The 56504-nt window shown below is 67.7% G+C and carries 55 protein-coding genes; 32 read left to right on the plus strand and 23 right to left on the minus strand.

The genetic code is table 11. The features are described from left to right. Positions 1-12 precede the first annotated feature (12 nt). On the plus strand, positions 13-1290 hold the full coding sequence (locus tag E6N53_RS00855; RefSeq protein WP_142856147.1) for an NAD(P)/FAD-dependent oxidoreductase: 1278 nt from the start codon (positions 13-15) through the stop codon (positions 1288-1290). A 4-nt stretch (positions 1291-1294) separates the two neighbouring features. Here E6N53_RS00855 and pdhA read toward each other — a convergent pair whose 3' ends face one another. Together pdhA and E6N53_RS00865 are read right to left on the minus strand one after the other, a co-directional pair. Next, positions 1295-2380 (minus strand): pyruvate dehydrogenase (acetyl-transferring) E1 component subunit alpha, encoded by a 1086-nt coding sequence (gene pdhA, locus E6N53_RS00860; protein WP_201741050.1) that lies wholly within the window; start codon positions 2378-2380, stop codon positions 1295-1297. A gap of 68 nt (positions 2381-2448) precedes the next feature. Then, complete coding sequence (locus tag E6N53_RS00865) at positions 2449-3147, minus strand: metallophosphoesterase (RefSeq protein ID WP_142856149.1); 699 nt, start codon at positions 3145-3147, stop codon at positions 2449-2451. Positions 3148-3242: 95 nt separating this feature from the next. Between E6N53_RS00865 and E6N53_RS00870 the strand changes: the two genes are divergently transcribed. Next, positions 3243-4037 (plus strand): DUF7839 domain-containing protein, encoded by a 795-nt coding sequence (locus tag E6N53_RS00870; protein WP_142856151.1) that lies wholly within the window; start codon positions 3243-3245, stop codon positions 4035-4037. 4 nt (positions 4038-4041) lie between these two features. Here the strand turns inward: E6N53_RS00870 and E6N53_RS00875 are convergent, their stop codons facing one another. After that, positions 4042-4656: a J domain-containing protein gene (locus tag E6N53_RS00875; RefSeq protein ID WP_136602122.1), complete on the minus strand. Its 615-nt coding sequence runs from the start codon at positions 4654-4656 to the stop codon at positions 4042-4044. 130 nt (positions 4657-4786) lie between these two features. On the opposite strand from E6N53_RS00875, the gene E6N53_RS00880 reads away from it, so the two are divergent. Continuing rightward, positions 4787-5038, plus strand: a complete 252-nt coding sequence (locus tag E6N53_RS00880) for a DUF8075 family protein (RefSeq protein WP_142856153.1) — start codon at positions 4787-4789, stop codon at positions 5036-5038. Between the two features lie 81 nt (positions 5039-5119). Further along, a complete protein-coding gene (gene ppsA / locus E6N53_RS00885; protein WP_142856155.1) occupies positions 5120-7426 on the plus strand; it encodes a phosphoenolpyruvate synthase in 2307 nt (768 codons plus the stop codon). Here ppsA and E6N53_RS00890 read toward each other — a convergent pair. Next, positions 7423-8910, minus strand: coding sequence for a sensor histidine kinase (locus E6N53_RS00890; RefSeq protein WP_142856157.1), 1488 nt, complete (start codon positions 8908-8910; stop codon positions 7423-7425). The two genes, ppsA and E6N53_RS00890, sit on opposite strands and share 4 nt — an antisense overlap. 172 nt (positions 8911-9082) lie before the next feature. On the opposite strand from E6N53_RS00890, the gene E6N53_RS00895 reads away from it, so the two are divergent. Further along, entirely contained in the window at positions 9083-9655 is a 573-nt protein-coding gene (locus tag E6N53_RS00895) for a YqaA family protein (protein WP_136588584.1), read from the plus strand. Positions 9656-9751: 96 nt separating this feature from the next. Further along, the gene (gene metG / locus E6N53_RS00900) at positions 9752-11809 is read left to right on the plus strand and encodes a methionine--tRNA ligase (RefSeq protein ID WP_142856159.1); all 2058 of its coding nucleotides are present in this window, start codon (positions 9752-9754) and stop codon (positions 11807-11809) included. 70 nt (positions 11810-11879) lie between these two features. Here metG and E6N53_RS00905 read toward each other — a convergent pair whose 3' ends face one another. Then, positions 11880-12074 carry a hypothetical protein gene (locus E6N53_RS00905; protein ID WP_142856161.1) on the minus strand — a complete coding sequence of 65 codons (195 nt, stop codon included), beginning with the start codon at positions 12072-12074 and terminating at the stop codon, positions 11880-11882. Positions 12075-12216: 142 nt separating this feature from the next. Further along, the gene (locus E6N53_RS00910) at positions 12217-13008 is read right to left on the minus strand and encodes a cytochrome b family protein (RefSeq protein ID WP_142856163.1); all 792 of its coding nucleotides are present in this window, start codon (positions 13006-13008) and stop codon (positions 12217-12219) included. 138 nt (positions 13009-13146) lie between these two features. Between E6N53_RS00910 and pyk the strand changes: the two genes are divergently transcribed. The 5 genes from pyk (at position 13147) to E6N53_RS00935 (ending at position 17968) form a co-directional block, all read left to right on the plus strand. Further along, positions 13147-14928, plus strand: coding sequence for a pyruvate kinase (gene pyk, locus E6N53_RS00915; RefSeq protein ID WP_142856165.1), 1782 nt, complete (start codon positions 13147-13149; stop codon positions 14926-14928). Positions 14929-15013: 85 nt separating this feature from the next. Then, a complete protein-coding gene (locus tag E6N53_RS00920; protein ID WP_136588591.1) occupies positions 15014-15235 on the plus strand; it encodes a DUF7312 domain-containing protein in 222 nt (73 codons plus the stop codon). A gap of 136 nt (positions 15236-15371) precedes the next feature. Then, complete coding sequence (locus E6N53_RS00925; RefSeq protein WP_142856167.1) at positions 15372-15983, plus strand: hypothetical protein; 612 nt, start codon at positions 15372-15374, stop codon at positions 15981-15983. Then, positions 15980-17341: a hypothetical protein gene (locus tag E6N53_RS00930; protein WP_142856169.1), complete on the plus strand. Its 1362-nt coding sequence runs from the start codon at positions 15980-15982 to the stop codon at positions 17339-17341. Before E6N53_RS00925 ends, E6N53_RS00930 begins: the two co-directional genes overlap by 4 nt. A 36-nt stretch (positions 17342-17377) precedes the next feature. Further along, positions 17378-17968, plus strand: a complete 591-nt coding sequence (locus E6N53_RS00935; protein WP_142856171.1) for an NfeD family protein — start codon at positions 17378-17380, stop codon at positions 17966-17968. Here the strand turns inward: E6N53_RS00935 and E6N53_RS00940 are convergent. Further along, positions 17965-18324, minus strand: a complete 360-nt coding sequence (locus tag E6N53_RS00940; protein ID WP_142856173.1) for a 4a-hydroxytetrahydrobiopterin dehydratase — start codon at positions 18322-18324, stop codon at positions 17965-17967. The genes E6N53_RS00935 and E6N53_RS00940 overlap by 4 nt on opposite strands. Positions 18325-18378: 54 nt before the next feature. Next, positions 18379-18858, minus strand: a complete 480-nt coding sequence (locus E6N53_RS00945) for an FKBP-type peptidyl-prolyl cis-trans isomerase (RefSeq protein ID WP_136588596.1) — start codon at positions 18856-18858, stop codon at positions 18379-18381. Between the two features lie 92 nt (positions 18859-18950). Between E6N53_RS00945 and E6N53_RS00950 the strand changes: the two genes are divergently transcribed. Beyond that, on the plus strand, positions 18951-20264 hold the full coding sequence (locus E6N53_RS00950) for a cytochrome P450 (protein WP_142856175.1): 1314 nt from the start codon (positions 18951-18953) through the stop codon (positions 20262-20264). A 2-nt stretch (positions 20265-20266) separates the two neighbouring features. Here E6N53_RS00950 and E6N53_RS00955 read toward each other — a convergent pair whose 3' ends face one another. After that, complete coding sequence (locus E6N53_RS00955; RefSeq protein ID WP_136588598.1) at positions 20267-20695, minus strand: DUF371 domain-containing protein; 429 nt, start codon at positions 20693-20695, stop codon at positions 20267-20269. A gap of 356 nt (positions 20696-21051) precedes the next feature. Here E6N53_RS00955 and E6N53_RS00960 point away from each other — a divergent pair, with 356 nt between their 5' ends. The 4 genes from E6N53_RS00960 (at position 21052) to E6N53_RS00975 (ending at position 25217) form a co-directional block, all read left to right on the plus strand. Further along, positions 21052-21975 (plus strand): coiled-coil protein, encoded by a 924-nt coding sequence (locus E6N53_RS00960; RefSeq protein ID WP_136588599.1) that lies wholly within the window; start codon positions 21052-21054, stop codon positions 21973-21975. 66 nt (positions 21976-22041) lie between these two features. After that, positions 22042-23049, plus strand: a complete 1008-nt coding sequence (sppA, locus tag E6N53_RS00965; RefSeq protein WP_142856177.1) for a signal peptide peptidase SppA — start codon at positions 22042-22044, stop codon at positions 23047-23049. Positions 23050-23130: 81 nt separating this feature from the next. Further along, the gene (locus E6N53_RS00970; protein ID WP_161596496.1) at positions 23131-23859 is read left to right on the plus strand and encodes a CPBP family intramembrane glutamic endopeptidase; all 729 of its coding nucleotides are present in this window, start codon (positions 23131-23133) and stop codon (positions 23857-23859) included. 218 nt (positions 23860-24077) lie between these two features. Beyond that, complete coding sequence (locus tag E6N53_RS00975) at positions 24078-25217, plus strand: DUF373 family protein (protein ID WP_142856181.1); 1140 nt, start codon at positions 24078-24080, stop codon at positions 25215-25217. An 8-nt stretch (positions 25218-25225) separates the two neighbouring features. On the opposite strand, the gene E6N53_RS00980 is transcribed toward E6N53_RS00975, so the two are convergent. Both E6N53_RS00980 and E6N53_RS00985 read right to left on the minus strand, forming a co-directional pair. Continuing rightward, positions 25226-25417, minus strand: a complete 192-nt coding sequence (locus E6N53_RS00980) for a DUF7333 family protein (protein ID WP_142856183.1) — start codon at positions 25415-25417, stop codon at positions 25226-25228. 63 nt (positions 25418-25480) lie between these two features. Further along, complete coding sequence (locus tag E6N53_RS00985; RefSeq protein ID WP_142857223.1) at positions 25481-26266, minus strand: aldo/keto reductase; 786 nt, start codon at positions 26264-26266, stop codon at positions 25481-25483. Between the two features lie 254 nt (positions 26267-26520). Here E6N53_RS00985 and E6N53_RS00990 point away from each other — a divergent pair, with 254 nt between their 5' ends. From E6N53_RS00990 to E6N53_RS01000, 3 genes are all read left to right on the plus strand, one after another. After that, a complete protein-coding gene (locus E6N53_RS00990) occupies positions 26521-27753 on the plus strand; it encodes a digeranylgeranylglycerophospholipid reductase (RefSeq protein WP_142856186.1) in 1233 nt (410 codons plus the stop codon). Between the two features lie 99 nt (positions 27754-27852). Further along, on the plus strand, positions 27853-28038 hold the full coding sequence (locus E6N53_RS00995; RefSeq protein ID WP_136588606.1) for a hypothetical protein: 186 nt from the start codon (positions 27853-27855) through the stop codon (positions 28036-28038). 98 nt (positions 28039-28136) lie between these two features. Further along, a complete protein-coding gene (locus tag E6N53_RS01000; RefSeq protein ID WP_142856188.1) occupies positions 28137-28871 on the plus strand; it encodes a DUF6517 family protein in 735 nt (244 codons plus the stop codon). Positions 28872-28899: 28 nt separating this feature from the next. Here E6N53_RS01000 and E6N53_RS01005 read toward each other — a convergent pair whose 3' ends face one another. Further along, positions 28900-29790: a TrmB family transcriptional regulator gene (locus E6N53_RS01005; protein ID WP_142856190.1), complete on the minus strand. Its 891-nt coding sequence runs from the start codon at positions 29788-29790 to the stop codon at positions 28900-28902. 129 nt (positions 29791-29919) lie between these two features. On the opposite strand from E6N53_RS01005, the gene E6N53_RS01010 reads away from it, so the two are divergent. Next, positions 29920-30372, plus strand: a complete 453-nt coding sequence (locus tag E6N53_RS01010) for a DUF7344 domain-containing protein (protein WP_142856193.1) — start codon at positions 29920-29922, stop codon at positions 30370-30372. Positions 30373-30481: 109 nt separating this feature from the next. On the opposite strand, the gene E6N53_RS01015 is transcribed toward E6N53_RS01010, so the two are convergent. Continuing rightward, entirely contained in the window at positions 30482-31345 is an 864-nt protein-coding gene (locus E6N53_RS01015) for a 2-oxoacid:ferredoxin oxidoreductase subunit beta (RefSeq protein WP_142856195.1), read from the minus strand. Further along, positions 31342-33105 carry a 2-oxoacid:acceptor oxidoreductase subunit alpha gene (locus E6N53_RS01020; protein WP_136588609.1) on the minus strand — a complete coding sequence of 588 codons (1764 nt, stop codon included), beginning with the start codon at positions 33103-33105 and terminating at the stop codon, positions 31342-31344. Before E6N53_RS01020 ends, E6N53_RS01015 begins: the two co-directional genes overlap by 4 nt. Positions 33106-33294: 189 nt before the next feature. Here E6N53_RS01020 and E6N53_RS01025 point away from each other — a divergent pair, with 189 nt between their 5' ends. Further along, on the plus strand, positions 33295-33933 hold the full coding sequence (locus E6N53_RS01025; RefSeq protein ID WP_142856197.1) for an FAD-dependent oxidoreductase: 639 nt from the start codon (positions 33295-33297) through the stop codon (positions 33931-33933). A 1-nt stretch (position 33934) separates the two neighbouring features. On the opposite strand, the gene E6N53_RS01030 is transcribed toward E6N53_RS01025, so the two are convergent. The 4 genes from E6N53_RS01030 to E6N53_RS01045 are packed head-to-tail and all read right to left on the minus strand — an operon-like array spanning position 33935 to position 38237. Next, positions 33935-34750 carry an ABC transporter permease gene (locus E6N53_RS01030; RefSeq protein WP_142856199.1) on the minus strand — a complete coding sequence of 272 codons (816 nt, stop codon included), beginning with the start codon at positions 34748-34750 and terminating at the stop codon, positions 33935-33937. Next, a complete protein-coding gene (locus E6N53_RS01035; protein WP_142856202.1) occupies positions 34747-35634 on the minus strand; it encodes an ABC transporter ATP-binding protein in 888 nt (295 codons plus the stop codon). The genes E6N53_RS01030 and E6N53_RS01035 overlap by 4 nt, the downstream gene beginning before the upstream one ends. A gap of 31 nt (positions 35635-35665) precedes the next feature. Beyond that, complete coding sequence (locus E6N53_RS01040) at positions 35666-37612, minus strand: NosD domain-containing protein (RefSeq protein WP_142856204.1); 1947 nt, start codon at positions 37610-37612, stop codon at positions 35666-35668. A gap of 25 nt (positions 37613-37637) precedes the next feature. Further along, positions 37638-38237 carry a nitrous oxide reductase accessory protein NosL gene (locus tag E6N53_RS01045; protein ID WP_142856206.1) on the minus strand — a complete coding sequence of 200 codons (600 nt, stop codon included), beginning with the start codon at positions 38235-38237 and terminating at the stop codon, positions 37638-37640. Between the two features lie 125 nt (positions 38238-38362). Between E6N53_RS01045 and E6N53_RS01050 the strand changes: the two genes are divergently transcribed. From E6N53_RS01050 to E6N53_RS01065, 4 genes are all read left to right on the plus strand, one after another. Beyond that, entirely contained in the window at positions 38363-40063 is a 1701-nt protein-coding gene (locus E6N53_RS01050; RefSeq protein WP_142856208.1) for an acyl-CoA mutase large subunit family protein, read from the plus strand. 116 nt (positions 40064-40179) lie between these two features. Continuing rightward, entirely contained in the window at positions 40180-42174 is a 1995-nt protein-coding gene (gene acs, locus E6N53_RS01055; RefSeq protein WP_142856211.1) for an acetate--CoA ligase, read from the plus strand. Positions 42175-42594: 420 nt separating this feature from the next. Continuing rightward, positions 42595-42900 carry a HalOD1 output domain-containing protein gene (locus E6N53_RS01060; protein WP_142856213.1) on the plus strand — a complete coding sequence of 102 codons (306 nt, stop codon included), beginning with the start codon at positions 42595-42597 and terminating at the stop codon, positions 42898-42900. A gap of 70 nt (positions 42901-42970) precedes the next feature. After that, positions 42971-44581, plus strand: a complete 1611-nt coding sequence (locus E6N53_RS01065) for a long-chain-fatty-acid--CoA ligase (RefSeq protein ID WP_136602147.1) — start codon at positions 42971-42973, stop codon at positions 44579-44581. 6 nt (positions 44582-44587) lie between these two features. Here the strand turns inward: E6N53_RS01065 and E6N53_RS01070 are convergent, their stop codons facing one another. The 3 genes from E6N53_RS01070 to E6N53_RS01080 form a co-directional block, all read right to left on the minus strand. Further along, positions 44588-46141 (minus strand): P-loop NTPase, encoded by a 1554-nt coding sequence (locus tag E6N53_RS01070; protein ID WP_142856215.1) that lies wholly within the window; start codon positions 46139-46141, stop codon positions 44588-44590. Between the two features lie 167 nt (positions 46142-46308). Beyond that, positions 46309-47733 (minus strand): AAA family ATPase, encoded by a 1425-nt coding sequence (locus E6N53_RS01075; protein ID WP_142856217.1) that lies wholly within the window; start codon positions 47731-47733, stop codon positions 46309-46311. 93 nt (positions 47734-47826) lie between these two features. Further along, the gene (locus E6N53_RS01080; protein WP_142856220.1) at positions 47827-48576 is read right to left on the minus strand and encodes a GNAT family N-acetyltransferase; all 750 of its coding nucleotides are present in this window, start codon (positions 48574-48576) and stop codon (positions 47827-47829) included. A 90-nt stretch (positions 48577-48666) separates the two neighbouring features. Between E6N53_RS01080 and E6N53_RS01085 the strand changes: the two genes are divergently transcribed. From E6N53_RS01085 to E6N53_RS01115, 7 genes are all read left to right on the plus strand, one after another. Beyond that, positions 48667-49353: a haloacid dehalogenase type II gene (locus E6N53_RS01085; RefSeq protein WP_161596497.1), complete on the plus strand. Its 687-nt coding sequence runs from the start codon at positions 48667-48669 to the stop codon at positions 49351-49353. 125 nt (positions 49354-49478) lie between these two features. Then, positions 49479-50900, plus strand: a complete 1422-nt coding sequence (locus E6N53_RS01090; RefSeq protein WP_142856224.1) for a substrate-binding protein — start codon at positions 49479-49481, stop codon at positions 50898-50900. Positions 50901-51020: 120 nt separating this feature from the next. Next, the gene (locus E6N53_RS01095) at positions 51021-51974 is read left to right on the plus strand and encodes a branched-chain amino acid ABC transporter permease (protein WP_136588624.1); all 954 of its coding nucleotides are present in this window, start codon (positions 51021-51023) and stop codon (positions 51972-51974) included. Further along, entirely contained in the window at positions 51971-53116 is a 1146-nt protein-coding gene (locus E6N53_RS01100) for a branched-chain amino acid ABC transporter permease (protein ID WP_136588625.1), read from the plus strand. Before E6N53_RS01095 ends, E6N53_RS01100 begins: the two co-directional genes overlap by 4 nt. Then, entirely contained in the window at positions 53113-53871 is a 759-nt protein-coding gene (locus E6N53_RS01105; protein ID WP_136588626.1) for an ABC transporter ATP-binding protein, read from the plus strand. The genes E6N53_RS01100 and E6N53_RS01105 overlap by 4 nt, the downstream gene beginning before the upstream one ends. Then, entirely contained in the window at positions 53868-54620 is a 753-nt protein-coding gene (locus E6N53_RS01110) for an ABC transporter ATP-binding protein (protein WP_236639673.1), read from the plus strand. Before E6N53_RS01105 ends, E6N53_RS01110 begins: the two co-directional genes overlap by 4 nt. Before the next feature lie 2 nt (positions 54621-54622). Further along, positions 54623-55402: a thioredoxin family protein gene (locus E6N53_RS01115; protein ID WP_142856226.1), complete on the plus strand. Its 780-nt coding sequence runs from the start codon at positions 54623-54625 to the stop codon at positions 55400-55402. A gap of 95 nt (positions 55403-55497) precedes the next feature. On the opposite strand, the gene E6N53_RS01120 is transcribed toward E6N53_RS01115, so the two are convergent. Both E6N53_RS01120 and E6N53_RS01125 read right to left on the minus strand, forming a co-directional pair. Then, on the minus strand, positions 55498-55899 hold the full coding sequence (locus E6N53_RS01120) for a universal stress protein (RefSeq protein WP_142856228.1): 402 nt from the start codon (positions 55897-55899) through the stop codon (positions 55498-55500). Between the two features lie 59 nt (positions 55900-55958). Beyond that, positions 55959-56264: a DUF7520 family protein gene (locus E6N53_RS01125; RefSeq protein WP_142856230.1), complete on the minus strand. Its 306-nt coding sequence runs from the start codon at positions 56262-56264 to the stop codon at positions 55959-55961. Positions 56265-56504: the final 240 nt, after the last annotated feature.

Raw genomic sequence — 56504 nt, forward strand, 5'->3', positions numbered from 1 at the left:
GAAGCCGCGTTCATGGACGAGGAGCGATCCGTCGTGGTGTGCGGTGCGGGACTGGCCGGACTGGTGGCCGCGCGTCGACTCGCCGCCGCCGGCGCCGACGTCACGGTGTACGAAGAACGCGAGACTGTCGGGGGGCGGGTCCGGTCACGCGAACACGCAGGGTTCACGCTCGACCGCGGCTTTCAGGTGCTCTTCACCGCCTACCCGGCCGCTCGCCGGGAACTCGACCTCGACGCGCTCGACCTTCGAAGCTTCACCCCCGGCGCGGTCATCGCCCGCCCCGGCGAGCGGTCGGTCCTCTCGGACCCGCTTCGCGACCCCACGTCGCTCTTCGAGTCGCTGTTCAACCGCGAGGTGACGACGAGCGACAAACTCCGGACGCTGGCGCTCCGACAGGACCTCGCCAGCAAGCCGCTCGACTCGTTCTTCACGGGGGCCGACACCACCATCCGCGAGTACCTCTACGACTGGGGCTTCTCCGAGAAGTACGCCGAGAACTTCGTCGCGCCCTTCTACGGGGGTATCACGCTCGACCGGTCGTTGTCGACCTCCAGGCGCGTGTTCGAGTACACCTTCCGGATGCTGAGCGACGGGCAGACGGCAGTCCCCGCAGCGGGGATGGGCGCGATCGCCGACCAACTGGCCGCCAGTGCCGAGGCGGCGGGCGTCGATATCCGGACCGACTCGGTGGTGTACGAAGTCTCCGCCGAGAGCGACGGCGTCACGCTCGACGTCGACGGTGGCCGGGTCGACGCCGACGCCGTCGTCGTCGCCACCGACCCCCGAACCGCCGCCGAGTTGACGGCCGTCGACTCGATTCCGACCCGCGCGCGGCCGTCGACCACCCAGTACTACCGGCTCCCGGACGGGACGGACCTCGACACGAAAAAACGCATCCTCCTCAACGCCGAGTCGGCCGCGCCGAACGCCGTCGTCCCGCTCTCACAGGTGGCACCCGAGTACGCGCCCGCCGACGCCGAACTGCTGAACGCGACGTTCCTTGGTGACGAACCGCTGTCGATGACCGACGAGGAACTGGCCGACCAGACGCGTGCGGCGCTGCGGTCGTGGTACCCCGAACGGCGGTTCGACTCGCTGGAACCGCTCGAAACCGACCGCATCGAGTTCGCGCAGTTCGACCAGCCGCCGGGCATCCACGAGGGCCTGCCCGACGCGCGCGACCCCGACGGTGCGGTGTATCTCGCCGGCGACTACACCCAGTGGTCGTCGATTCAGGGCGCACTGGAGAGCGGGCGCGTCGCGGCGGCGGCCGTCCAGGACGACTGCTGACGCACTACTCGCGCAGGAACGAGTCGCGGCCGTGTTCCTCCAGCGCCCGGTCGAACGACTCGCGCTGGGCGTCGATACCGGGTGTCGAGTCGGCGAAAGCGTGGTCGAACATCTCCCGTGGGTCGGGGTCGAACGACTCCGCCGCGTCGATGATGGCCGAGACGGTCTCGCGCGCCTCGGCTTCGAGTTCTTCGACGACGGTATCGTCGACGATGTCGCGCTCGCGCAGGAACGTCTCGTACCGGTCGAGCGGGTCGCGCTCGCGCCACTGTTCGACCGTTTCCTCGTCGCGGTAGGCCGTGGGGTCGTCCGCGGTGGTGTGTGCGCCGTAGCGGTACTGGACGGCCTCGACCAGTGTCGGTCCCCCGCCGTTCCGCGCGCGCTCGACTGCCTCTTGGGTGACCCGGTAGGTCGCGAGCGGGTCCATCCCGTCGACGCGAACCCCGGGGAAGCCGTAGGCGTCGGCCTTCTCCGCGAACGTCTCGGAGGCGGTCTGCCGCTCGGCCGGGTGGGAGATGGCCCAGCCGTTGTTGTTACAGAAGAGCACGCAGGGCGTCTCGAACACGCCGGCGAAGTTGGCCGCCTCGTGGAAGTCGCCCTCGGAGGTCGAACCGTCGCCGAAGTGACAGACGACGACGGTGTCGTCGCCCTTCAGCTTGGCACCCCACGCCAGTCCGACGGCGTGGGGAATCTGGTCGGCGATGGTGATGTTGAGCGGGGCGATGTGCTGGTCGACGAGCGACGCGTTGCCGTGTTCGTGGCCCATCCAGTAGGTGAGGTACTCGGCGGAGAGGCCCCGAACCGCGACAGCCCCGTGCTCACGGTACTGGTAGACGAGCCAGTCATCGTCGCGCAGCGCGTGGGTCGAGCCGACCTGCGAGGCCTCCTGGCCGACGGCGGGTGCGTACGTGCCGACGCGCCCCTGACGCTGCAGGCTCACCATCCGCTCGTCGAAGTGCCTGGTGAGTTTCATGTCTCGGTAGACGGCGAGCAGGCGGTCCTCGGAGAGGTCGGGGACGTCGCCGACCACCTGCCCGTCCGCGTCCAGCGTTCGCACGAAGTCTGCCTCGTCGTAGTGCTCGACGCTCACGTGTGTGGGTCTGGGGGGAGGATATTGAACGTTCGGCTCCACGTCCAACACCGACTCGGCATCGGGGGTCACAACAGCTCCCGAAACCGCCCCAGCGGCGGGAACGTCAGCGCCTCGTGTCTCCCCTGGTCCCACACGACCGGCCGGAGCGAATCGGCGTCCGTGACGAGCGGCGACTGGAAGTCACGCGCGCGCATCCCGTTGACGCTGACGCCTGCGGCGACACGCGAGAAGGCCGGCAGCATCAGCACGTCCGCTGCCCGATACGTCTTCTCGCCGTAGAGGAAACAGGGCCGCTTCTGGCCCTCGATGGTGATGGTCGGGTGGTCGTGGCCGACGACGTACAGGTCGGCCGACCCCTCGGGCTCCTCGTGGCCGTGGCAGACGAGCACGTCTCGTGCGCACCCGTCGACGCGGTACGCGTCGTGGACCGTCCGGTCCCACGCGTTCGCGAGCACCCCGTCGTGGTTGCCGGCGACGAGGACCAACTCGGCACCCGCGTCGCGACACGCCTCGTCGAGCGCGTCGAGCGTCTCCGCGGCCCGGTGTGAGACCCGACCGAACTCGTGGAGGACGTCGCCGGCGACGACGACCGTCTCGGGGCCGAGACGGTCGAGGACGTTCGACAGCCTGCCCGTGAGGTCCGCGCGCTCGCCCAGCGGCACCTCGACGTCGGAGGCCGCGGCGCGGCCGACGTGGAGGTCGGCGACGACGAGCGTTCCGGGGTCGAAGGCGACGGCGCGGTCGGCGAAGACGACGTCGAGCACGACCGTTCGTACGCGGGGGAACGCAAAAACGACGCGGGAGGACGAGCCGTGGGGACGACGGCACCGTTTTATCACCGCCGTCCTTCAGCCCTCTCATGAGCAGGGCTCTGGAGGACAAGCGGACCGCGACGCGCCTCCGCGTGCTCGTCGAGATCACCGACCGGCAGCCGGCGGTCAGCCAGGGCGAGATCGCCGACGCCGTCGGCGTCACCTCTCAGGCGGTGAGCGAGTACATCCGAGACCTCGTCGCCGACGGCTACGTCGAGAAGGAGGGCCGTTCGCGGTACCGCACCACCAAAGAAGGAGTCGACTGGCTCTTCCGCGAGATCAAGTCGATACGGCAGTTCGCCGACCACGTCACCGAGGACGTCCTCCAGTCCGTCCAGGAGGACGCCGCGCTCGCCACCGAGCGAATCGAGGCCGGTGAGACGGTCACGCTCTCGTTGCGCGAGGGCCTCCTCCACGCGACGCCGGGCGACGAGGGCCCGGCGACGGGGACCGCCACCACGGCGGCCGAGGCCGGACAGGACGTCTCTATCACGGGGTTCGAGGGCGTCATCGACATGTCGCCCGGGACGGTCACCGTCTGTCAGGTGCCGCGCGCGCGGAACGGCGGCAGTCGCACCATCGACCTCGAGACGCTGTCGGCGGCCGCCGAGACGGCCGAACTGGTCGTCGCCGTCGGCGTCGAGGCCGTCGCGGCGCTCCGCCGCCTCGACCGCGACCCGGCGGTGAACGTCGCGGCGGGGGCCGTCGCGGCCGAGGCGGCGACGAAAGGACAGGACGTCGTCGTCGTCGCGAGCGTCGACGAGGCGGGCCGAGTGGCCGACACGCTCCGCGACAGGAACGTGACCTACGAACTGGAGCCGGTCGAGACGGAAGGAACGTAAGCCGCTATGCGGTCACCGCGTCGGGCTCGGCCCCGGCGTGGTCTCGCGCCGTGGCGTACGCCTCCTGGAGCCGCTGGAACTCCTCGCGGTCACCCCCGTGGTCGGGGTGTGCCTCTTTTATCTTGGAGCGGTACGCCGACTTCACCTCCTTCGACGTGGCCGTCGGGTCGAGTTCGAGTTCGGCGAAGGCCGTACTGATGGGGTCTGCCGGTGTGTCGGGTGCGAGTTCCGGCACGTCGAACGGGAGACGTCGGCCCAGTCCGCGACCCGGCATCTCGTGTTCACAGAGCACCGTGTACGTCCCCGCCTCCTCGATGCGGAAGTACGCCTTCGCGTCGAAGGTGATGGCGACGTCGCGCTCGGGGAGATAGAAGGCGACCGTCTCGCCGTGGACGGCCACGTCTTCGCGGAAGCGTTCGTCGATGTCGACGAGATACTGCCGTATCTCCTGCCGACGGCGGACCGTCCCGTCGATGCGCCGGCTCTGGTCGACCGGCGCCGTCGGGAACAACCGGTCGCCGACGAAGAAGACGACGGCGACACAGCACGAGGCGACGGAGCCGAGGACGACCCCGGTGAGCAGCCACGGCGGGAGCAGAGACAGCCACTCCAGTAGCACACCTGAGACTTGGCGCGCAGGCTAAAGAACCTCTCGGCATCACCGGTCACCACCGGGACGGTCGAGAGCGGGAGTAAAGAAGTCGGCGTCGACCGCAGCAGATATGTCCGCTCGCACATAGCTTCGACGTATGCCACTCGTCCGGTTCGAGGCGGCGGATACGGCGACGCACACACAGATCGGTGAGGGACTCACGCGTGTCGCCCGCGCGACCGGACGGCTGGAGACGGGCCACGCCCTCGGAACGTACGTGCTGCGCCACGACGACGGCTGTGCGGAGTGCGGGGCGACGACCGAAGCGGGCGACACGTTCTTCCTCGACATCGACGCTGGCGACGTCTACTGTGCGACACACGGTGCGGCACGACGGGCCGCCGAGTAACTCGCCTTCGAGTTAAGATTATATCATGTTTGACAGGTCCGGAACCTTCTTTATGCACACCGGGGACCCAACAGACGTACTATGGCAGTGCTCTGGCTGGACGATGTGCGGTCCGATGACCTGGAGACGGTCGGGGGCAAGGCGGCTTCGCTGGGCGAACTCACGGCGGCGGGGCTTCCGGTCCCGCCGGGCTTCGTCGTGACCGCCGGGACGTACCGGACGTTCATCGAGGAAGCCGGCATCGACGAGGAGTTGTTCGAGGCCGTCGACGTCGACTCGGAGGACTCGAAGGCGCTCGCACGTGCCCACGAGCGGGCGCACGAGCTCATCATGGAGACGCCCATCCCCGACGCCGTCGCCGAGGAGATCCTGACGGCGTACCGCTCTATCGACGACGGGGAGGCGTTCGTCGCCGTCCGCTCTTCGGCGACGGCAGAGGACCTGCCCGACGCCTCGTTCGCCGGCCAGCAGGAGACGTTCCTCAACGTCCGCGAGGACGACCTGCTCCGCCGGGTCAAAGAGTGCTGGGCGTCGCTGTTCTCTCAGCGCGCTATCTACTACCGGAACCAGAAGGGGTTCGACCACGACAAGGTCGACATCGCCGTCGTCGTCCAGCGGATGGTCGACGCCGAGAAGTCCGGCGTGATGTTCACCTCCCACCCCTCGACAGGGGAACCACGAATCATCATCGAGGCCGCGTGGGGGCTGGGCGAGGCGGTCGTCTCCGGGGCCGTCTCCCCCGACAACTACGTCGTCAACCGCGCGACCCAGCGCACCGAGGACGTCACCGTCGCCGACAAGAAGCTGATGCACGTGAAAGACGCCGAGACGGGCGAGACCGTCGAGCGTGAGGTCCCCGATTCGCGCCGCGAGGAACGCGTGCTCTCGGACGAGGAGATCGCCCGCCTCGTCGACCTCGGTGAGGAGGTCGAGACGCACTACGGCCAGCCACAGGACGTCGAGTGGGCCGTCTACGACGGCGAGGTGTACATGCTCCAGTCGCGACCCATCACGACTATCTCCGACACTGCCGTCTCCAACGTCGAGAACGTCTCCGGGTCGAACGGGTCCGCGGCGGACGGTGAGATGGCGGGCGGGAACGGCCAGGCCGGCGTCGGCGAGGTCGTCCTGCGCGGGTTGGGCGCGAGCCCCGGCATCGCCTCGGGGCCGGCGCGGGTCGTCACGAAACTCGACCACCTCGACCAGGTCGCAGAAGGCGACATCATCGTCACGGAGATGACGATGCCCGACATGGTGCCCGCGATGAAGCGGGCGGCCGGCATCGTCACCGACGAGGGCGGGATGACGTCGCACGCCGCCATCGTCTCCCGCGAACTCGGCGTCCCCGCCGTCGTCGGCTGTGGCTCCGCCACTCGGGAGCTAGAGGACGGCCAGCAGATCACCATCGACGGGGACAAGGGGACCATCCGCGAGGGCGTCGAGTCGAAGGAGAAACAGCGCCAGCCAGTCGAGGACGCCCGGCCGAAGACGCCGGTCAAACCGATGACCGCGACGGAGGTCAAGGTCAACGTCTCCATCCCCGAGGCCGCCGAGCGCGCGGCCGCCACGGGCGCGGACGGCGTCGGCCTCCTCCGCATCGAACACATGGTGCTCTCGCTGGGGAAGACGCCCGAGCGGTTCATCGAGGACAACGGCGAGCGCGCCTACGTCGACGAGATAATCGAGGGCGTCCGGACCGTCGCCGACGAGTTCTACCCCCGGCCGGTGCGCGTCCGCACGCTCGACGCTCCCTCCGACGAGTTCCGGCAGTTACAGGGCGGTGAGGACGTCCCGCGCGAGCACAACCCGATGCTCGGCTACCGCGGCATCCGGCGCTCTCTCGGTAACCCGTCGGTGTTCAAGCTCGAACTGGAGGCGTTCCGTCGGCTGTACGACATGGGGTACGACAACCTCGAGGTGATGTTCCCGCTCGTCAACGACGCGGAGGACGTCATCCGCGCCCGCAAACACATGAAGGACGCGGGCATCGACCCCGAGAAGCGCGAGTGGGGCGTGATGATCGAGACGCCCGCCTCCGCGCTTCAGGTGGGAACGATGGCGGAAGCCGGCATCGACTTCGCGTCGTTCGGCACCAACGACCTCACACAGTACACCCTCGCCGTCGACCGCAACAACGAGAACGTCGCGAGCGTCTACGACGAACTCCACCCCGCCGTGTTGGAGCTCGTCGGCTCGACCATCGAGACCTGCCGCGAACACGGCGTGAAGACGAGCATCTGCGGGCAGGCGGGCTCGAAGCCGAAGATGGTGCAGTATCTCGTCGAGTCGGGCGTCTCGTCCATCTCCGCGAACATCGACGCCGTCCGTGACGTCCAACACGAGGTCAAGCGCGTCGAACAGCGCCTGCTGCTCGACTCGGTCCGTTAATCTCGGCCGTCGACGTCGGCGACGTCCTCGGACACTGCGCTCGGGAACGTCATCGTCACCACGCTTCCCCGCGGACTGTGAGGCTCGACGACGACCGTTCCGTCGAGCGAGGTGACGAGGCTACTGACGACCCAGACGCCGAGCTGTGAGCCGTGGCGGATCGGGTGTTCTTCCAGTCCACCGGTGAGGAGCCGCCGGTCCTCGCGGGGGATGCCCGGCCCGTCGTCGATGACACGGATAGACACCCGCTCGTCGCCGCCTTCGTGGACGCGAACGACCTCGACGCGGACCCACGGGTCGGCGCGGTCGTTGTGGACGATGGCGTTCTCTACCACCTCGTGGACGACCAGCGAGAGCGACTGAGTGGCTCGAACGACCGCCGTCCCGGGCAACGACGTCTCGATGACCGCCCGCGGGAACTTTCGGTTCAGCCGCTCTGTCACCTCCGAGACGACCGCGACGACGTCGATAGCGGTCGTCGGGCGGTCGTCGGTGCTGACCTCCTGGTACCGACGGGCCTGCTCGCTCAGCGAGAGGAGTTCGCGCGCGGCCGCGCCGATGGTCGTCGCCGCCGTCGCCGTCTCGTCGTCCCGGTCGCTCGCCAGTGCGGCCGCGTGGCCGAGGATGATGTTGGCCTTGTTCCGCAGGTTGTGCCGGAGCACCCGGTCGAGGACGTTGATGTGCTGTCTGTACTGCGAGACGTCGTGGTGGACGAGCGCAGCCTCGAGCGGGCCGTCGCCCTCGATAGGCACGGCGAGCAGCGAGTACCACCGGCGCTCGTTCCTGGCGTGACACGGGTACTCGACCTGTTCGGTGTCGACGTCGCCCGCGAGGACGCGCTGTATCGCCTTCGTCGCCGCGGAGGCGAAGGTGTCGTCGGCCCGTTCACACAGTTCGAGGTAGTTGGTCCCGATGTCGCTCTCGTCGGGGCCACGCCCGTTCTCTCGACCGAACTCCACCCACGACCGGTTGACGAAGCGGACGACGCCGTCGCCGTCGAGGAGCGCGATGGGAAACGGGACCGCAGAGAGCGGCTCGAACTGGGCGACAGCGTCGCCGTCGCCGTCGGTGTGTCCACCCTCGGCTGCGGCGTTCTCGCGGCCGGCGGCCTGGACGCCGCCGGCCGCCTCACGGGTCTCCGTTTCGGCTCGTCCGGCGTCGCCTGTGGGTGCGGTTCCGGTCAAGAGAGAGACGAACGAGGGGTCGATGACCGGTACGCCAGCGGCCTGTACCCAGTCCGGGAGCGTGGCCTGTGGCGCGGCGAGCACGTAGACGTCCCCTGCGAACGCGTCGAGCCAGGGCGGCGGCTGTGACTCGAGGGCGCTGGCGTCGATGACGACACCGTCCGCGACCGGGACGTCCGCCGCAGAGAGCGACCCTGCCGAGCGCTTCAGGACGTTTGCGGCCCCACCGTCGAGTGTCGTCGAGTGGCCGCCCCTGTCGGAGACGTAGAGCAGGGTGCCGTGGCGTGTCGACGGGAACATACGTTGCCTGGGCTGAACGACTACGCCTGCCGACATAATGATGTCGAAAAAGTAATGAAATAAACACTGTTAGAACTATCTATATATCAGAAATGATTTATTTGTCGAACGGGTGTCGACGTCCTCGCGACAAATCTCAAACTTTACATCGTCGGGTCGCCCATCTCAGGTCGTGTCACCCGCGGATCTGGTGCCGGTCCTCGTCGACGTCTCCCTGCCCTTCGTCTTCACCGAGACGGGTTGGTTCGCCTCACTAGTGCGGACGGCGACTGGCTGGCCCGGGCTCGGCATCATCTTCGGCTACTCCTTCCTCATCGCCTTCGCGCTCCCCGGCGTGAGCGAGATCGTGCTCCTGGCGCCGCTGAACCTCGGGCTTCCGGGGTGGGTCAACACCACGCTCATCGTCCTCACCTCCGGCGTCGGCAAGGCCGCCGGGAGCGTCTTCGCGTTCCACATCGGCCAGGAGGCCAAAGAGTCCGGACCGGTCATCCGCGCCCTGCGACGCTCGCCCATCGACGTCGTCGCCTGGTCCGAGAAGAAGACGGTTCAGCTCGCCCAGCGGTTCGGCTACGGCGGCCTCGCGCTCGCGCTGTGTGTTCCGGGGTTCCCCGACACGCTCTCCATCTACGCGTTCTCGGTGCTGGAGGAGGACTACGCGAAGTTCGCGCTGGCGACGTTCATCGGCAGCGTCGGTCGACTCGTCGTGACCCTCGTCGGCGTCGAGGCGTTCTTCTACCTGTTCTGACCCCGGCAGCGCGCGACCCGGCGGTCAGCGCGCGCGATCCGACTCGGGCTCCGAAACCAGCGGCCTTTAGACGCCCACGCGATTCACTGTTCACATATGAGCCACGAGGACTTCCCCACGGACCGTCCCGCGGTGGTGACGTGCGGCCTGCCGTACGCCAACGGCGACCTGCACATCGGCCATCTGCGGACGTACGTCGGGGGTGACGTCTACGCACGGGCGCTCCGAAAGCTCGGCCAGCAGACCGCCTTCGTCTCCGGGTCGGACATGCACGGGACTCCTGTGGCGGTCAACGCCGAGAAGGAGGGCGTCACGCCCGAGGAGTTCGCGCTCTCGTACCACGAGACCTACGAGGAGACGTTCCCGAAGTTCAACGTCGCGTTCGACAACTACGGGCACACCCACGACGAGACCAACACGGAGGTCACGACCGACATCGTCCGGCGACTCATCGACGGCGGGCACGTCTACGAGAAGGAGATCAAGGTCGCGTTCGACCCCATCGAAGAACAGCCCCTTCCCGACCGCTACGTCGAGGGGACCTGTCCGTACTGTGGCGAGCACGCCCGCGGCGACGAGTGTGACGAGGGCTGTGGTCGTCACCTCGAACCCGGGGAAATCGAAGACCCGACCTCGACGCTCACGGGCAACCCCGCCGAGTACCGGGACAGAGCACACAAGTTCTTCCGCGTCTCCGACTTCCAGGAGTACCTCCAGTCGTTCATCGACCGGCTCGAGGGGACGTCGAACGCCCGCAACCAGCCGCGGGAGTGGATCGAAGGCGAACTGCAGGACTGGTGTATCACCCGCGACCTCGACTGGGGCATCGACTACCCCGAAGCAGACACCGACCTCGTCCTCTACGTGTGGGTCGACGCGCCCATCGAGTACATCTCCTCGACGAAGCAGTACACCGCGCGCGTCGGTGCCGACGAGTACGACTGGGAGGAGGCGTGGAAGGTCGACGGCGACATCGTCCACGTCATCGGCCGGGACATCATCCAGCACCACACGGTGTTCTGGCCGGCGATGCTTCGCGGGGCCGACTACAACGAGCCGCGCGCGGTGATGGCGAGCGGCTTCATCACGCTCAACGGCAAGGGCTTCTCGACCTCCCGCGACCGCGCGGTGTGGGCCGACGAGTATCTCGACGAGGGCTTCCACCCGGACCTGCTCCGCTACTACCTCGCGACGAACGGCGGCTTCCAGCAGGACGTCGACTTCTCGTGGGACCGCTTCCGCGAGCGGGTCAACAACGAACTCGTCGGCACGGTGGGTAACTTCCTCTACCGGTCGCTGCTGTTCGCCTATCGGGAGTTCGGCGGCACCCCCGACGCGGAGCTGTCGAGCGAGGTCAGAGAGGAAATCGACGAGGCCATCGAGGCGTTCCGCGACGGCGTCAACGACTACTCCATCCGGCGGGCCGGCGACGCTGCCGTCCGTCTCGCGCAGTTCGGCAACGAGTACATCCAACGGAACGAGCCGTGGAAGCTGGACGATGACGACCCACAGAAAGCACAGGTCATCCGCGACTGTGTCCAGGTCGCGAAGGCCGTCGGCGTGCTCTTCGAGCCGGTCGCGCCCGAGAAGGCCGAGCGGCTCTGGGCCAGTCTGGGTGAGGGCGGCTCGGTCCACGACGTCGAGGTCGCCGCCGCGCTCGAACCCCCCGAACCGGAGTTCGGTGAGCCCTCGGAGCTGTTCGCGAAGATCCCCGACGAACGGGTCGACGAACTGAACGAGAAGCTCCAGGCGCGGGTCGAAGAGAGCGAGGCGGACGACGCGGGCGAGGACGCGGACGACACGGCCGACGACGCCGCGCTCGAACCGCTCACGGACGGGCGAATCAGCTTCGACGAGTTCCAGGCCCTCGACATCCGCGTCGGTCGCGTCCTCAGCGCCGAGGGTATCGAGGGAGCGGACAAACTCGCCCGCCTCGAGGTCGACATCGGCGTCGAGGAGCGGCAGGTCGTCGCGGGCATCAAACAGCTGCACGACCTCGACGCGCTGGTGGGCGAGAAAGTCGTCATCCTCGCGAACCTCGAGAAGGCCGAACTGTTCGGCGTCGAGTCGAACGGGATGCTGCTGGCGGCGGGCGAGGACGCGGACCTCCTGACGACGCTCGACGACGCGGTGCCGGGCGAGAAGGTGCGGTAAGCGACTCGGTGGCGGTGCCGAACGCCTCGAACCGATAAGCGCGACGTGCTACATAGAGAGGACGTGTCGGTCACACCGTACGCTTGTTTGGAGCGAATAGCCGCTGGATTCCGACATAAAAAACCGGAACCAACACTCCAGTCAGCACGACTCCCACGACGACTGGGAGAAGACCTGTCGGGTCGGGACTGACGACAAACGAAACGGTAAAGCCGAGGAAGAGAGCCACTACGACGGATATCATCGCTAGTACGGTCGAGTTCATACCGCCGTATTTCCTCGGAGAATGGATAAGAGTGGTGTCCCTTGCGTCTCTCTCCGCAGGTCGTGACCGACTTGCGCCCGTCTTCAGCACGGTCTCGACAGCCCATCTGCGACGGCGGCGTTCAGCAGAGCCGACGCGGTCCTCACCGCGGCGGGCGGAGTCGGTAGTACCGACGGTTGAGGTCGTACATGTACCCCTCACGCATCGTCTTCAGCACCGCGTAGGTGACGATACCGGCGACGATGGGCAGGAGGAACGTCAGGTCGAACAGCAGGTCGACGTTCATCGGCACGAGGTTCTTCACCGACAGCAGCGAGATGGTGAAGGCGAAGACGATTCCACCGACGCCCACGGCGGCCCAGAACGGCTGCTCGACGGGCCGTCGCGCCGACCCCTTGTTCAGGAAGGGGACGATGGCGATGAACCCCACAACCACGAGGTTCGCGAGGACGCCGAACGTGCGGTCGGCCATGAGCTTCTGCCCGCCGAGAACGGCGAGTTCGGGGTTGAGGGGGTCGAGCTTGAGCAGCCCGAACGACCAGTAGAGGTACCAGTCGGGCAGGATAATCGCCGGGGTGGACGACGGGTTGGCCGGCGGGCCGATGTGCGGCGGCATCGTCGCCGAGAGGAACAGAATCATCCCGACGAAGAACGAGGCGATGGAGGCGTTTCGCACCGTCTCGTGGGGCCACGTCGGGAAGCCGAGCACGTCGCGCTCGACGTACGTCGACTCCTGACGGAGCACCTGGTCCTCGTACCGCGCTCGCTCGAAGTACTCGTAGGTGAGCCGTGCGAGCCCAGTCGTTCGCGCCTTCCGCTCACGCCACGTGGGGGTCGTATCGTCCGGCGGAATCGGGGGGACTGCGGGTGGGAGCACTCCCCCGTCCGTCCGGGCATCGCCGCCCGTCTCTACCGGCGAACCGTCCGATTCCATACCGTACAGGTGGCGCCGAGCGGAGATAAGCCGCGCGCGGCCAGGGCTATATAGTTTCGTGAGCACTCCTGAGCCAGGTTTACTCAGTCGGGAGTTCCATCGCCGGGCTTTTTATCACGCTCGGGCGTACCGAATCGCATGAGAAACGCGAAAATCGTCTGTACGCTGGGGCCAGCGTCGGACGACGAGGAAACCATCGGAGCGCTCGCCGACGCCGGGATGTCCGTCGCCCGACTCAACGCGAGTCACGGGTCCGTCGAACACCGCGCGGAGATGGTCGACCGGATTCGTGCGGTCGACGACAAGACGGCCCACCCGCTGGCGGCGATGCTCGACCTCAAGGGACCGGAGGTACGGACCGCCCCGCTCGACGAACCCATCTTCTTGGAGACCGGCAGCGAGGTCCGGTTCGTCGAGGGCGACGAGGCGACGCCCGAAGAGGTCGGCCTGTCGTACTCCATCGCCGAGGTCGAGGAGGGGGACACCATCCTCCTCGACGACGGGCGAATCGATGCGACCGTCCTCCGGATGGAGGGCGACGCCGTCGTCGCTCGCATCGAATCCGGCGGCGACCTCAGCGGACGCAAAGGCGTCAACGTTCCCGGCGTCAACCTCGACATCGACCTCATCACCGAGGGCGACGACCGCAACCTCGAACTCGCCGCCGAGAAGGACGTGGACTTCGTCGCCGCCTCGTTCATCCGGACCGCGAACGACATCTACGCCATCTCCGACCGCCTCGAGGAGTACGGGGGCGACATCCCCGTCATCGCGAAGATCGAGCGGGCCGGCGCCGTCGAGAACCTCGACGAGATCATCGAAGCCGCCTACGGCGTGATGGTCGCTCGCGGCGACCTCGGGGTCGAGTGTCCGCTGGAGGACGTCCCGATGGTCCAAAAGCGGGTCATCAGAAAGTGTCAGGCGGCGGGTGTCCCGGTCATCACGGCGACCGAGATGCTGGACTCGATGGTCCACGCGCGCCGTCCGACGCGGGCGGAGGCCTCCGACGTCGCGAACGCGGTGCTCGACGGGACCGACGCGGTCATGCTCTCGGGGGAGACGGCCGTCGGCGACCACCCCGTGAGAGTCGTCGAGACCATGGACCGCATCGTCCGCGAGGTCGAGTCCACGGAGGAGTACGCCGAGAGCCAAGAACAGCGCGTCCCGACGGCGACCCAGGACTCCCGCACCGAGGCGCTCGCCCGGTCAGCACGGTACCTCGCGCGCGACGTCGGTGCCTCGGCCGTCGTCGCGGCGAGCGAGTCGGGCTACACGGCGCGGAAGACGGCGAAGTTCCGTCCCGGCGTCCCCATCGTCGCGACGACGCCGAACGACCGCGTCCGCCGCCAACTCATCCTCTCGTGGGGTATCGACGCCCGCTACTCGGAGTACCGCGGGTCCGCGGCCGAGGTCATGGACGACGCCGTCGCCGCGGCGCTCGACGCGGGCGTCGCCGAGAGCGGCGACACCATCGTCATCCTCTCGGGGATGATGTCCGAACTCGAAGAGACCAACACGACGAACATGCTGAAGGTCCACGTCGTCGCCGAGTCGGTCGCGAACGGACGGAAGATCGTCGGCGGCCGGGTCGCCGGCCCGCTCTACCGGACGGACGATGGCGACCTCTCGGACGTCCCCGAGGGTGCCGTGCTCTACCTCGGCGCGGAGTTCGATGGTGAGTTCGACGGCGACGCCCGCAAACTCGGGGCCATCGTCGACGCTCGCCCGGGGCTCACCGGCTACCCCGCGATGGTCGCGCGCGAACTCGACCTCCCGATGATCTCGGGCGCACCCATTCCGGACACCGTCGCGGACGGTTCGATGGTGACGCTCCACGCCGAGCGCGGAATCGTCTACGAGGGCGACATCCTCGCCACCGAAGAGCGCGACCGCCACGCCATCACGAACGGGGAGTCGTAACCCCCGGGACGACGCGGACGCGGTCGGGGCGCGCTCGGTCCTCGAGTGCGGTAGGACTTTCCCGCTCCGTCTCGAAGAGAGCGTAATGGCACAGTCCGGTCCCGACAGCGACCCGGTCGAGACGACAGACGGGGGGACGACCACGGACGAGCGCGAGTGGCAGTTCGGTCTCGACGAGGTCGGCCCCGACGGTGCCGTCGAGTCCGAGCCCGAACCGCTCGAACCCGGCCAGATAAGCCTCGAAAACACGCTCTTCGTGCTGCTCGGTGTCGTCGGCACGCTGCTGTTGTTGTCGACGGTCGTCTGACACGGCCGACCGTCAACGTCCGTTCGCTGACTCCGGTGTCGGCCGGACACGCCTGCGACCCTGGGCCTCGCGGCCGGCGGGGGCACGGCCCCTCGACACCCGATAGTTGATGTGAGTCCAGCCACTCGGCCGATGCATGGTCCCCCTCCCCAGACGACGGCTCCTCCGGGCCGTTGGCGGCCTCGGACTCGGACTCTCCGTGGTCCTCGCCGGCTGTTCGACCGACGAACGCCGGCGGACGACGCCGACGCCGTCAGCGACCGTCGAGCCGTCCGTCGCGTACGAACCCGTGTTCCTGCGGTGTTCGACCGCCGAACCGGTCGTCGCACACGGCGAGCCCGAGACGGGCGAGCCAGCCACTGTCGGCGACCAGTCGTTCACCGACGAACTCTTGCTGACTGCCGACGACGCCGCGGGCGTCTCGTTCACGCGTGACGTCGACGGCGTCGACGAGGTGCGGACGTTCCTCGCCGAGACCGACTTCGAGCGTGATGCCGTCTACCTTCGGGAACAGCCCATCTCGGCGTGTCGGCGACTCGCGGTGAGCTACGTGACGACCGAGGCGAGGTCGTTCGACATCGAGTTCTGCGCGCCGCTCCGCCCTGCGGACGTGGCGTGTTCCGTCGGTGACCGAGAGGCCGTCGCCGCCTTCGTGCGCTTTCCGTTCGCGACGGACGAGGTGTCGGGGTACAGCATCGGCGGTGGGCGGACCTGTCGACGCCCCCACAGATCGGAGGGGTCCGCGTGACCGACGTCGACCCGACGCGCCGAGCCTTCCTGCTCGCTGCCGGGACGAGCATCGGCCTTATCGGAGCGTTCGCTGCCGACGGCGGTCCCGACGTCCCGGACGTCTCGTACGACCGCGGAGCGCTCCGTGAGGTCGCTCGTCTGGGCGTCCCGTCGGTCCCGACGGTGGGGGCCGTCCCCGTCACGCCGGCTCACCTCGCGATGCACCGCGACCGAGCCGGGTCGCTGCTCGAGTCGGCACCCGCCGACCTCGGTGTCCCGAACGAGGCCGTCGCCCGGGAGTACGCACGACGGCGCGAAGACGCCGTCGAGAGCCTCGTCGAGGCCGACCGCGCGGCGACCCCGGTCGCGACACTCGACGACCTCCGGTGGGCACGACACCGGGCTGCCGACGCCGCCACGGTCGCCGCAGCGGTCGACGGCAACCGCTCCCGGGAGTGGGTACGCGACCGGCGTGCGGCCGTCCGTGCCGACCTGCGGGCGTTCCGCGACCGCTGGCGCTACGTCGGCGACGACCCCGCGGGCGCGCTTGCGGTCCACGCCGAACTCGAGTCGCTCGCCGGTCACGCCGACACGATGATCGACCAGGCGGCCGACCTCCGCGAGACCGACGGGAGCCCGTCGCTCCGCCTCGGGTCGCGCGCCAGCGACGTCGAACTCGCCCGGGCGCTGGTGACGGACGCCGCGTACACGTACGACCGCCACCGAGACGCCCTCGAGGACGCCCGACCCCTCCGAGACGCGTTCGACCGGGCCCTCGCTGTGCTCGCGACGGACGTCACCGCGCGGTGTCCGGCCCGACCCGACGAGGGGTTCGACTCGCGCGTCGACCGCGAACCGCGTGCCAGCGCGGGCCGACCGCTGCTTCGCGAGGCGTTCTCGGAGGCGCGGCGGCGGTGTCGTCGGGTCGGGGACGGAAGTGTTCGGGAGGACGCGGGCGTCGCCACGGCGCTCGTTGCTGCCGGCGCGGCCGACCGCGACCGCCGTGCGCTCGAACAGGTCAGCGCGGCCGTCTCGGGCGGAGCGTACGGCGTTCCTCGGTCGGCGGCGCGGCCCCGTCGCGAGAAACTCACCACGCTCGAGGCAGTCGCGACCGCGCGCGATGCGACTCCGACGCCGCTGTCCGCGGGGTGGGTGAGAACGGCCGCGCGGTACGTCGACTGGGGCGACGACGCGCTCGTCGACACGCTCGAACGCGACCGACCGCTCGTCTCCGCGGTCGCCGAAGCCGTCGCGGAGTACGCGTGGGGACGGGCCGTCGCGGCGGCGACGCCGGGCGCGCTCTCGCGGTTGGTCGGGGTGGTCGACGCGGCCGCGGCTCCCGCCGACCGAGCGTCGGTCTCGCGACTGCGCGCGTGAACAACCCTTAATCAGCGTCCGCCCCTAGGTCTACCTATGCCGGTACCGCCCCTCCCCCTGCAACTCGAGTTTCTCGGCCCCGAGACGCTCCCGCTGCTCTTGGTACTCGCGGGTCTCGGGCTCTCCGTCGCCGAGGCGCTCGCCCCCGGTGCCAACTTCGTCGTCCTCGGCGTCGCCCTCCTCATGGCCGGTGTCGTCGGCCTCCTCATCGGTCCACTCGCGTCGCCGCTCGTCCTGGGTGCCCTCGTGTTGCTGTTCGGCGCGCTCTCGCTCTATGGGTACCGAGAGTTCGACCTCTACGGCGGGAAGGGGACGGCGAAGACGAGCGACTCCGACACGCTGACGGGGAAGTTCGGGCACGTCACGGAGCGGGTCACGCCCACCGCGGGGGAGATAAAGCTCGACAGCGGCGGGTTCAACCCCTACTACTCCGCGCGCTCGATGGACGGCGACATTCCCGAGGGGACGGAGGTGATGGTCATCGACCCCGGCGGCGGTAACGTCGTCACCGTCACGCCGGTCTCCGAGTACGAAGACGAGATCGACCGTGAACTCGCGCGCGGACGGGACCAGGAGTCACCCGTTCCCGACGAGTCCGAGACCGACGCCGAGACCGAGACGAACTAGGACGACTCGGGCGCGTACTGCTCGTGGATGCGGTCCATCCGGGCGGCCATCACGAAGTCGGTCTTGTGGAGCCCGTCTATCTTGTGCGTCCACATCTCGACGCGCACCTCCCCCCACGAGAGGTGAAGGTCGGGGTGGTGCCACTCCTCCTCGGCGAGTTCGCCGATCGCGTAGGTGAACTCGAGCGCGTCACGGAAGTCGTCGAACGCGTAGGTCCCGTCGAGGTGGTGGCCGTCGACGACCTCCCAGACCTCGTCGTCGATTTCGGCGAGGTACTCGGCGTACTCCGCTTCGGCCAGCGGTTCGTCCTCTGAGGTACACGCCTCACACGGCTCGTCTGCGAGTTGAGCTCCCATATCGGTCCCAACGGACTCCTGCTACCTATGTCCGCTGGTCACCGCCGGTCGGCCTCAGCTGATGCTGCGGACTTCGACCTCGAACACCAGCGTCTTCCCCGCGAGTTCGTGGTTGAAGTCGACGACGACCGCCTCGTCCGTGATGGCCGTCACGTCGCCGTGGAGGCCGTTCTCGGCGTGGACGTGCAGGCCGATTTCGGGCTCCTGCCCGACCATTCCCTCGAACGTCTCGGGGTCGTACTCGCGCACGCGGTCGTCGAGGAACTCGCCGTAGGCCGCCTCGGGCGGGACCTCGACGGTCGCCTCCTCGCCGACGGCGAGCCCCCTGACGCCCTCGTCGAGCCCCTCGATGACGGAGCCCGCCCCGACGGTGAACGACAGCGGGGTGTACTCGTCGGACTCACGACCCTGTGCGTCGGCGAGGCCGGCCGCCTCGGCGACCTCGTAGCGCGACGTATCGAACAGCTCTCCGCCCTCGAACCGTCCGACGTACTCGATGGTGACGATGTCTCCCGGTTCGACTGTCGCTGTCATCGGGCGGTGGTGGGCGGAGCAGGCAGTTAAATGGCATCGTCGTCGTCCGGCCGTCAACGATTAGCGTGCGCGACCCCAGCGTCTCACTGTCCATGCGCGCGCCACACTCCCCGCCGGGCGACCCCGTCGTCGGCAACGCCCTTCGCTTCGCTCGGTCGCCGTTCGACTTCCTCGACACGCTCTCGTCGTCGTACGCGGAGGGGGTCGTCCACCTCTCGGGGATGGCCGGCCCCGGAATCTACGTCGTGCTCGACCCCGACCTCGTCCAGCGGGTGCTCGTCGACGACCACGCCCGGTATCGGAAACCACAGCTCCGCCCCGAACTCGTCGACCCGCTCGTCGGCGAGGGACTCCTGACCAGTGAGGGTGACCTGTGGAAGCGTCAGCGGACGACACTCCAGCCCGCCTTCTTCACCTCCCGGCTCAGGGGCTTCGGCGACACCATCGTCGACTTCACTCGCGCGACGACCGCGGGCTGGCGCGACGGGGGAGAACTCGACGTCCACCGCGAACTCGGCGTCCTCACCGTCCGCATCATCTCCCGCTTGCTCCTCGGTGTCGACCTCTCTCGCGCCGACGCCGTCGACGTCGCCGAGGCGATGGAGCGGGTGGGGGAGACACTGGCGCTCTCCCCCGGGAACGTCGTCCGGCCGCCGTGGCTCCAGACCCCACCGCCCCGTGAGTACCAGCAGGCCATCCGCGAACTTGAGGACGTGACCGCGCGGATCACTGCGATGCACGACCCTGGCGGCGACGACGTCCTCTCGCTGCTCCAGCGGGCCATCGGCGACGACCCAGACGCCTTCCCCGCGGACGAACGCCGCGACCAGGTGATGACGATGCTTCTCGCCGGCCACGAGACGACGGCGCTCACGCTCACCTACGCCCTCTCTCTCCTCTCGGCGAACCCCGACGCGCGGGCCGAACTCCGTTCGGAGGTCGACACGGTGGTCGACGGGACTCCGGCGTGGGGCGACCTCGCTTCGCTCGACTACACCGAGCGGGTCGTCCACGAGACGCTCCGCCTCCTGCCGCCGGTGTGGGCGCTCTTCCGTCAGCCGCTCGCGGACGCCCGACTGGGCGAGTACCGCATTCCCGAGGGCGCGCCGATGATGCTCCCGCAGTGGGCACTACACCGCTCGCGGCGACACTGGGACGCGCCGCTGACGTTCGACCCCGACCGCTGGCGGGAGACGAAGCCCGCCGAGGTCGCCGCGTACTTCCCGTTCGGAGCGGGACCGCGCGCGTGTATCGGGCGACAGTTGGCCATCGTCGAGGCGAAGCTCATCCTCGTGACGCTGTTCGCCGAGTGGGACGTCGCAGTCACCACCGACGAGCTGCCGCGGCGGGCGGCCATCACGATGCAGCCGACGGAGCCGGTTCCGGCCGTGGTCCGCCGCCGGTGAGTTCACTCGCGCTCGTCGGCGTCGACCCGGAGGGTGAACACGAGGTCGGCTCCCGCTCGAAGCGCGTCGACCATCTCCCGGTCGAAGCCGGCGGCGGCGTGGTCGGCATCGACCAGCACCGTCCGGTCGTCGACGTAGTCGCTCGTCCGGGCGACGGCCGAACGGTCGTTCTCGAACGTCAGGTCCGGATGTCCGCGCCCCTCGACGGTCTGGACGTGGTCGCCGACCCTGACTTCGCAGGTGATTCGGGCGTCCGCTGACCGACACGCCTCGACGAACGCGGGGTCGAAGTCCGCGGGGGTTCGGTCGGCTTCCACCGCGAGAATACAGTCGCCCGCGGGGGTGAGCCAGTCGTCTGTCGTCACCTCGAACGTGCTCGCGTGCTCGGCGCGGACGTTGTCGTGTCCCCGTGCGTGGATGACCTCTCTCATGGCTGGGCCTGGCGGACCGACGGACAAGTCGACATCGGTTCGCCACCGCCGAATCGGCCGCTCCTGTCGCTGTACCGTCCATTTCTGCCGGCCCGGTGCCGCGATTATTTATATACGTAGTGAAATCCGTGGGAACGACACACACGGGCGTTTCGAGCGGTATGACAGCGGTTTTCACACGTTTCACCACCGAAGTTTTTATATGGTAACCGATTGTATCTGTAAGTACCTGAACGCCACCGGCGTTCCGGCGGCACAGCACGCAGAATGATCGGGAGTTCTCTTACACGGCCGGTCGCACTCATCCGCGCAGCCGCCGCGCTCGGCAGGGTGATGGTACAGAGGTTCGATTACGCATGGTAACAAAACAAGAAGTCCTCGAAGAATTCGATGTCAACGAGCTCGACACAGCGAACAACGTCGAGCTGTCCGATGAAAAGCTCGAAAACGGTTCTAAAGGTCAGCTCATCAAGCTCGCAGGCCAGCTGCGAGACCGACGAAACGAGCTGAACCAGATGGCCTCGGAGCGCGCGTCCAAGCGCGACGACCTGAACGCCAAGACGCGCGAGAAGGTCGACGAAGCCCAACAGCACCGCGAGAAGCGCGACGAGCTCAACGAACAGGTCCAAGAGCACAAGCAGAGCCGCAACGAGCTCAACGCGAACGCCAACGAGCTGTTCGACCAGGTCGAGGAGATGAAGAGCGACCTGGAACTGGACGACGGTACGGACATCGAGGAACTCGAAGAGGAAATCGAGAAACTCGAGTTCCGTCAGCAGACGGAGGTCCTCTCCACCGAGGACGAGCGCGAACTCATCGAGAAGATCGAGAACAAGCGCAAAGAGCTCAAACAGCGCAAGGAGAAGGTCGAAGACTCGGGCGAGCTCGAGGAGCTCATCGAGGAAGCTGAGTCAGTCCGCTCGGAGGCCTCCCAGCACCACCAGAAGGTCACGGAGCTGGCCGACGAGGCCCAAGAGCACCACAACCAGATGATCGAGGCCTACCGCGCGGCCGACGAGATCCGCGACAAGGCCGACGAGATGCACGAGCTCTTCGTCGAGGCACAGGAGGCGGCTGACCGTCACCACGAGGACTTCGTCCGCGTCCAGAAGCGCCTGCGCGAACTGGACAAAGAAGAGGAAGCAGAGCGCAAAGACGAGCGCGCCGAACAGCGCGAGAAGGCGAAAGAAGAGGCCGAGGAGATCTACCAGCAGTTCAAGGAAGGCGAGACGCTGGACACCGAGGACCTCATGAAGCTGCAGAAGGCCGGTCTGCTCTAAGTTCGGTTCGAGTCTACGAGTTTCTCACTGTCTTTTTACCAGACGCGCCCTGACCCCCGTACAGCCATGAGTGAACGTTCACGAACCGTCGTCACCGGAGGTGCCGTCCTCTCCGCGGCAGCCGTCGCGGCCGTCGTCGGCTGGGTACTCCTCGTCGAGTTCCCGGCCGACCTCGCAGAGTTGGTCGGTGTCCTCCTCGTCATCGGCCTCGTCGTCGTCGCGGTTCGCTTCGCCGGCCGCGCCGTGAGCGCCCGCTACCCCGACTACGACGTGGCCGAGGTCGCCGTCACCGGCCCGATCTCCCGGGATGGCGGCCCCGGACCACTCCCCACGGGCACGCGGGGCACCCCTGCCGACGACATCGTCGAACAGATCGAGCGTGCGGACGAAGACGACGCGGCCGACGGCCTCCTCGTCAAACTGAACACGCCCGGTGGCGAGGTCGTTCCCAGTGACGACATCCGCCGCGCGGCGATGAACTTCGACGGGCCGACGCTCGCGTACGCGACCGACACCTGCGCCAGCGGCGGCTACTGGATCGCCAGCGGCTGTGACGAACTCTGGGCGCGCGACGCCTCCATCGTGGGCAGCATCGGCGTCATCGGCTCACGGGTGAACGTCTCCGACCTCGCCGACAGGCTGGGAATCTCCTACGAGCGGTTCGCCGCCGGCCAGTACAAGGACGCCGGCGTCGCCCTCAAGGAGATGGACGACGACGAGCGAGCCTATCTGCAAGGCATCATCGACGATTTCTACGACAACTTCGTCGAACGCGTCGCCGAGGGTCGCGACATGGACGAGGCGGCCGTCCGCGACACCGAGGCGCGCGTGTTCGTCGGGACCGACGCCCACGAGCGCGGCCTCGTCGACGGCCTCGGTGCCCGAGACGCGGTCGAAGAACGCCTCGCGGACCTGCTCGAGCGGGACGAAGTGAGCGTCGAGGAGTTCACGCCACAGCAGTCGCTCGCAGCGCGCCTGCGCGGCGGTGCCGAGTCGGTCGCCTACGCGCTCGGTGCCGGCGTCGCCGGTCGGGTCGTCGGCGACACCGAAGAGCCGCTGAAACTCCGGTTCTGAGCACGCGGCCGCTGTCGGTGACAGTCCTCCCATCACCTGACAGCGACCAGGTATATGTTGGTCGGTGACGGAGCGGTGTGTATGACCTCCACGGGCCCGGCTGGTTCGCTCTCGGAGACCGAGTTCACGCGCACACAGCAGGTCCGTGGACTCGCCCTGCTCGGGGCGTTCGTTGGCCTCCGCGCGCTCTTCGCCCGGGCCTGGGCTCGGTACTTTCCCGGCGGGTACAGTACCGATCCGGCGTTCCTCGCGTTCCTCGCGTTCCTCGCCGGTATCTTCCTCCTCCTCTCTGTCGGTCTGGTCTACCTCGGTTTCACGCGCTGGGTCGGCGTCGACCTCCGTGCGTGGTGGGTCGACCGACGACGGGTGCGGGGGGACCTCCGCTGGAGCCTCGTGGGTATCGTCGCCGTCCTCGTCGTCACGGTGGCGAGCGTGCTCGTACTCACGGCGTTCGTCCCGTCGCTGGCCCCACCCGGCCCGACGGCGGCCGACCCTGGTCCACCCGGGGCCAGCGGTGCGTCGACCACACCCCTCGCGGTGACGCTCCTGCTCGGCTGGTTCTTCGGATTCGCCATCGCCGCGTTCCAAGAGGAGACGCTCTTCCGAGGGTTCCTCCAGCGCCTCCTCGAGACGCGGTACGGCCGCGGGCCGGCTATCGTCGGGCAAGCGGTCGTGTTCACCCTCGCGCACCTCGGGTACTACCCCGTCTCGTCGTGGCCGCTCCTCGTCGTCGGCCTCGTCACCGGTTGGCTGGTCGACCGGCGTGGGACGCTCCTCGCCGCCGGCATCGCACACGGCTTCGTCGGCTGATTCGGTCGCGGCTCTCACCCGGGCGGTGAACGACCGTCGATGGTCGTGTTCGCGGTTTGCTGCTCGCGGTTTGCTGCGGGTCGTCGACCCCGGCGGCGACGGACGGCGTCCCACACCCGCCACACGGAGCGACGGCGCACACCTGGCGATGCTCCGCGACGGCGCGCGAGAGCCCGGTGACCGGGACTGTTTTACCCGGCCCACGCGTCAAATCGGCTGTGACGACGCTCGTTCTGTGTGTCGACCGGACCGACGACATCGGCCGGAAGACGGGGCTCACGACGCCGGTTGTCGGCTGGGAAGCCGTCCAGTCGCTCGTCACGGAGGTCGGCCTCGCCGACCCCGAGGACTCGAGCGTCAACTGCCTGCTGGAGACGCTGCGGGTCGCGCGCGAACTCCGCGACGACGACGACGAGGCGATTGTCGCCGTCGTCGCCGGCGGCAGCGACTCCATCGTCGGGGGCGACCGCTCCGTCGCCGCCCAGCTCGACAGCCTCGTCGAGGAGTACGCTCCCGACTCCGCGGTGGTGGTCATCGACAGCGTCCAGGACGAGCGACTGGTCCCCGTCGTCGAGTCGCGGCTCCCGGTCGACGCCGTCGACCGCGTCGTCGTCCGGCAGGCGCACGACCTCGAGTCGACGTACTACCTCCTGAAGCAGTTCCTCGCCGACGAGGAGTTGCGGACGACGCTCTTGGTGCCGACGGGAATCGGCCTGCTCCTCCTCCCCGTCCTGCTGAGTCAGTTCTCGCCCACCATCGCGTTGGCGGGACTCGCCTCGCTGTTGGGTGCGGTGCTGTTGTACAAGGGACTCGCCATCGACGAACTGCTCGCGAACCTCCCCGAGCGGGTTCGCGCGGCGATGTACTCCGGGCAGGTGTCCGTCGTGACGTACGTCGTCGCCGCGGGACTCGCGCTCGTCGGGGTGTTCCTCGGTGCGCTCTCGGTGTCGAACGCCCCGGTCGGCGAGACGGCGCTGCTCCCGACGATGCAGTTCACCTACGCCGCCGTCCCGTGGCTCGCGCTCGCGGCACTCACCGCCAGCACGGGTCGGCTCCTCGACGAACTCATCAGCGCCGAAGGGGTCCGGACCCCCTACCTGAACCTCCCGTTCGGCGTCGTCGCGCTCGGCCTCGTCGTTCGGGGCTTCTCGGGCTACTTCCTCGAGCGCGAGGGGGTCCTCCCCAACCTCGTGCTGTTCGACCGCCTCCTCCTCACCGCGACCCAGCGGCTCGCGCTGTTCATCGTCGCCGGCATCGTCGTCTCGCTCGTCGGGGTCCGCGTCGCTGTTCGGGTGACGGACGAGGACGGACTCGACGAGGTGGTCGACGCGGGTGGCGGAGAAGACGCCGAGGCGTGACGCCGTCTCTACCGGGTACTGCGGTACTCGCCGTGTTTGACGCCGATGCCGAGGCAGATGGCCCCGAAGACGACCATCGCGGGCGTTACCATCATCAACACTGTGCCTGTCGCCATCACGCCCATCCCGACGAGTGCGGTCGTCCCGACGGCGATGAGGACGGCGAAGACCAGCACGGTCTTTCCGAGGTCGAACTCCATACCGCCTCTCGGGACGGTCCGAACTAAGCCGTTACGGCATCGCCGCGCGGGGTCGCCGCCGCCTCAGTGCCACGGCGCCCAGTCGGGGTCGACGCGGCGGTCAGTCTCTTCGATCGCGTCGATGCGTGCCACGTCCTCGTCGTCGAGGTCGACCGCGAGCGACTCCCAGTTGTCGCGGATGTGGTCCGTCGAGGTCGCCTTCGGGATGGCCGTGACGCCCTTCGCGCGGAGCCACGCGAGCGAGACCCCTGCGGCGCTCGTGTCGTAGTCGTCGGCCAGTTCCTGGAGGAGCGGCACGTCGAACACCTTCCCTCTCGCGAGGGGGGAGTAGGCGACGACCTCGACGTCGTGTTCGGCACACGCTTCCCTGACCGTCTCCTGGGGGAGAAGCGGATGGAGTTCGACCTGGTTGGCGAAGACCGGCGCGTCCAGGAGGTCGACCGCTTCGTCGAGGTGTCGGGGCTCGAAGTTCGAGACGCCGACGCGGTCGATGGTCCCCTCGTCGTACAGTTCGTCGAACGCCGCGAGGGTCTCCTCGGCGTCGTAAGCGTTCGTCGGCCAGTGGACGTACAGTAGGTCGAGCGAGTCGACGCCGAGGCGGTCGAGCGACGCTCGGGTCGTGGCGAGGACGTCGTCGTACGCGAGGTTCGCGGTCCACACCTTCGTCGCGAGGAAGACGTCGTCGCGGGAGACGTCGGCGGCGGCGATTCCCTCACCGACCTCCGTCTCGTTGTCGTACGCCTGGGCGGTGTCGATGTGGCGGTAGCCCATCTCCAGCGCCTCGCGCACGGCGGTCCGGCACTCGTCGGGGTTCGTGTTCTGCCAGGTGCCGAGGCCGAGCATGGGCATGCCGTTCGCGAGCGGGGCCGCGCCGCTGCCGATGGTGTCTGTCATCGTCGGAAGGAGGGACGGCATGCCGAAAGCGGTTGTGGAACCCTTCGGTTGTGCCGCGTTCGCGCACGGCTGCCGACCGCGTCGTGGCCCGTCGTCCTCTCGTCACCCCTCGCCGTCGCCGAGTCGGCCGCGTGCGCCGGTCTTCGCTCGTTGCGCTCACCGACGGGAGAGAAAGGAACACTGATTACCGGGAGGCAACAGCGTGACGTATGGACGAGCGTTTCGACGTGGTAATCGCCGGTGCCGGACCGGCGGGCGCACAGTGTGCACGAGACCTTGCCACGAGAGACTACGACGTGCTCGTTCTGGAGACCGAGGCCGAAGACGGCTTCCCGAGACAGAGCAACAAGTCGACGGGAGGAACGTTCCCCTCGATGCTGACGTCGTTCAACGTCCCCGACGACGTCGTGATGCAGTTCACCGACAGCATCGTGTTGGAGTCGCCGAACCACTCGTACTCGCGCCCGCAGACCGGTGCCGTGTTGGAGTTCGCCGACTTCAAGCAGTTCCTCGTCGACGACGGGCGAGCACAGGGCGCAGAGTACTGGTTCGACACGCGCGTCTCCGGCCCCATCGTCGAGGGTGGCGAGGTCGTCGGCGTCCGCTACAACGGCGGCGACGAGGTGTACGCCGACGTCGTCATCGACGCGACCGGGCCGAGCGCCCCACTCGCTCGCGCCCTGGACGTCGTCGACCTCCAGCGCGAGAAGCAGGCCATCGGCGTCGAGTACGAGTTCGAAGGCGTCGACCTCGACCACCCCGGCTACGCCGACCTCCACGACGCGATGATGCTCCGGCTGGACCACGACCTCGCCCCCGGTGGCTACTCGTGGATCTTCCACACCGGTGACGACACGGCGAAGGTCGGCCTCTGTTACATCCAGAACGACGCCCACCACGAGTACGGCAAGGACGGCATGACCATCGACGGCTATCTCGACTACTGGCTCGAGCGGGACCCGCGCTTCGCCGACGCGACGAAACTCGAAGGGAAACAGCACCGCGGTTCGGCGCACATCCAGATGCCGACCGGGCTCAGCACGGACAGCTTCATGGCCATCGGGGATACGGTGCCGACCATCGACCCGCTCTGGGGAGAGGGCATCCACAAAGGGATGAAGTCCGCACGCGCGGCGGCCATCACCGTCGATTACTGTCTCACCCCGGACGAGAAAGACACCTCCGCGGCGGAGATGGCACTGTACGACCACCTCTGGCACACGGAGGTCGCTCCGAAGATGCGGACGCGTCTGTTGATGACCGAACTGCTGTATCTCGCGCCGAACGAGCGCTACGATACGCTGATGCGCGACCTCAACCAGGCCCCTCCAGAGACGCTGAACGAGGCGAACCGAGGCAACGTCTGGGCGCTGTTGAAACTCCTCAAACTCGAGGACGCCTCGACGGTCAAGCAGTTGATCGCAGAGCGCTTCCTGAACTGACCGACGCGACGCCGTGTCTCGGCTTCGAGACGACGCGTCCGGACCGCGCGGCGACAGAGCTATTGTGGTAACCGTTGTCAACCCACGTGGGTAACACATATGGTCGAACTCTCCGCGGACAACACCAACGCCGTCGCGCACCGCATCGCGGGCGACTCGCTCGTCTACGACTGTCCGAACTGTGCGTTCGGGGAGGTGCCCGTCGTCGCGCTCCTCGACCGCGACGAGGCACGGTGTCTCGACTGCGGGGCCCGGTACCGACTTCGGGTCGAGCCAGTCGAGTGACCGGCCGCCCGGGTCGCCGCGCGCCCACGCGTTCGTCCGCCCGGCACTCTTACCGGACGGAAACGGTGATGCCCCCGCGTGACGTATCTGGGTGAGTCATGCGCGCCGTTGCCCCCTCGCTCGTCGTGGTCCTCGTCGTCGTCGCCGGCTGTACGGGCACGCTCGCGGAAGTGCGCTCGGGGCCGGCGACGATTCCGGAGGCGGCGCTCTCCCCTGTCGGATACATTCACGGGAACACCACCGAGGTGCCGCTCACCTATCCGCTGGGCGTCGGCCCCGTCTCACGCGACGTGACCGTCTACGTCTGGGTCTCCGGGTACTCTCGAACCGTCACGGACGCCTCGGGCGCGAACGATACCGCCGCGCTGCTCGTCGTGAGTTCGCCCAACCGGCGAGTGGAGGGCCAGTCGGTCAACCCCTTCACACAGCTCTCGAACCGCGGCGTCGTCTCTGAACTCTTCGAGGTGGTCGCAGCGGCGGACAACACGACCGGCGGCGTGGTCGACGGCGTGAGCGCGAACGTGACCGAAATCGCCCGCTTCGAAGAACAGCGCGCCCAGAACCGGACCGTCCTCGGCCAGCGCGTCGAGGTCGTCACCTACGCCGCGACGGTGCAGGTCGACACCGCGGCAGCGACCAGTGCGGTGACCACGCCGGCGGACGCCAGCGACGACGGCGGGACGACCCAGACACTCCTCGTCCACCTGATGGCCGTCGAACACGGCGAGGACGTCGTCTTCGCGATGGGCGTCCACGGCGAGGAGATGGACGAGGCGGCGACGATTGCGGCGCTGATGGAGGCCATCGAACACGAGACGACGGGCGAGGCCTGACGGCGCGCGGTCCGAGCGGTTCGGGGTTCTACGACTCTCCGCGGTCCGCAGCCGTGCGGCTTCCCCCGCCGTCTCCGTCGCCCGCGTCGTCCTCGCCCTCACCCCGAACACGGTTCTCGACCCGTTCGAGCATGAGATTCCGGAGCGCGAGGACCAGACCGTCACCCGCGCCGCCACCGGACGTCCACACCGCCGACTCGTCAGGCGCGCCCCGAACCTGTTCGTGTCCGAGCACTGTACTCACGAGGATGTGTTGGTCGTCGACGACGAGGATGCGGCCGATCTTCCCTTCGAGTTCCGGGGTGTGCTCCCACGCCTGTTCGGGCGTCATCACATCGACGTGTGGGGCCACCTCGAACCGCGCGACGAGCTCCTCGTCGACCGTCTCGACGACGATTTCGACCCCTTCGTTCGCCGCTTCGAGCGAAGCGGCCGTCTCCTCGTCGAACACCTCCTCGCTCGCGATGCCGAAGATGATTCGCTCGGTCGCCTCGTCGATGAATCGTCGCTCCAGTGATGAAACGCGGTCCCGCTCGGTGACGACCCAGACGCCCTCCTGCGTGACGTCCGGCGTCTCCTCGTCCGTGTTGACGTCGGCGAGCGCAGCGCGGACGCGGTCTTCGTTCTCTCGGTACCTGGTCTCGAGCACGTCGATGGCGCTCTCGACCGGGACGGCGAGATACTCGCGCGGCGTCGACTGCTGGATATCGACGATGCCGCGGTCGTGCAGGGCGTTGAGCGTGTCGTACACGCGTGCTCGAGGCACGCCGCTCGCGTCGGCCACCTCACGGGCCGTCCCGGAATGAATCCGGGAGAGCCCCACGTACACGCGAGCCTGGTACTCCGTGAGTCCGATTTGCGTGAGCGCCGAGACGCCCGTCTCGAACGCGTCGTCGTCGACGTCACGGGGACCGTTCATGATGACATTCGTCGATTTGATACATTAATTCTATTGACACTGACTGGACATAATCAGCAGAGACATCCGCGGTGTTACCACGCACGTGCTCACACTACGGATAAGACGCCAAGCGACCTCTCTGAACGTATGTCTCACCTTGATGAATCCGAATTGTTCGAGACGTTCATCGAGTCACAGATCAGACTGTCCGTCGTGGAGTGGCTCTCGACGCGGGAGGGACCAGTCGACCTCGAGGAACTGAGCCGGACCGTCACCGACGAGCACGAACTCCCGAGGGACATCGTCGAGATGCGGCTGCACCACGTTCACCTCCCGAAGCTCGCACGACTCGGGCTGTTCACGTACGACGCCCCGGAGCAGACAGTCGACGGGTACTCGACGGACCAACTGGATGACGTGGTCGAGTCGTTCATCGCGTCGTTCCCGGCAGCCGAGCGAACGTTCGAGCGGACCGAGCGCGTTTCCGAACGAGGGGAGCAGACGGCAGACGGTGGCGCCGACTACGCCGCCGCCGCGTCAATGGACGATGCGGGACACGTCGAGGTACCGCCGCCTCACGGCAGCGACGAGGACGACTGACCGAGGGGGTGTGGCCGTGCCGACGGCTCGGTGGGTGGGAGCTGAGAGGGAGACGAGAGATGGGGGAGAAGCGGGAACACAACCGACGACGGGCGGTCCGTCGGACGCGTCAGTAGAACTCGCGGACGAGGTCCATCGCGTCCGCGGGCGCGCCGTCTTCGACCTCGGCCATGTTCTCGGTGAGGCCGTGTTTCTCCTCGTACGGAACTGAATCCTCGTCCTGGTAGAGGATACCCATGTACTCCTTCGAGGAGTCGAGGATCTTCTCTTTGGCCTGGTCTCTATCCGAGGGGTCGTGGTCGGTCTCGGCGAGGTCGACCAGGTTGTCGCGGAAGTAGTCGTACGTGTCGACGTCGTTGAACGTCACACAGGGGGAGAAGACGTTGACGAAGCCGAAGCCGTCGTGCTCGATGGCCTGCTGGACGAGTTCGGCGTGGCGCTTCGCGTCCGTCGAGAAGGACTGGGCGATGAACGTCCCCCCCGCAGCGAGCGCGAGCGCGAGCGGGTTGACCGGGGGCTGCTGGGGACCTTCGGGCGTCGTCGACGTCTCGAAGTCCTCCCGCGAGGTGGGTGAGGCCTGCCCCTTCGTGAGCCCGTAGATGCGGTTGTCCATGACGATGTAGGACATGTTCACGTTCCGGCGGACGGCGTGGATGAAGTGACCCGCGCCGATGGAGTAGCCGTCACCGTCGCCGCCGGCGACCATCACTTCGAGGTTCGGGTTGGCGAGTTTGACACCGGTGCCGACCGGGAGCGCGCGCCCGTGGACGCCGTGGATGGCGTACGAGTGCATGTACGTCCCGATCTTGCCCGAGCAGCCGATACCGGCGACGATGAACGTGTCGTCGGGGTGGTTGCCCGTCTCCGCGAGTGCTTTCATCATGCCGTTCATCGTCCCGAAGTCACCGCACCCGGGACACCACGTCGGCTGCTTGTCCGATTTGAAATCCGTGAATCTGACGTCTGAGCTCATGCTTCGACCTCCTGGTCTGTCGCGAGTGCCGCCTTGATATCCTCGGCGAGTTCGTCCGCCTTGAATCGAACGCCGTTGTACTTGTTGACGCGGTCGACGCGCGTCAGCGTGTCGTGTTCGATGAGGTCGGCGAACTGGCCGTTGGCGTTACACTCGACCACGATGACGGTGTCCGCCGCAGCGACCTCGTCGGAGAGGTCCGGCCGCGGGAAGATGTACGGGACCGAGAGGAACCGGACGTCGATGTCCTCTTCCTCGAGGAAGGCGATGGCCTCCTCCATCGCGCCCTCGTTCGACCCCCACGAGATGACGAGGTTCGACGAGTCGGGGTCGCCGAACTCCCGGGGGCTCCAGTCCTCGGTGTCGCGGGCCGTCTGGACCTTCCGGTTGCGCTTGTCGACCTGTTCGACGCGCATACCGGTGTCCTCGGTCCGCCGGCCGAGTTCGTCGTGTTCGAGCCCCGTGGACATGTGCGCCCCGCCCGCCGTGCCGGGTGCCGCCCGCGGACTGACGCCGTCGTCGGTGATGGCGTGGGCTTTGAACTGGCCCTTCTCGTTCTGCCACTCGCCGATCGAGTCCTCGTCGACGAGCTTCCCGCGGTCGATCTCGACGGCGTCCATGTCGAACGCCTCCGGCGGGAAGGTCTGCTCTGTGACCGCGAGCGCGAGGTCCGAGAGCAGGTAGACGGGCGTGTTGTACTTCTCGGCGAGGTTGAACGCCTCGACGGTCTTCCAGAAGCACTCCGAGACCGACGTGGGGGCGAGGACGAACCGCGGAATCTCGCCGTGGCCGCCGAACAGCGCCATGTTGAGGTCGCCCTGCTCTTGCTTCGTCGGCATCCCCGTCGAGGGCCCAGACCGCATCACGTCACAGATGACGAGCGGCGTCTCACTCGTAGCGATTAAGCCAAAGGTCTCGGCCATCAGGTCGATACCGGGACCCGAAGTCGCGGTCATCGAGCGCGCGCCCGCTCGCGCCGCACCGAGGGCCATGTTGATGGCCGAGAGTTCGTCCTCCGCCTGGACGACGTGACCGCCGTACTGTTCGATGTGGCCCGTGAGGTACTCCATGACCTCCGTCGCCGGCGTGATGGGGTAGCCGGCGTAGAAGCGACAGCCTGCGGCGATCGCACCCATGCCGATGGCCTGGTCGCCGTTGAGGAGCACGTAGTCGTTGTCCGTCGTCTCGAGGTCGTAGTCGAACTCGTGGTCGTACTCCTCTTCGACGTACGCCTGGCCCTTCCGCGCGGCCTGTTTGTTGTTGTCGACGATGGCCTGCCCCTTGCCACCGAAGCGCTTCTGCAGCGCGGAGTCGAGGTTCTCGATGGGGAAGTCCGCGACGGCACACGCGGCACCCAGTGCGACGACGTTGCGCATGATGGCACCGCCGGCCTCCTCGGCGAGGCCCTTGAGGGGGACGTCCAGCCCGATCATCCCCTCCGGGACCTCTACGTCCTGCATCGTGGTTCGCTCGCCGTCGTAGATGATCACCGAGCCCTCGTGCAGTTCGTCGAGGTTCTCGTCGATCGTCCGCGGCGTGAGCGCGATGAGAACGTCGAGTCTATCGACGACACTCTGGACCGGGTCGACGCCCGTCCGCACCTTGTACGCCGTGTAGCCACCGCGGATACGCGACGCGAAATCTTTCGAGGTGAAGACGTGTCGTCCAGCCCGTGAGAGTGCCTGGGCGAATATCTTCCCCGTGGAGTCGATGCCATCGCCAGCCTCGCCGCCGATGGCCCAATTGAAGTCCGCAGGCATGCTAAATTTCCCTACCCAACGCCCCATGAAAAGCCTTCTGAAAGGGGGCATGCAGGACCGTGAAAGATGCCGCACGAACGGCCGAGGCACACGTTATGGCACGTCTAGACGTACCACGGAAACTGGCCGGTCGACGCGGCCGGTGACGGCGAACGAGGCGCTTTTCCCTCGTGCGGTGTCACGACACGTATGAACGCGACAGTCACCGTCGTCTCGGTCCACGACGTGGGACCGGACACCGTCGCCATCGAGTTCGAAACTCCTGCGGAGTTCTCGGCGCTCCCCGGTCAGTTCGTGAAACTCGCCGGCGAGGTCGACGGCGAGGAGTACGCCCGCTTCTACACCCTCTCGTCGCCCGACGTCGAGGACAGCTTCGAGGTCACCGTCGGCGTCAGCGAGGAGGGCGGCCCGTTCTCGCGACATCTCGCGGCGCTCGAACCCGGGGACACACTGGAGATGCAGGGACCCTTCGGCTCGGACCACTACGAGGGCGAGTCACGGGTGGTGGTCCTCGCGGGCGGCCCCGGCGTCGGCCCCGCGGTGGGCATCGGCGAGCGCGCGCTCGCCGACGGGCACGACGTGGCCATCGTCTACCTCGACGACGCGCCCGCACACGAGACACGCCTCGAGGAACTCGCCGCCGTCGGTGCCACCGTGATGATGGACGACGCCGACGCGGACCTCGTGGTCCACCTGCGAGACGCGCTCTCGGGCGCGAGAGACGACACGGTGTTCGTCTACGGCTTCGCCGACTTCGTCGACCGGGCGACGGCCGCCCTCGACGAACTGGGACACGGCGGCGAACTGAAGGTCGAGAACTTCGGCTGAGTCACTCCCAGACCGTCGCGACGGCCACGAGGAGCGACCCGCCGAACCACCCCACGAGCCCGACGACCCCGGCGAGCGCGCTCCCCGCATCGCGTCCGCTCACCGCGCCGACGACGAGGTCGAGGACGAGTCCGCGGAACGCACTCGCGGGCGAGAGCGCGACCGTCAACGGCAACACCTCAGGCGAGAGGCCGCCGGCCAGCCCCGCGACGACGCTCGCGTCGATTCCGACGAGGAACGCCACGGCGAGCGCGACGACGACCGCGAGCGCCTGGCGGACGCTCCGGGCGGCCGCCGACACCGCGAGCGCGACCGCGAGCGCGACGAGACCGAAGACGACGGTGAGGACGGTGAAACGGACGAACAGCCAGAACGAGTCGGCCGCCTCGTTCGCCGCGATGAGGTCCGTCCGCCCGGGTGCGAGCGTCGAGCCGACCACGCCCGCGACGACGAGCGTGACGATGAGGACGCTCGCGACGAACACCGCCCGTCCGAGATACGCGCCGAGGACGTACTCCACACGGGTGAGCGGGTACGTGCGGATGGCCTCCAACTCCCCCGAGGCGCGGTCGTCGAGCGCGGCTCGATAGCCCGCCGCGAAGGCGAATAGCGGGACGAGCACCTCGACGGCGAACAGCAGGTCGAGCGCGAGCGGGACGAACCCGCCCGCGCCGCTCCCCGCGACGACGACGCCGACGACGCTGACGAAGACGACGGCCCCGAGCGCGAGGACGGACCAGGTCCGCACGACGGACCGGAGTTCACGCGCGGCGACGGTGAGCGCGCGGGCACGACCCGCACGCTCGACGAGGCTCACCGGCGCTCACCCCCTCGTTCGAGACCGGTCCGGACGGTGGGTGCCTCGTCCGCACCGCCGGAGATGGCGTCGAGGAAGACGTCGACGAGGCCGTCGGCGTCGGCCGTCCGGACCAGGTCGTCCGGTGCGCCGTCGGCGACGAACGCGCCGCGGTCGAGGACGACCACCCGGTCGGCGGTCCGCTCGACGGAGACGAGGTCGTGTGAGGCGAGCAGCACCGTCCGGCCGTCGTCCGTAAGGGCTCGGACCGTCTCGAAGATGTGCGCCGAGATGGCCGGGTCGAGACCGCTCGCGGGTTCGTCGAGGACGAGCACCGTTGGGTCGCCGAGGAGCGCCTGCGCGAGGCCGAGCAGCCGCGTCATTCCGCCCGAGAGCGCCTCGACCTTCCGATTGCGGACCCCCGCGAGGCCGACCTGGTCGAGCACCGCGTCGACGTCGACGTCCTGTGCCGCCTCGGGACCGAGCAGGTCCGCGTAGAACCGCAGCGTGTCCACGACAGAGAAGCCGGGGCGAAACGACGGCTGCTGTGGGAGGTAGCCGACCGGACGCACGCCACGGCCCGTGACGTCGACCCGGCCGCTGTCGGCGGCGAGGACGCCCGCGACGATCCGGAGGAGCGTCGACTTCCCCGACCCGTTGGGGCCGACGAGACTCACGAGCGTCCCGGCGTCGACGGCGAGCGAGACGCCGTCGAGCACGGTCACGTCGCCGAAGCCGTGACGGAGGTCGGTGACCGCCACCGCCGACCCACGCTCGTCCGCCCGTGGAGCGTCCTCGCCGTCGCCCTCGCGCTCGCCGTCGCCGCTCGACGCCTGCTCGTCGCGCCGCCCGGCGTGGTCGCTGTCTGACCGTGCCGTCCGGGTCTCCGAGTTCGGCTCGGTCACGTGGGCACCCTCCCACGCTGTTCGCCGTCGGTCACGTGGGCACCCTCCCACGCTGTTCGCCGTCGGTCACGTTCGCGACGACGACCGGATTGACCGGCGACGCCCGCGGCGACTGGTCGACGACGCCCGCCGACCGGAGTCCCGAGAGGTCCGTGCCGGTCGCCCGCAGCGCGACGGCCGACGGGGCCTGCGAGACGGTCCACGCCGCCGGCTGTTCGCGGAGCGCGCCGTCGACCGGTCCAGTGGGTCGGTACGGTCGGTCGAGCGAGCCGTCCCCGTCGGCGTCGGGGATGGGCAGGTCACCCCAGTAGTTGCCCTCGCCGCTCCGAGACCAGGTCCGGAGGGGGCCACGGCCGGTCTCGACCTGCAGGTCGTTGTCGACGAAGTCGTTCCGGACGACCCAGTTCGTCGGGAAGAGGGTTGTCGCGCGGACGCCGACGTCGTTGCCGGCGACGACGTTCTCCTCGTACACCGAGCGGTGGCCCGACACGGAGAGGCCGTGGCCGTTGTCGACGAGGACGTTCCGCGCGTAGTAGCTGTCGCTGCCGACGGGGATGAAGCCGTACTCGGAGTCGCGGATGTCGTTGCCCACGACGACGTTCTCGACCGGCCGGGTCATGATGATGACGCCCGCCCGGGTGTCCCGGATGGTGTTGTCCGCGACCGTCCCCCGGGAGGTGTACATGAAGTGGACGCCGTACCGGCCGCCGGTCATGTGGTTGTCGCGGACGACGAAGCCGTCCGCGCGGTGGGTGTAGACCGCATCGCGCCCGCCGACGAACGTGGTCCCCTCGACGAGCGCTCGCGACTGCATCAGGACGACGCCCATGAACCCCTCGCGGGGGTCGTCCGTCCCTTCGACCCTCGAATCGAGCACCGCCGCCCGGTCGGAGAAGCGGACGATGACGCCGCTGGCCGGCGTGTCGACGGTGACGTCGTGGACGACGGAGCCGTTCGCGCGGTGCATGACGACGCCGGCGTCGCCCTGGCCGTACGCGAACTCGACCACCCGCGACCAGTCCTCCTGGGTGAGGTTCTCGCCGTGTGGTCGGCGCTGGGTTCCGTTCGGGCCGACGCCGTCGATGCGGAGCGACGACACCGCGACGCGGGCGTGTCGAAGCGTCAGCACCGAGTCGGTGCCGTTCCCCCGGAGCACCGTCGCGTTCCCCGCACCGACGAGCGTGACCGGCTTCTCGACGGAGAGGTTCGTCACGTTGTAGACCCCCGCTGGGAGCCGAACCGTCGTGTTCGGTGGGGCCGCCTCGAGCGCGGCCGCGAGCGTCGGCGCGTCCGCTCCGACGACGACCGACGTCGGGCGGTCCAGCAGTGTGCGAGCGTCGGTCGCGACACCGTCGGCCCACGCGTGGTCGGCCGCGACGCGCGACTCGAACCGCTCGCGGCGGCGGTCGAGCGGGTTCTCCGCGGTCCGCTGGAGCGTCTCCCAGTCGACGACCCGGCCGCCGTGTTCGTCGCGGAACGACTCGGCGTCGGCCCGGTCGGAGAAGGAGACGGCGAGTTCGCGGCTCGGTGCCCGCGCGGCGCTCCCGACGACGAAGGCAGCGTCCTCGGCGCGGGTCCAGCCGACGGCCCGGCCGCGCTCCGTCGTGAGGTAGCCCTCGGCGGTGAGCACGGGCGTAACCGTCGAGAAGTCGGAGACGAACACGGCGAGCGGCTCGCCGAAGCCCGCGCGCGTCTCGGGTGAGGCGAGCTCTCCGGCGGCCGTCTCGACGCCGTAGTAGCCGACGACGAAGCGGTACTGCGAGAAGTACACCTCCGCGCGAGGGATGTGGAAGTCCTCGGTCTCGGCGCGGTTGACGTCGACGTAGGTCATCCCAGTCGACAGCGTCCTGTCGAACGGGACCGGCCTGAGCTGGTCGCCCGCGGTGGGGCCGAGTGCGAACGCGCCGCTGGAGACGACGAGCACGCCGAGGAGGACCGCCGCGACGACGCGCACGGCCCCGGGTGTGACGAACGTCATCTATCCGGCCACCTCCATGCCGGCGTCACCGTCCGAGGCTCGCGATGGTCGCTGGGGTGACGTCCCCGTGACGCATCAACTGCCCGCCGTGTTCGTCGCGGAACGACTCGGCGTCGGCCCGGTCGGAGAAGCCGATGAGGTCTCGGCCCATCGCGCCTTTCACTTCGCTGGCGACGACGTACGTGACCGTCTCGGCCGAGACGAACGCCTCGGCCTCGGGGTGGGTCGAGATGAGCGTGTCACCCCCCTCGGTGAACGTCCGGTAGTCGACGGTAGAGTAGTCCGTCACGTAGAACGCGGCGGCCTCCCAGCCCTCGTCGCGGCGTTCGAAGTGGAACTGATACGCCTCCCAGGTGCTGTCGAACCGCGCCGGGTTGGCGTGCCCCGCGGGCTCGCGGCCGGGGTAGAATATCTCGGTCGAGGGACCGGGATGGTTCGGGATGACCATCCCGCAGACGTCGCAGCTGTGTTCCTGGGTGAGGGTGATGGCTGCGGGGACGTCGCCCCCACTCGCACCCCCATCTCCGGAGAGGGCGCTGCACCCGGCGAGAGAGGCGGTACCGAGCGCCGCCGCCCCTGCGAGGACCGTCCGTCGGGAGACCGGAGACCGCGTCTGTTCGCACATGGCATTAGGGCTAGGACTCGCGTGCGCTTATTCGTACTCGCCGTTCCCACGCGATGGGAATCGGGTCGCGGGCGGGACGGTCGTCGACCCGAATCCTTAATCATCGTCCCTCGGTAATTCGACCCATGTACGACGAGGACGACCTCGACGAGATCCGTGCCTCACGCGACGAGTGGGAAGCAGAGACGCGTGACCCGACCATCGACCGCTTCGGCGAGCGCAAGGAGCGCTTCGCGACCGTCTCGAACCACGCTGTCGACGACCTGTACACCCCCGCGGACGTGGCGGACATCGACTACGACGAGGACCTCGGCTTCCCGGGCGAGTTCCCGTACACGCGCGGCCCGTACGCGACGATGTACCGTGGACGGACGTGGACGATGCGGCAGTTCGCCGGCTTCGGGACGGCCCAGGAGACGAACGAGCGCTTCCACTACCTCATCGAACACGGCCAGACCGGGCTGTCGACGGCGTTCGATATGCCCTCGCTGATGGGGAAAGACTCCGACGACCCGCTCTCAGACGGCGAGGTCGGGAAGGAGGGGGTCGCCGTCGACACGCTCCGTGACATGGAGGTCCTCTTCGACGGCATCGACATCGCCGACGTGACCACGTCGTTCACCATCAACCCCTCCGCCCCGGTCATCTACGCGATGTACGTGGCACTCGCGGACCAGCGCGGCGTCCCGCGCGAAGAGATCGACGGCACCCTCCAGAACGACATGCTGAAGGAGTTCATCGCACAGAAAGAGTGGGTCATCCCGCCGGAGCCCTCGCTGAAGCTCGTGACGGACACGGTGGAGTTCGCCGCCCAGGAGACGCCGAAGTTCAGCCCCATCTCCATCTCGGGGTATCACATCCGCGAGGCCGGCTCGACGGCGATTCAGGAACTCGCGTTCACGCTCGCCGACGGGTTCGCCTACGTCGAGGACGCCGTCGACAGAGGCCTGGCCGTCGACGAGTTCGCGCCGCAACTGTCCTTCTTCTTCAACTCACACAACTCCATCTTCGAGGAGGTGGCGAAGTTCCGCGCGGGCCGGCGCATCTACGCCCGCGTGATGGACGAGTGGTACGACGCCGAGCGGCCCGAGTCGAAGCGGCTGAAGTTCCACACCCAGACGGCGGGACAGTCGCTCACGGCCCAGCAGCCGCTGAACAACATCGTCCGGGTGACGATTCAGGCGCTCGCGGGCGTCCTCGGCGGGACACAGAGCCTCCACACCAACTCCTACGACGAGGCGCTCGCGCTCCCGGGTGAGGAGGCCGTCCGCGTCGCCCTCCGGACCCAGCAGATCATCGCCGAAGAGAGCGGCGCGGCCGACGTCATCGACCCGCTCGGGGGTTCGTTCTTCGTCGAGTCGCTCACCGAGGAGGTGGAGGCCGAGGCGATGGCCTACCTCGAGGAGATCCGCGAGATGGGCGACGGCTCCGTCCGCGACGGCGTGTTGGATGGAATCCAGCAGGGCTACTTCCACCGCGAAATCCAGGACGCCTCCTATGAGTATCAAGAACGGGTCGAAGACGGCGAGGAAGTCGTCGTCGGGGTCAACAAGTACACGATGGACGAGGACACCCGCCCCGACCTGCTGCACGTCTCCGAGGAGGTCCAAGAACGCCAGCTCACGCGGCTCGAGGAGGTCAAGGCCGAACGCGACGAGGCGGCCGTCGAGGAGGCGCTCGACGCCGTCCGTGAGGCGACGGAGAACGAGGAGAACGTGATGCCCGCGCTCGTCGACGCGGTGAAGGCCTACGCGACGATGGGCGAGATAATGCAGGTGTTCGAGACGCAGTACGGCCAGTACCGCGAGACGGTCGGACTGGTCTGAAGCGGTCGGGCGGGGTGTCGCCTCGCGCCCTCGCCGTGTCTGAGACACTCTCACATATTTCAGCGGCTGGAAACCAATGGTTTATCATGGATGATTCGGAACCTCCCTAGTGAGCTATGTCAGAAGGTGACGCGGAACTCGAGGCACGGTTGGCAGAGCAGGAGGAGTTCGAACCGCCGGAAGCGTTCGTCGAGCAGGCGAACGTCTCAGACCCTGACATCTACGACGAGTTCGAGGAGAACTGGCCCGACTGCTGGGAGAGCGCGGCCGACCTCCTCGACTGGTACGAGGGCTACGACCAGGTGCTGGACGACTCGAACCCACCCTTCTACGAGTGGTTCACGGGCGGGAAGCTGAACGTCTCACACAACTGTCTGGACCGCCACCTCGACGAGCGGGGCGACGAGGCCGCCATCGAGTGGGTCGGCGAGCCCGTCGAAGAGGACGACATCACCTACACCTACGAGGAACTGCACCGCGAGGTCAACGAGTTCGCGGCCGCGCTGAAGGAGATGGGCGTCGGCGAGGACGACGTCGTGACGATGTACATGCCGATGATTCCCGAACTGCCCATCGCCATGCTCGCCTGTGCGCGCATCGGCGCGCCGCACTCGGTGGTGTTCGCGGGCTTCTCCGCGGACGCGCTGGCGACGCGGATGAACTCGGCGGACTCGGAGTATCTCGTCACGTGCGACGGCTACTACCGCCGCGGCGACCCGCTCGACCACCTGAAGAAGGCGAACGAGGGGCTCGGTGGCGTCGACCACGACGTCCAGGGCGTCGTGGTCGCCGAGCGCCTGATGGACGGCGACGGCTTCGGACACGGCTACACGAAGAACCAGCACAGCTACGCCGACCTCGTCGCCGCCCACGAAGGCGCGACGGTCGACCCCGTCGAGCGGGACGCCGAGGACATGCTCTTTCTCATGTACACCTCGGGGACGACGGGGATGCCCAAGGGCGTGAAACACACCACCGGCGGCTACCTCGCGTGGGCGGCGTGGACCTCCCAGGCCGTCCTCGACATCAAGCCCGAGGACACGTACTTCTGTTCGGCCGACATCGGCTGGATTACCGGGCACTCGTACATCGTCTACGGCCCGCTCGCGCTGGGCACGACGACGATGATGTACGAGGGCACGCCCGACTACCCCGAGCGCGACCGCCTCTGGGAGATCATCGAGGAGTACGAGGCGACACAGCTGTACACCGCGCCCACGGCCATCCGGGCGTTCATGAAGTGGGGGAGCCAGTTCCCCGAGGGACACGACCTCTCCAGCCTCCGCCTGCTCGGCACGGTGGGTGAGCCCATCAACCCGCGCGCGTGGAAGTGGTACTACCAGCACATCGGCGACGAGGAGTGTCCCGTCGTCGACACGTGGTGGCAGACCGAGACGGGCGGCATGATGATCACGGGCCTGCCGGCGCTCAAGAAGATGAAGCCCGGCAGCGCCGGCCCGCCGCTTCCCGGGCTGGACGTGCGCATCGTCGACACCAAGGGTGAGCAGGTCGAGGCCGGTCGCGCCGGCTACCTCACGGTGCAGAAGCCGTGGCCCGGCATGCTCCGAACCCTGTACAAGAACGACGAGCGTTTCATCGAGGAGTACTGGGCCGAGTACTCCGACACCGAGTCGTCGGACGCCGCGGACTGGGTCTACTTCCCCGAGGACGGCGCGAAGATCGACGACGAGGGCTACATCACGGTGCTGGGTCGCGTCGACGACGTCATCAACGTCTCCGGCCACCGGCTGGGGACGATGGAGATCGAGTCGGCAATCGTCGGCGTCGAGGGCGTCGCCGAGGCGGCCGTCGTCGGCGGTGAACACGACATCAAGGGCGAGGCGGTGTACGCCTACGTCATCCTCGAGGACGGCTTCGAGGGCGACGACGAGATGAGCGCGGCCATCGTCGAGGGTGTCGAGGACGCTATCGGCCCCATCGCACGACCCGAGCAGGTCGTCTTCACGCCCGAACTCCCCAAGACGCGGTCGGGGAAGATCATGCGCCGCCTCCTCGAACAGATCGCCAACGAGGAGGAACTCGGCGACACGACGACGCTACGCAACCCCGAGATCGTCGAGGACATCCAAGAGCAGGTCCAGAGCGACTGAGCGGGGCGCGTCGACCACTCGAACTCGCGTTTTTTGTACCGTTCACCCCTCGAGCACCTGCGCTCCTCGTCGTCGGCCGTGCCGTCGACGCGGAGTTCGTCGCCCGACCCGTGTCCGGCGTTCCGTCGTGGACCCGCGTGCGACACCCGTCGACGGGACCGACTCCCACCTACAGTGTCAGACGGGGTATCTGTCCGAGCGAGATGGCGCGTCCAGTGTCGTATCACCCAGTCGGTAACTGTGTCGCCGAGACGGCGGCGTGTCGGTGGGCCTCACCTGTGCAGCGGTGCTTCGCGGCGTTTACCCTCTTTTTCGCCGTTCGACCGCTCGTGCGCCGTGGTATCGTTTGTGAAATATCGAGAAGCGTATAACATTGACTCCAGTATCCTTATTTTCCCGTGTGTCGAACGGTTGATATCGATGGTGTCTCCTCCCGATATCCGCCCACCCGACTCGGACCGCCTCTTGCAGTACGAGGTGTCGGTGGAGGAGTCGCTCAGCGACGCGGTGTTGCGCGCCGCTGGAACGCTCCTCGACGACCTCACGTCGGTCCGGCCCCTGTCGTCGGTCATCGACGTCGAATCGATCGATACCCTCTTCGACCACCGTCGCGACGCCGAGAGCGGGTCGGACACACGCGTCATCGCGTTCGTCGCCTGGGACCTCCAGTTCGTCGTCACCGCGAGCACCATCGAAGTGTACGAGGCGGACACGCCGCTCGAGTGACGACCGACGGTCGGTGTAAAGACCGCCGTGCCCGCAATCTATTTCATGAACGTCCGTAAACGACCCTCGTATGGAGAAACCACTCCTCGTGACCGACTTTCTGGACCGGGCGCGACGACACTACGCCGACCAGGAAGCGGTACTCGCGACGACCGGTGAACGCTACACGTACGCGGAACTCGGCGACCGGGTCGACGGGTTCGCCGCCGCGCTCCAGTCCCGTGGTATCGAGAAGGGCGACCGCGTGGCCGTCTTGGACCCGAACACGCACTACCACCTCGAAGCGGCCTACGCCTCCTTCGAGTGTGGCGCGGTCCACACACCGCTGAACTACCGACTGGTGGCGAGCGACTTCGAGTACATCCTGAACGACGCCGGCGTGAAGGCCATCTACGCCGACTACGACTACGCGGACAAGATCGAGGCGGTCCGCGACGAGGTGCCCACCGAGGTGTTCATCACGAACGACACCGAGAAGGTCGACGGCGACTGGCTGTCGTTCGACGACCTCGTCGAGGAGGAGGGGACTCACGAGCGCCCCGAGATGCACGAAGACGAGATCGTCACCATCAACTACACCTCGGGGACGACCGGCGACCCGAAGGGCGTCTGCCGCACCCACCGGACCGAGACCATCCACGCGTACCTCGTCAGCATCCACCAGGAGATCACCGACGGCGACGTCTACTACTGGACGCTCCCGATGTTCCACGTCAACGGCTGGGGTCACATCTACGCCGTCACGGGGCTGGGCGCGCGCCACGTCTGCACCCGTGGGGTCGACGCCGAACACATCTTCGAGTCCATCCGGAACGAGGACGTCTCGTACCTCTGTGCCGCGCCGACGGTGCTGAAACTGCTGATGGAGTACTACGAGGAACACGACCCCGAACCGACGGGCGCGAACCCGGTGCGCGTCGCAACGGCCGGTGCGGCCCCGCCGGAAGCGACCATCCGCGCGGTCGAAGACGAGTTCGGCTGGTACCTGAAACACGTCTACGGCGCGACCGAGACGGGGCCGCTCATCACCACCTCCGACACGAAGCGGCTGTTCGACCCCGACTCCGACTCCCGGTTCGCGGTCAAGAAGAAGCAGGGAATCGGCTACCTCGGGACCGAGGTTCGCGTCGTCGACGAGGACGGCAACGACGTGCCCAGAGACGGCACGACCATCGGGGAGATCGTCGTCCGCGGCAACCAGGTGATGGACGGCTACTGGGAGAAACCCGAAGCCACCGAGGAGGCGTTCAACGACCGCGTCGAGGGGTACTACCACATGGGCGACCTCGCCGCGATGGACGAACACGGGATGCTCATCATCCAGGACCGCAAGAAGGACATCATCATCTCCGGCGGGGAGAACATCTCGTCGCTCGAACTGGAAGACACCCTGTTCGACCACCCCCAGGTCGGCGACGTCGCGGTCATCCCCGCACCCTCCGACGAGTGGGGCGAGGTCCCGAAGGCGTTCGTCGTCCCGAAGAGCGGCGACCCGAACGACCCCGGCACCTCGGAGTCCGAACTCGTCGAGTTCTGCCGTGAGCGCATCGCGACGTACAAGGTGCCCAAAGAGATCGAGTTCGTGAAGGCGCTTCCGAAGACCGCGACCGGGAAAATCCAGAAGTACGAACTCCGCGAGCAGGAGTGGGAAGACGAAGACCGGATGGTCGGCCAGGGATAGCGAACGTCAGTCGTTCCGGCGGTCGACGAGGTCGATCGCCCGGTCGATGAACCGTCGCGGCGTCGAGCGCGTCGACGCCGCAGCGTCGTCTTCGGTGTTCCGTGCTTCGTCTGCGTCCGCGTCCGCGTCTGCGTCCGTATCTCGCGTCCCCACAGCAGCGGCACCGTCCGACGCGACCGTCTCGATGTCGTCGTCCCCGGGGACTGGCGCCCCCGTGTCATCGTCCGCGTCGGTGAGCCCTCCCGTGTCATCGCCGGCCGCTGTCGTGGCCGATTCCGCGTCGTCGGACGCTGTGGTGGGTGCGTCCGTCTCTTCGTCGTCTCCGGGACGAGCGGACGCCGTCGTCCGGTCGGCCACGTCGGCGGACGCGCCGCCGTCGGGGTCAACCCGCTCGGCGTCGTCACCGTCGATGTCCTCGCTTCCGACGGTGCCGGGGTCGACATCGCCCTCGTCTTCGTGCTCGTCGTCGTCCGGGTCCCTGTCGTCGGAGATGGCGGATATCACTCGGCCAGTCGTCTCGGGCGGAGCCGTTCCCGCCTCATCGGTGACGGCGTCCGCGTCGTGGACCGCCGTCGTACGTGGCCCGGCGTCCTCCCCGTTCGTCCGGATCGACGAGGAAGCGGCCGTCGTCCCGTTCTCCGGTCGACCGTTCGTCGCTTCGGTGACGACGCCCGTTGGCCGCACCTCGGGTTTCGTGTCGACATCGTCCGTGTCGTCGGCGTCCACGTCGCCCTCGTCCTCTTCGGTGCTATCGACGAACGCGAAGCCGCTCCCTTCGCCGTCGAGCCTGTCCGCAGAGAGGACCGTCGACCTGGTCGCACCGAGGGCGTCGACCCGCTCCGCGACGCGCTCGCCGAGGGCTCGATACGCCGCCGCGGCGTCGCTGTCGCGCTCGGCGACGACAACCGGCCGTCCGGTGTCCTGGGCGTCCGCGACGGCGGTGTCCTCCGGGACGTGTCCGAGCAGGTCCACGGAGAGGAAGTCGGCGATGTGGTCGACGCCGGGCGACCGGCCGGTCCCGGACCTGACGAAGACGACGCCGGCGACGCTCCCACCGACCTGTCGTGTGAGGTCGCGCGTCTTCTTCGTGTCGCGGACGGACGCGACGCGCGGCGACGAGACCAACACCGTCTCGTCGGCGAGTGCGAGCGCGAGGACGGCGCTCGGCATCACCCCCGCGCCGGTGTCGAGGACCACCACGTCGTACGCGAACCGGAGGGTCTCGAGGACGCCCGGCATCGCGTCGACGTCGGCGTTCACGAACCCTCGGAGCGTCGCCCCGCTCGGCAGCACGTCGAAGCCACCTGGCGCGTCGTAGGTGGCGTCTACCACACTCACCGTCCCACCCAGCACCTCGTGCAGCGTCGGGTCTTCCCCCTCGAGTCGGACGTCGATGTCCAGAAAGTCGCCGACGTTGGCCATCGCCAGGTCGAGTTCGACGAGGACGACGTCGTAGCCCGTCTCGGACAGAACCGTACTGAGATTGATACTGGTCGTCGTCTTCCCGACACCTCCTTTCGACCCCGCCACCGCGAACACCACCCCGTTACCCATGCGCATACGTCCATCTGCTCCGCTGTCGGACCTGTATGTTTCTAGCCGGATATCAATAGAGATACTCAGGACGGACCGCGCGCCGACCGACGCTCGCGGACGTGGTGGCCGAGTGACGAGAGTCGAGCACTCGCCCGAGTCCGGACGGCCACGAGGTGTCGCCAGGTCCCGATTCAGTCGGTCCGTCGGTCGACGAGGTCGATCGCCCGGTCGATGAACCGCTTCGTAGCCGACTGCTTCGACCCCCACGACTCGTCTTCCGGTTGCGGCTCCGCCGGCCCGTCAGCCAGCGTGAGCGACTCCTCGGGCGAGCGGTCCTCGTCTTCCGTGTGCCGACCGTTACTCGCGTGCCGACCGGTGTGTTCCTGCGGTTCGTGACCCTGCGGTCGGTCGGCTTCGCCCTCCCGGTCGCTTGCTCCGTCCGCGTCGTCCGACTGACCGTCTCCGTCGGTCTCGATGGATTCGAGTCGGGCCGCGATCTCGTCGTCGGTCGCCCCGGCCGGCGCGTGGTCGTCGTCCGCTCGCTGGACGCGTCTCCTCCCCCGTCGCGTCCGGGCCGAGTCGTCGTCCGTCTGTCGTCTGGTCTCGTCGCCAGAGAGCTCGGGTGACCGGTCGACCGTGGTCCCGTTCGTCGTGGCGGTCGCGGCCGTCTGTCCGTTCGCGGCCTCCACCCCGACGCTCGGTGCGTCCGGCGGGTCGGCGGCTGTGGTCCCCGCGTCGTCACCGTCGTCGCTCCCCGCGTCCCCGTCGACGAAGCTGAACCCGTCGGCGTCGTTCTCGTCGCCCGTCGAGAGCGCCGTGTCGTCTGGTCCCCCGGCGTCGACCATCGCCGCTTGCTCTTCGTCGCGCGTGTTGGCCGCCTTGAGCGTCCCGACGCGCTCGTGGATGCGAGAGCCGAGGGCCCGGTACGCCGCCGCGGCGTCGCTGTCCCCTCTGGCGACGACGACCGGCCGTCCCACGTCCTGTGCGCTCGCGACGGCGGTGTCCTCCGGGACGTGTCCGAGCAGGTCCACGGAGAGGAAGTCGGCGATGCGGTCGACGCCGGGTGACCGACCGCTCCCGGACTTGATGAAGACGACGCCGGCGACGCTCCCGCCGACGTGTCGGACCAAGTCGCGCGTCTTCTTCGTGTCGCGGACGGACGCGACGCGCGGTGACGAGACCAACACCGTCTCGTCCGCGAGCGAGAGAGGGAGGACCGTCTCGGCACCCAGCCCCGCTCCGGTGTCGAGGACCACCACGTCGTAGGCCGCACGAACCTCTCGGACGACGTCGGCGGCCGCGTCGATGTTCGCGTTCGCGAACCCCTGGAGCGTCGCCCCGCTCGGCACCACGTCGAAGCCGCCGGGGGCCTCGTAGGTGGCGTCGGCCACGCTCGCGGCGTCCGCCAGCACCTCGTGCAGCGTCGGGTCGCGGCCGTGTTCGAGGCGCACGTCGAGGTCGAGGAAGTCGCCGACGTTCGCCATCGCCAGGTCGAGTTCGACGAGGACGACGTCGTGACCGACCTCCGCCAACACCGCGCTGAGGTTGATACTGGTCGTGGTCTTTCCGACCCCCCCTTTCGCCCCCGCGATTGCGAGGACCACTCCAGTAGCCATACACACCGGTTACGGCTCTAACATTTGTACGTTTTCACCCAAGTATCGAACATGAGAACTCCGAGACAGGTGTGTCGGCGAGGGAAGACGCGCTCAGAGGTAAGCCGCGTCCCACCGGGTCGCCTTGCTCCGATTCCCGCACGCACCGCACTCGAGGCGTTCCATGGTGTCCATGACGACGCCCGTGTTCCCGCACGAACACGCCCAGCCGTAGCGTTCCTCGCGGTCGGTGTCCAGATACATCGCGTGGAAGACGCCGCCGGAGCCACGGACGGTCTCGTCGTGTGCGACGTACACCGTCCGACCGTTGACGGCCCGCTCCTCGAGGTCGCCGTCGTACTCGCCGGGGTCGGGGAACTTGACGTACACGCGCTCGGCGAACTCCTTCCCACTGATGTTGATGATCCGTTCGCCCGCGGCCGTGAAGCCGTGGTCGTCGTAGAACTCCGTTCCCATCTCGTTGGCGACGAGGACGGCCCCCTCGAGTCGCTCGACGCCCGCGCCGAGGAGTTCGTCCTCCAGCGCCGCCAGCAACTCCGCGCCGATGCCTCGACCGCGGTGGTCGGGGGCGACGTGGAGCCAGTCGATCTCGCCGACGACCTCGCGCCGGGAGACGACGTAGCTCTGGACGAAGCCGACGAGTTCGCCGTCGTCCTCGGCGACGACGAAGTAGGTATCCTCGGCCGCGAGGTCGTCGGCGAGGTCCGCCGAGTCGTACCAGCGCTCGATGACGGAGTCGATGAGGTCGTGGTCCAGCGCGTGCCCGTACGATTCCGCGAGCGATTCGCGTGCGACACGCCGTATCTCTGCAACGTCGTCGGCCGTTGCCTGACGGATGTCCATATCTAGTACACACTTCGATACGCCTTAACAATGTTACTCCCTCGCACTCGCTCACGTGGATTGATTACGCCCGAGAGTGAGGTGGGGGCCATGTCCGAGACGACGGCGCTGTGCTTCGACATGTACGGGACGCTGTGTGACACGTCGAGCGTCACGCGACGGCTCGGTGAGGTCCTCGACCTCTCGGGTGTCCTCACCGACGCGGTCGACGCGACGTGGCGCCGAAAACAGCTCCAGTACTCGTATCAGGCGGCACAGATGGACGCGTACGAGCCGTTCTGGGAGGTCACGGGGCGTGCGCTCGACTACGCGCTCGCGGAGTACGACATCGACCCGACGCCCGAGGAACGCGAACGGGTCGTCGAGGCGTACGACCACCTCTCGCCGTACCCCGACGCCGCTGCGACGCTCGAGGAACTCGGCGACGCGGGCTACACGGTGACGGTCCTCTCGAACGGCAACCCGGCGATGCTGGAACGACTCGCGGAGAACGCGGGGCTCACACCACATCTCGACGACATCATCAGCGCGGACGAGGTGAGGACGTTCAAGCCCGACCCCGCAGTGTACGAGAACGCGGCGCGTCGACTCGGCGAGGACATCGGTGCGTGCCGACTCGTCTCCGCGAACGCCTGGGACGCCGCGGGTGCGGGCAACGCCGGGATGGGCGTCGCGTGGGTCAACCGTCGGCGTGACCCTCCGGAGGCGATTGGTCCGGTGCCCGAGACGGTCGTCGACTCGCTCGCTCGACTCCCGGACGCGCTCGGCCGCGCGTAGGGCGAGCGCCGCGCTCGTTTCACCCGACCGAGCCGCCTCTGTCATTTCATCTACTAATACTTTTCGGCACGGACGTGCCACCGCATATCCATAACAATTATTAAGGAAACCTTCTGGGTCTAAGTATGGCACGGGATAACACCTCGCCAAATCGCCGAGACGTGTTGAAAGCAGCAGGTGCCGCTGGCGTGGCTGGGCTGGCCGGGCTGGCTGGCTGCAGTGGCGGTGGCGGAGGCGGCGGAGGCGGCGGAGATGGCGGTGACGGTGGCGGCGGAGGCGGCGACGGGGGCAACGGTGGCGGAGGCGGCGGTTCCGGTGACGACTATCCGGAGCTCGGTAACTATCCCGTCGAGGGCGACGAGGTCGTCTTCGGCTTCAACGTCCCGCAGTCGGGGTCGTACTCTCAGGAGGGGGCGGACGAGCTTCGCGCGTACAACCTCGCAGTGCAGCACCTGAACAACGGCGGCGGCTGGGTCGACGAGTGGGACGACCTCTCCGGTGACGGCGTCTTGGGGAAGACAGTCGTCTCCGTCGAGGGTGACACCGCGACCGACCCCGACACGGCCCGCCAGTCCGCCTCGCGGATGATCAGCCGTGACGAGGCGATCATGGTGACCGGGGGGTCCTCGTCCGGTGTGGCCATCGCGGTGCAGCAGCTGTGTCAAGAAGAACGGGTCATGTTCATGGCCTGTCTGACCCACTCGAACGACACCACGGGGCCGGAGTGTGTCCGCTACAGCTTCCGCGAGATGTTCAACGCCTACATGACGGGGCAGGCACTGGCGCCAGTCCTCGCCGAGGAGTACGGCGAGGACCTCAACTTCTACCAGCTGTACGCCGACTACTCGTGGGGACAGACCCAGCAAGAGTCGATGAACCAGTTCTTCACCGAGGTCGGCGGCTGGACGCAGCTCGACTCCGTCCCGACGCCCCTTGGGACCTCCGACTACTCGTCGTACCTCTCGGAAGTCCCGAGCGACGCCGACGTGCTCGTGTTGAACCACTACGGGCTGGACGCGGCGAACTCCCTCCCGCAGGCCATCAACCAGGGTCTCGACGAGGAGATGGAGATCGTCGTCCCGCTGTACAATCGGCTGATGGCGGAGGCCGCGAGCGACTCCATCGAGGACATCTTCGGCACGGCCGACTGGTCGTGGCAGCTCGAAGACAGCGCCTCCCAGGCGTTCACCGAGGCGTTCCAGAGCGAGTTCGACAAGGTACCCTCGTACGCCGCCCGGCTGGCGTACACCCAGGCCTTGCAGTACGCCGCGGCCTGCGAGCGCGCGGGGACGTTCTACCCGCCCGAAGTCATCCGTGCGCTGGAGGACTACGACTTCAGCGGTGCCGGCCTCGGCGAAGAGACGATGCGTGGCTGCGACCACCAGGCACAGCGCGACGTGCTGGTCATGCGCGGGCTCGCTTCGGGCGACCAGACCGAGAGTCGACTGCTCGAGATCGTCAACCAGACCGGCCGGGACCAGCTCGGCTACGCCTGTGACGCGGGCCCGGCAGCCGACTGCGAACTCGGCGAGTACGGCGACGAGTAACCGACTCCAGACTACGTCCACCGACTTTCTTCGTCGTACCGAGACGAAGAGTCCCACGCGAATGTCAACACCGACAAATACTAACAGGTACCACGGGAACCGGAATTTGTACGAACAATCATGAGTCTCCTGTCGCAAGCCGTAACGATACTCCTCAACGGGCTCCAGCAGGGCGCGATATTCGCGCTGCTGGGGATCGGGTTGACCATCATCCTGGGCACGATGCGGTTTCTCAATCTCGCCCACGGGGCACTCTACCTCGTCGGCGCGTACATTGGGATGTTCGTCGTCCGGGAGACGACCCTCACCAACGGAGTGTTGCAGAGCCTCGGAATCACCAACTACGGTGTGGGACTCGGCTTCCTCGCCGCGCTCGTCCTCGTCCCCATCATCGGGGTCGTCGTCGGAGCGTTCATGGAGCGGTTCATCGCCGAGCCGTTCTACGACCGCCCCGAGACCGACCAGCTCCTCGTGACGTTCGGGCTCGCGCTCGTGGTCGAAGAGCTCATCAAGCAGGTCGTGGGGGGGAACACCTTCCAGCCGATTCCCCCACAGACCATCCTCGGCTTCCAGATGTCGGGGCCGATCACCCTCCCCATCGTCGGGTCGTTCCCGCGGTGGCGGCTCTATCTCGTCCTCCTCGCTGGCATCGTCATCGTCCTGACGTACCTCGTCATCGAGCGGACGGACTTCGGGCTGGTCGTCCAGGCGGGGACGCGTGACTCCGAGATGGTCAGACTGCTCGGAATCCCCATCAACCGGTCGTACACGCTCGTGTTCGCCGTCGGCGCGTCGCTGGCGGCCTTCGCGGGCCTCGTCGGTGCGTCCATCCAGACCATCAGCCCGCAGATCGGCACCCAGCAGGCGCTGATTCCCGCGTTCCTCACCATCGTCGTCGGCGGGGCGGGCTCCGTCGTCGGTGCCATCGCGGGTGGGATGGTGCTCGGCCTCATCGTCGCCGCGTTCCAGCAGACGTTCTCACAGTGGGCGTTCATCATGATGTACCTCTTCGTCGCGCTCGTGTTGGTGTTCAAACCAGAGGGCCTCTTCGGGGGCGTGGAGGTGGGCGAGTGAGCCCCGACCCAGAAAGCGACGGGGGCACTGTCGTCGACGACGCGACCGGCGCTCGCTCCGAGCAGAGCTTCTTCGAGCGGATGCAAGAGAGCGACACGATGTCGCTCGCCGGCTTCGCCGCGATGATCGTCGTCTTCCCGGTCCTCTTGGTGCAGGGGCTCGGCACCCTCGGCGACATCGTCGGCCTGCGGATCGGCGGCTACGTCGGCCTGCCGGATCTGGTGCTCATCTTCGGCATCGCCGTCATCGGCTTCAACCTCCTCTTGGGCTACACCGAACTGCTGTCGTTCGGTCACGCCGCGTTCTTCGGGTCGGCCGCCTACGCCGCGGCCATCTTCAGCGGCGTCCTCGACAGTCCGGTCGTGATGGTCGGCGTCGGCACGCTCGTCGCCATCGTCATCGCCTGGCCCATCGGCTACGTCTCCATCCGTCGGAGCGGGGTGTACTTCGCGGTCCTCACCCTGACGTTCGGGCAGATGCTGTACTTCTACGCGCTCGGGCCGGGGTCGTGGATCACCAACGGTGACAACGGCTACTCCGACATCTCGGTCGGACACCTGCTGACGGTGTTCGAACTCGACGAGGCCATCGTCGGCATCGACCTGCTCGAAGCGTACACCTGGCAGTACGTCTTCGTCGCGCTCTGTGCACTCTTCGCCCTGTGGTTCGGCTACCGCATCATCAACTCGCCGTACGGCCTCATCTTCAAGGCGCTCGGCGAGAACGAAGAGCGCGTCTCCTTCGTCGGGCTCAACGTCTTCCGGTACAAGCACATGGCGTTCATCATCTCCGCGGGCTACGCCGGCGCTGCGGGCGCGCTGTTCGTCATCCACGAGACGTACATCCACCCGACGACCGGTCTCTTCTGGATCACCTCCGGCGACTTCGTCATCATGACCGTCCTCGGCGGGACCGGTTCGCTCATCGGCCCCGTCTTCGGGGCGCTCATCTTCGAGTACGTCTCGAACGTCATCTCCGGCGTCTCGCTGCCTGTCATCGGCTCTATCGGCTCGTTGTGGCGCATCGTCCTCGGCGCGGTGTTCATCGCCGTCGTCTGGGTGTTCCCACAGGGCGTCTGGGGCGCTATCTGGGACGGTATCAGGTGGCTGACGAGCCTCGGTGGCGGAGGTGACGACCGATGAGTCTCCTCGAGACAGAGGACCTCCGGAAGCAGTTCGGCGGGCTGACCGCTGTCGACGACGTCTCGTTCCAGGTCGAACGCGGTGAGACCCGCGCCGTCATCGGTCCCAACGGGGCCGGCAAGTCGACGCTCATCAACTGCATCACCGGGATGCTCGAGCCGACCGCGGGGTCGGTCTACTTCGACGGCGACGACATCACGGGGATGGACCCACACGTGGCGGTCCAGACGGGTATCTCGAAGTCGTTCCAGACGGCCTCCATCTTCCCCAACATGACGGTCAAAGAGAACGTCGAAATCGCCGCCCTGGCGGCCGAACACGGGTCCTTCCAGCTCAACTTCTTCAAAAACCGGGGGTCGTTCGAGGAGGTCCACCGTATCTCCGAGCGGATGCTTGACGCGGTCGGGTTGCTCGAACACCGCGACAAGACCGCCGGGAGCCTCCCGTACGGCGACAAGCGCCGTCTCGAGATCGCCATCGCGCTCGCTTCCGAGCCCGAGATGCTGTTCATGGACGAGCCGACGGCGGGCATGTCGCCCGAAGAGACCAACTCGACGGTCGACCTCATCGAGGAACTCCAGGACGACCTGGGGCTGACCATCCTCATCGTCGAACACGACATGGAGATCATCTTCCGTATCTCGGACCGAATTTTGGTGTTGAACCGTGGCCGCGTCATCGCCGACGGGACGCCCGAAGAGGTGCGTGACAACGAGGACGTCCAGGAGGCGTACCTGGGGGGTGTCGAACTGTGAGCGACGACCCACTCCTCCGACTCGAGAACGTCGACTCGTACTACGGGCAGAGCCACATCCTGCGGGACATCTCGATGGAGGTCCGAGAGGGTGAGATCTGTGCGCTGCTCGGTCGTAACGGCGCGGGCAAGACGACCACGCTCCGCTCTATCGCCGGCGCGCGGCCGCCGGACGTCCGGGACGGACGCGTCCTCTTCGAGGGCCGAGACGTCACCGGGGAGACGACGGAGGACATCTCTTCGGGGGGCATCGCGCTCGTCCCCGAGGAACGCCGTGTCTTCCCGAACCTCTCCGTCGAGGAGAACCTGCACCTGCCCGACGTCGCGCGGAACTGGTCGAACACGTTCGGCCGGAACATCAGCGTCTCGAAGACCGGGTTGACGAACGAGGAGATATACGAGGACTTCCCCCGACTCGACGAGCGACGCACGCAGAAGGCGGGGACGCTCTCCGGCGGCGAGCAGCAGATGCTCGCCATCGCGCGCGCGCTCAAGCAGGGCGCGGACCTCCTGATGCTCGACGAGCCCTACGAGGGGCTCGCTCCACAGATCATCGAGAGCGTCGAAGACGCCATCGAGCGGATCCGCGACTCCGGCAAGACCATCCTGCTCGTCGAACAGAACGCGGTCGCCGCCATCAACATCGCCGACCGCGCGTACGTCGTCGACCAGGGTGAGGTCGTCTTCGACGGGAGCGCCGAGGAACTGCGCGACGACGAGGAGACGCGACAGCGGTATCTGGGGGTCTGACGATGGCCGCACACACCAGCGTCGACCCCGAGTCCGCGCTCGACCGCCTTGTCGACGAGGGCGTCGTCGAAGCACACGCCGACGGGTCGCTGACGACCACAGAGGCGTACGAGCGGACCCGCGTCGTCTACCACGATACGTACGGGAACGCGGACGAAGCGACCGTCGTTCAGGCGCTCTCGGAGGTCTTCGACGTCGACCGGGAGGCCGTCGCGGCGTACGTCGACGAACACGACGTCGGACCGGCAGACCTCGTCGCGTACCTGTCGTTACAGTCGTTTCTCGACCCGGTGCCCGACCGGGAGCTCCTCGCGACGATGGCCGCCCTCGTCGTTGAGGTCGGACCGGGCTCGCCGGTCCCCGGCCAACTCGACGAACTCGACGACGACAGCTACGAGGCGTTCCTCGCCGAACATCCCGACGCCGTGCTGACGGTGTGGAAGACGGGCTGTCATCCCTGCGACGCGATGAAGGACGACCTCGACGAGATCCTCGGTCGCGTCCCGGACGGCGTCGCCGTCGCCGGCCTCGACGGTGAGTCGATCCCGTCGTTCCGACTCGAGTACGGGGTCGACTCAGCGCCGGCCGTCCTCGCGTTCAGCGACGGCACTCTCGTCGAGTCGCTCACCGGTCGCCGGTCGCCCGTCGCGCTCGAACAGTTCTTCGCTGTCGTCTACGGGGACGACGACACCGTCGACCCCGTCGCCGCCGTCGAGGCGGCGGCCGACCGTGACGACGGTTCGGTGGAGTTCGTCGACGCCGACGCCGACGTCGACGAGTAACGGTCTCCGCTCTCTTTCGCCTTCCGCGTCACCGTCGCTCGTCGTCCTACTTTTTGGCCGTCGAGAAGCCGCACGTCTACCGCTCGTCCCGCGCCTCAGCTCGTCTCCGGCACGCCCGTGACCATCACGGGGCGACCCGCGTTGAGGATGACCGTCTGGGTGACGCTCCCGAACAGGGCCTTGCCGGCCGGCGAGCGCTTTCGCCCCCCGATGACGATGAGGTCGGCGTCGGCCTCGTCGCCGGCGTCGACGATGGCCTCCGCGGGGTCGCCGCTCGACTCCGTCACGTCGAACTCGATGCCGGCCTCGTCGAGGACGTCACCGGCTGCTCTGACGGGGGCGAGCTGTGTCGCCGAGGCACCGCTCGGGTTGTCGGTGAAGCTGTGGATGAGCGTGACACGCTTCTCCGAGCCATCGCCCGGCATCCCGGCGACTTCCTCGGCGCAGAGCTTCGCGTGGTCCTCGTCCTCGTCGACCCCGATAATGACGTGGTACATACATCACACGTCCGACGGTGATGGCTTAGTCCTTTGGGGATTCGGTCGACTGCGCCGCCTTACTCGATGTCGTCGCGTCCGACGGCGTCGACGTCGTCGACGAACTCCGAGACAGCGACGACGAACAGGAGCGGGATTCCGAGGACGACGGCGACAGTGAGACCGCCGTAGAGTCCGAAGCCAATCGCCGTCGGCGGAAGCTCGAAGACGAAGAACAGCGCCGGTGCCGACGGGTCGTCGACCGCGACGGTGAACAGCACGCCCATGACTGCCGCGATTCCGACCAGGACGGCGTAGAGGACGACGACGAACCGTCGGCCCCCGAATCCGTCGCCACCGTCGGCTGTCGACTCGGTGGGTGTCACACGCGTCGTTCGGGACGGCGGCGGATTAGCCCTTTCGACCGGGGACGAACCGCGGACCGATTGACCTTTACTCCCGGCACCCGAGATACGAGTATGTCGGATAAGGACCTTCTCGCGCTCGTCCTCGGTGGGGTCGCGCTCCTCATGTTCGCGACAGGAATCATCCTCGCGGTCTGAGACGACGACTCACTGTGACGGTGTCTCCGCGTCGTGTTCGACCCGCGCCAACACTCGTCCGGG

The sequence above is a fragment of the Salinigranum halophilum genome (assembly GCF_007004735.1).
GTDB lineage: Archaea > Halobacteriota > Halobacteria > Halobacteriales > Haloferacaceae > Salinigranum > Salinigranum halophilum.

Bases quoted from the DNA above. Each gene is read 5' to 3' on its own strand.
- E6N53_RS01020 (WP_136588609.1), bottom strand. From the start codon at position 33,105: ATGCCTGCGGACTTCAATTGGGCCATCGGCGGCGAGGCTGGCGATGGC.
- E6N53_RS00910 (WP_142856163.1), bottom strand. From the start codon at position 13,008: ATGGAATCGGACGGTTCGCCGGTAGAGACGGGCGGCGATGCCCGGACG.
- E6N53_RS01000 (WP_142856188.1), top strand. From the start codon at position 28,137: ATGCGCGCCGTTGCCCCCTCGCTCGTCGTGGTCCTCGTCGTCGTCGCC.
- acs (WP_142856211.1), top strand. From the start codon at position 40,180: ATGTCAGAAGGTGACGCGGAACTCGAGGCACGGTTGGCAGAGCAGGAG.
- E6N53_RS01015 (WP_142856195.1), bottom strand. From the start codon at position 31,345: ATGAGCTCAGACGTCAGATTCACGGATTTCAAATCGGACAAGCAGCCG.
- E6N53_RS00980 (WP_142856183.1), bottom strand. From the start codon at position 25,417: ATGGAGTTCGACCTCGGAAAGACCGTGCTGGTCTTCGCCGTCCTCATC.
- E6N53_RS00935 (WP_142856171.1), top strand. From the start codon at position 17,378: ATGCCGGTACCGCCCCTCCCCCTGCAACTCGAGTTTCTCGGCCCCGAG.
- E6N53_RS00905 (WP_142856161.1), bottom strand. From the start codon at position 12,074: ATGAACTCGACCGTACTAGCGATGATATCCGTCGTAGTGGCTCTCTTC.
- E6N53_RS01085 (WP_161596497.1), top strand. From the start codon at position 48,667: ATGTCCGAGACGACGGCGCTGTGCTTCGACATGTACGGGACGCTGTGT.
- E6N53_RS00940 (WP_142856173.1), bottom strand. From the start codon at position 18,324: ATGGGAGCTCAACTCGCAGACGAGCCGTGTGAGGCGTGTACCTCAGAG.
- E6N53_RS00945 (WP_136588596.1), bottom strand. From the start codon at position 18,858: ATGACAGCGACAGTCGAACCGGGAGACATCGTCACCATCGAGTACGTC.
- E6N53_RS01045 (WP_142856206.1), bottom strand. From the start codon at position 38,237: ATGTGCGAACAGACGCGGTCTCCGGTCTCCCGACGGACGGTCCTCGCA.
- E6N53_RS01090 (WP_142856224.1), top strand. From the start codon at position 49,479: ATGGCACGGGATAACACCTCGCCAAATCGCCGAGACGTGTTGAAAGCA.
- E6N53_RS00925 (WP_142856167.1), top strand. From the start codon at position 15,372: ATGGTCCCCCTCCCCAGACGACGGCTCCTCCGGGCCGTTGGCGGCCTC.
- E6N53_RS01025 (WP_142856197.1), top strand. From the start codon at position 33,295: ATGAACGCGACAGTCACCGTCGTCTCGGTCCACGACGTGGGACCGGAC.
- E6N53_RS01070 (WP_142856215.1), bottom strand. From the start codon at position 46,141: ATGCGCATGGGTAACGGGGTGGTGTTCGCGGTGGCGGGGTCGAAAGGA.
- E6N53_RS00960 (WP_136588599.1), top strand. From the start codon at position 21,052: ATGGTAACAAAACAAGAAGTCCTCGAAGAATTCGATGTCAACGAGCTC.
- E6N53_RS01080 (WP_142856220.1), bottom strand. From the start codon at position 48,576: ATGGACATCCGTCAGGCAACGGCCGACGACGTTGCAGAGATACGGCGT.
- ppsA (WP_142856155.1), top strand. From the start codon at position 5,120: ATGGCAGTGCTCTGGCTGGACGATGTGCGGTCCGATGACCTGGAGACG.
- E6N53_RS01005 (WP_142856190.1), bottom strand. From the start codon at position 29,790: ATGAACGGTCCCCGTGACGTCGACGACGACGCGTTCGAGACGGGCGTC.
- E6N53_RS00955 (WP_136588598.1), bottom strand. From the start codon at position 20,695: ATGAGAGAGGTCATCCACGCACGGGGACACGACAACGTCCGCGCCGAG.
- E6N53_RS00985 (WP_142857223.1), bottom strand. From the start codon at position 26,266: ATGCCCATGCTCGGCCTCGGCACCTGGCAGAACACGAACCCCGACGAG.
- E6N53_RS01105 (WP_136588626.1), top strand. From the start codon at position 53,113: ATGAGTCTCCTCGAGACAGAGGACCTCCGGAAGCAGTTCGGCGGGCTG.
- E6N53_RS01060 (WP_142856213.1), top strand. From the start codon at position 42,595: ATGGTGTCTCCTCCCGATATCCGCCCACCCGACTCGGACCGCCTCTTG.
- E6N53_RS00995 (WP_136588606.1), top strand. From the start codon at position 27,853: ATGGTCGAACTCTCCGCGGACAACACCAACGCCGTCGCGCACCGCATC.
- E6N53_RS01120 (WP_142856228.1), bottom strand. From the start codon at position 55,899: ATGTACCACGTCATTATCGGGGTCGACGAGGACGAGGACCACGCGAAG.
- E6N53_RS00990 (WP_142856186.1), top strand. From the start codon at position 26,521: ATGGACGAGCGTTTCGACGTGGTAATCGCCGGTGCCGGACCGGCGGGC.
- E6N53_RS00870 (WP_142856151.1), top strand. From the start codon at position 3,243: ATGAGCAGGGCTCTGGAGGACAAGCGGACCGCGACGCGCCTCCGCGTG.
- E6N53_RS01115 (WP_142856226.1), top strand. From the start codon at position 54,623: ATGGCCGCACACACCAGCGTCGACCCCGAGTCCGCGCTCGACCGCCTT.
- E6N53_RS01040 (WP_142856204.1), bottom strand. From the start codon at position 37,612: ATGACGTTCGTCACACCCGGGGCCGTGCGCGTCGTCGCGGCGGTCCTC.
- E6N53_RS01065 (WP_136602147.1), top strand. From the start codon at position 42,971: ATGGAGAAACCACTCCTCGTGACCGACTTTCTGGACCGGGCGCGACGA.
- E6N53_RS00855 (WP_142856147.1), top strand. From the start codon at position 13: ATGGACGAGGAGCGATCCGTCGTGGTGTGCGGTGCGGGACTGGCCGGA.
- metG (WP_142856159.1), top strand. From the start codon at position 9,752: ATGAGCCACGAGGACTTCCCCACGGACCGTCCCGCGGTGGTGACGTGC.
- E6N53_RS01050 (WP_142856208.1), top strand. From the start codon at position 38,363: ATGTACGACGAGGACGACCTCGACGAGATCCGTGCCTCACGCGACGAG.
- pyk (WP_142856165.1), top strand. From the start codon at position 13,147: ATGAGAAACGCGAAAATCGTCTGTACGCTGGGGCCAGCGTCGGACGAC.
- E6N53_RS01075 (WP_142856217.1), bottom strand. From the start codon at position 47,733: ATGGCTACTGGAGTGGTCCTCGCAATCGCGGGGGCGAAAGGGGGGGTC.
- E6N53_RS00880 (WP_142856153.1), top strand. From the start codon at position 4,787: ATGCCACTCGTCCGGTTCGAGGCGGCGGATACGGCGACGCACACACAG.
- E6N53_RS01095 (WP_136588624.1), top strand. From the start codon at position 51,021: ATGAGTCTCCTGTCGCAAGCCGTAACGATACTCCTCAACGGGCTCCAG.
- E6N53_RS00890 (WP_142856157.1), bottom strand. From the start codon at position 8,910: ATGTTCCCGTCGACACGCCACGGCACCCTGCTCTACGTCTCCGACAGG.
- sppA (WP_142856177.1), top strand. From the start codon at position 22,042: ATGAGTGAACGTTCACGAACCGTCGTCACCGGAGGTGCCGTCCTCTCC.
- E6N53_RS00950 (WP_142856175.1), top strand. From the start codon at position 18,951: ATGCGCGCGCCACACTCCCCGCCGGGCGACCCCGTCGTCGGCAACGCC.
- E6N53_RS01010 (WP_142856193.1), top strand. From the start codon at position 29,920: ATGTCTCACCTTGATGAATCCGAATTGTTCGAGACGTTCATCGAGTCA.
- E6N53_RS00970 (WP_161596496.1), top strand. From the start codon at position 23,131: ATGACCTCCACGGGCCCGGCTGGTTCGCTCTCGGAGACCGAGTTCACG.
- E6N53_RS00920 (WP_136588591.1), top strand. From the start codon at position 15,014: ATGGCACAGTCCGGTCCCGACAGCGACCCGGTCGAGACGACAGACGGG.